Origin of the sequence: Cryptosporangium phraense (assembly GCF_006912135.1) — a bacterium.
In the GTDB taxonomy this organism is placed as follows: domain Bacteria; phylum Actinomycetota; class Actinomycetes; order Mycobacteriales; family Cryptosporangiaceae; genus Cryptosporangium; species Cryptosporangium phraense.
The window spans coordinates 1-57,468 of record NZ_VIRS01000011.1; the positions used below are offsets into that span (position 1 = coordinate 1).

The following is a 57,468-nucleotide window of genomic DNA, read 5'->3' on the forward strand; positions in this document are numbered from 1 at the left end:
CTAGCGATCAGAAAGGGCTTCAGAGGCTCTCAGCTGGCGAAGACCGGGAACGGGCCGGCTGGTTCCAGTTCCAGGCACGCTCCCCGCACCGCGGCGGCGAGCTCCGCCGCGTCCGCCTCAGCCTGGACGTAGAACCCCTCGTCGGCGAGCTGCTCCCGATCCAGGTAGCGGCGTAGCCGCAGTATCGGGTCCAGCGCGCGCCAGTGCTCGAGTTCATCCTCGTCGCGGTAGCGACGCGGGTCGTCCGACGTGGTGTGCGGGCCCATCCGATACGTGAACGACTCCACCAGCGTCGGACCCTCGCCGGCGCGGGCCCGCTCGACCGCCCACCGAGTCACCGCGAGCACCGCGAGCACGTCGTTGCCGTCGACCCGGACGCCGGGAAAGCCGAAGCCCTCGGCCCGCCGGTACAACGGCGCCGGAGACTGGCGCTCGACCGGCACCGAGATCGCGTACTGGTTGTTCTGCAGGCAGAACACCACCGGCGCGTCCATCACCCCGGCCCAGTTCAGCGCCTCCATCGCGTCGCCCTGGCTGGTCGAGCCGTCACCGAAGTACACGCCGACGACCTCCTCGACGCCGTCGCGCTGGACGCCCATCGCGTAGCCGACGGCGTGCAGGAGCTGGGCGGCCAGCACGATCGTGTACGTGTTCAGCTTGCGCTCGAACGGGTTCCAACCGCCGTGGGAGGTGCCGCGGAACGTCGCCAGCAGCTCGGCCGGCTGGACGCCCCGCGCCAGCGCGACGCCGTGCTCGCGATACGAGGGGAACAGCATGTCGTTCGGGGCGAACGCGCGGGCGGACGCGACCTGGGCCGCCTCCTGGCCCAGGCTCGGCGCCCAGAGGCCCAGCTGGCCCTGGCGCTGCAACGCGGTGGCCTCGGCGTCGACGCGCCGGGTCGCGACCATCTCGCGGTACATGCCCCGCAGCTCGTCGGGGGTGATGCCGAGGGGAAAGCGATCGTCGTCCCGGCGCTGGCCGTCGGGAGTGAGCAGTTGAACGGTCGTCACGACAGGCTCCGTAGGGGTCCGAGAGGTATGTCGTCCCAGGTCTGGCCGGCGGCGAACCGTACCACCCTCCGATCGGTGACCACAGCGGTGACCAGGTCGAACGGAGTCACATCGAACGCCGGGTTGGCCGCCGGGAGGTTCGGCGCGAGTTCGGCGCTCCCGCGGTCCTCGATCTCCACCGCGCCGCCGTCCGGCGTCTGCCGGTCCACGGTGGACTCCGGCGCCACCACCACGAAGGGGACGCCGGCCCGGGCGGCGCCGAGTGCGTGGGCGTAGCTGCCGATCTTGTTGACGACGTCACCGTTCGCGCAGATCCGGTCGGCGCCGATGATCACCGCGTCGACCTCGCCGCGGGCGATCAGGAACGGCCCGGCCCCGTCGACCGCGACCCGGAAGGGGATCTGAGCCCGGCCGAGCTCCCAGGTCGTGAGCCGCGCGCCCTGCAGCAGCGGACGCGTCTCGCTGGCCACGACCCCGCCGAGCCGCCCGGCGCGGTGCAGCGCGAACACCACGCCCAGCGCGGTGCCTCCGGTGACCGTGGCCAGGCCGCCGGTGTTGCAGTGGGTCAGCAGCCGGGGTTCGGCGCCACACAGCTCGCCGATCAGGTCGACGCCGTAGGCGGCCATCGAGTCGCTGCTGGCGATCTCCTCGTCCCGGATCGCGAGGGCCTCGGCGAGCGTCCGTTGCGGGCCGTCGGGCAGGACGGCGGCCACGCGGTCGACGGCCCGGGCCAGGTTGACCGCGGTCGGTCGGGCGTCGCGGAGCGCGGCCACGGCCGCGTCGCGGGCCGCAGGATCGGAGATCGTGACCGCGGCCAGTGCGACGCCGAGACCGCCGGCGACGCCGATGGCCGGCGCACCGCGGACGGCCAGCCGTTGGATCGCGTCGACGACCTCGTCGACGGTCGTCAGCCTCAGGAGACGTTCGACGTCCGGCAGCGCGGTCTGATCGATGAGTTCGACGGCGGGCCGGCCGGCATGCGTGGACCAGTCGACCGTGCGCTGACCAAGTGGTAGCTGGACGTTGCCGGTCGGCGGCGTGGACCTCGGCGGTTCGGTGCTGCTCACGCACCGAGCCTGCCATGTCCACGCCGACCGACCGGTTCCGCCAGTCGCCAGGACCGTCCGGGGGCGCGTGTGGACGATCAAGGCGACGTTCGTGGGGGTCGTCAGACCCGTTCTTCGCTTCCCGTCAGTGCTCGTTCGAGTACCGTCCGCGTCGCGCACGGCCACAGCACGCGGCCGCTCGGGGTCTCCGGGCAGCCGGTGCAGTAGAAACGACCGCCGGGTTCGGCGGGTATCTGGACGCCGTCGTGCAGCGCCAGCACGGCCTCCACGGCCCGGAGCAGGTCGTAGAGATCGAGAGGGGCATGCGCGAGCAAGGCGACGTCGTCCGCCGTCCGGATGCGCTCGCGGATGTCGCGAAGCGTCACCCAGACGTTCGTGGGGTTGCCTCGACTCACCGGGCGCACCGGAGTTGCAGAGCGGAGCGTGGATGCGAGCGTCCAGGCGACCAACGCGACGAGTCGTCCGCCGGCCGGGCCCCGGTGAGCGGCTCTTCGGGCGCCGCGGTGTTCCGTCCGCACGAGAGGAACCCCCGGTTCCGGAGCGATCTCGAGTACCGACCGCGCCCTTCCGCGCCCGCCTTCGCCATCAGGCTCACCCCTCCGCTCGTTCGTTGCGATCCGAGACTGGGCTGTCGACGAGGAGTACACAACTCGTCACTGACTGATGTTGATACCCGGACGTATGAGATGAGCGGTCGGGGATACGTCAACTCTGGTGGGGTGATTGCCATCGCCCGCACCATTCACATTGCTCACACCAACCCGGTTGGTACCAGTGGTGGAATTCTCGTAAGCCCAAGGGCCAGGGAAGACCAGCCGACAAGCGGAGTCAGACCCGGCGCACGACGCCACACAACGCTCCTACCTGCACTCACACGCCGAAGTATTGGGGTGCTAGCCCTACCATTGTGGCCTTGCGCACACTTTGGGCGCAGCTATCATCAGCCTCATCCGGGTGTATGACCAGTGTCCACTGCGCAGGGCAGGAGCACGTCGATGGCCCGTGAGTCGTCTGAGCACTCCCACGCTCCCCGGGTGTGCGCCCATTGTGGGGGGCGACTTCGCCGAGACAACACCAACACGCTGTGTGATCCGTGCTCGCGAAGCGCCCACACCGTCGAGCTGCTGGCTCCGGTGCTGCCCCTCGATTTCTGGGCCGAGCCGGAGATGCGCCAGGCCCTCGCCGACCACGATCTCGGAAAGGTGTCGCAGCTCTATCGCGCGCGCACTCCGATTCGTCGTCAGCACATGGTCGCGGAACTCGTCGGTTTCTCGCAGGCGCACATCTCGCGTATCGAACGGGGTCTCTGCGAAATCCGGCTCGACACCGTGCTGCGTTTCGTCCAGGGCCTGCGTATACCTCCCCACCTGGTAGACCCCATCGGCGCTCCATACCTCGACGGATCAACGGCGCCCGAATTGGCAACTACCGTCCCTACTCATGCAGGGCATGAAGTAGGAGACAACATGCGACGTAGAAGTGTGCTGAAAGGACTGACCGGTGCGGCCGCGCTGGTGGGGTTCTCGCTCGCCGGCGACGAGGAAGAAGAAGCCCTTGCGAGCGACGATTTCGGCCGCGTCGGCGAGGCGCACGCCGCGCAGTTGGAAGATGCCCCGAAGCATCTGTACAACCTCGACTACCGATACGGCGGCGACACTCTCTGTGATCAGGCGGCCGCGCAGCTCCGGCGCGCGAACAAGCTGCTCAACCGCGGGCAGTACAGCGAGCAGGTCGGTCGTCGCCTCCAGGTAGCCACCGGCGAGCTCGGCATCTGCGCCGGTTGGCTCGCGTTCGACGCGGGCCGGCAAGACCAGGCGCGCTACTGCTACACCGAGGCGCTGGCCGCGGCGCGGATGGCGAACGATCCGAACCTCGAGGTCCACGCGCTCGCGAACATGAGCATGCAGGCGGTCGCGCTCGACCGGCCGCGCGAGGGCCTGCACATGGCCCAGGCCGCGCAGCGGGTCGCCGAGAAGATCTCGACGCCGACGATGGACTCGCTGCTCGCGATGCGCGAGGCCCGCGCCTGGGCGAAACTCAACGACGGTCCGGCCGCGCGCCGGGCGATGGTGCGGGCCCGGGACTCGTTCGAGCGCCGCAGCGCCGATGAGGAGAAGCCGGTCTGGATCGCGTTCTTCGACGAGGTCGAGCTGGCCGGCAACGAGGGCATGTGCGAACTCGACACCGGCCGCGCGAACAAGGCCGCGTCGTTCCTCGAGCTGGCCCGGGGCAAACAGCGCGAGGGCATGGTGCGGAACAAATCGCTCTATACCGTGCGGCTGGCCTTCGCTACCCTCGCTCGCAGGGACGTGACGCGCGCGATCGAGATCGGTGAGGAGGCGCTGGGCATGGTCGTGAACGAAGTGACCTCCACCCGCACCCTCAACGAGTTGAGAGCTTTCCGCCGTCAGCTGGCCCAGGTGAGTACGTCGACCGCCGCCCGTAGCTTCATGGCGAGATTCGATTCGACGGTAGTCGCGTGAATTCGGCCGCCGGAAACGGCGGCCGAATTCGTTCTCTCACCCGGGTTGTCACGCAGTGCGAGTCGCGTCCCACGATCGGTGGCATACACCCCTTGAAGTCCGCATGTCCGGACGGGGGTAACCGTCCGGTCTGCAGGAAGGCCAATGATGACCCCTACTGCGCCGCACCAGCTCATCACCCGCGCCTACGACACCGCAGGCGCGCGCGCCATTCAGGACGAATTGTTCGCCCTGTACGCCGAGATCTACGCCGATCACCTCTCCGACCCGTTCTATTCGGTGGAGCGGTTCGCTGATCGGTTCGCCGGTCATTCGAATCGGTCCGGCTTCCGGTTGGTGACGGGTTCGATCGGTGGCGCGCTCGTCGGCTACGCCTATGGCGGCCCGCTGGGCCGCACCACCCGATGGTGGGACGGTCTTCGTGACGACGTTCCGGCCGACGCTCTGGTCGAGGACGGCACGCGGACGTTCGCGCTGAACGAGATCATGGTGCAGGAGAGCTGGCGGCGTCGGGGGATCGCTCGCTCGCTGCACGACACTCTGCTCGGCGGGCGTCCGGAGCTCCGGGCGACGCTGCTGGTCGATCCGGACAACGATCCGGCGCGCAACGCCTACCTCTCGTGGGGCTGGCGGACGCTCGGCCACCTGCAGCCGTTCCCGGACGCGCCAGTCTACGAGGCGTTGGTGATCGATCTGCCGTTGCCGGAAGCCGCGGCCAGCTGAAACTCCCACAATTCCGGACGCAATTCCCAGAACCCGTCACCGCACGCGAAGGCCGTCGTTGGGCAGAGCGTGCTGACCCCGCGCTCCTTCTGCTCCCGGACGCCGACGCCGCAGGCCGACGAGTCGGGGGAGAGTGCTGCGCGTTCCGGGCCCACCGAGCACGTGATGGCGGTGTCCCCGTCCGGCCGGCGGGAGCGGCATCGTGCGCACACGTTGCGCTGCAGCCGCCCCCGTCCGTCGGAGCGGTCCGGGTCGGGAGTCGAGTCGGCGAAGGTGCGCTGAGTAGGTGTTACATTTCCGCCTAAATGGGGCGGGGGGTGCTCGGTGCGGGCGGCTTGGTGGGTGTCGGGTGCTTTGCTGGCGGTCGGGGCCGTGTTGGTCGTGGCCGTGGTTCTCGGGGGTGCGGCGGGGCTAGGGCGCTCTTCGGAGGCGCCGGCGCCGGTGTCTTCTCCGTCGGAGTCGGGGTTCGATTCGGGCGCGATGATTCCGGACACGACCGGGACGTTGCCTGGGGACGTGGTGACGCTGGATCCGGGGTCGATCGACTATCACTACGCGGATCTCGACACCGACTGGTTCCCGCGCTGACCGGCGTCGTTGGCAAGGTCGGTTCGAAGCTGGTCAGTGGGTGGCGACGGCTCGATGGTGCTTGCGGCGCTTGATCCCGCACTCGACCCGTGTGCCGCTGGGTGTGGAGGGCGGGAGGCTGCCGTCTGCTTGGCTGCGGGCGTCACCGGGTGGCCCCGGCGGTCAGTAGCGAGGCGGATTACCGGGGCCCCCGGCCGCCTAGTTGAAGCCGCCAGATGAACCTTGGTGCTCAGCCCGCCGCGGGATCGGCCCGGATAGTGGCCGTGGGGCTCTGCGGTGCACCGCGACGCGGTGGTCGGGTCGTTTCCGCGGTCAGCCGGGTCCTCGACGGGCCACGCAAATCTCGTCGCCGACGGGCAGAGGGATCTTGCTCAGACCGCCGTGGGACAGCCCGGTCGATGTGGAAAATCCATTCGATCTCGCGGATCGCCAGGATCTCGTCCGGCGCGGCCGCTCGTGGGCGGTCTTCCAGATCGGTATCTGTCGGGGGATCTCGCGCCTCGGCGCACTGGTCCGTAGCTTCCCTACGACCGCGTTCATGACCTGCCGATGATTTGGGTCGAGGCCGAGTCCGGTGGGTGTCGGTCGGCGGGCCGGCCAGCCAGTATTCGACCGGCCAGGACACTTCGGGAGCCTTCGCGCCAGGTGATCGGGTGGATCAGGTCAACGAGCGACCCTCGGCCGTCCACCTCGCGCCGCGGGTGGCGGACTGTAGCTTTCGGCGCGCCATCTCGAGACCGCGCGCGGCGGCCTCGTGGAGGGGGTTTCCGGTGGCTAGTGCGGTGAGGAAGCCGGCGGCGAAGGCGTCTCCGGCGCCGGTGGCGTCTTGGATGGTTTCGGGCGGGAGCGGGGTCTGGGGGACATGGCCGGTGCCGTGCCGGCCGAAGGTGCGGATGCCGTCCGGACGCTTGAGCACGATCGTCGCCGCTGGGGCGCGGACTCGGACCCTAGCCGCAAGGACGCCATCCGGCTCGGGTGCGGCCGGTTGCTCGGGTGCGGCCAGGTGCTCGGGTGCGGCCCAGTGCTCGGGTGCGGCCCGGTGCTCGGGCTCGGCCGGCGAGGTGGATCCGGCCAGCGCCCGGAACTCGGACTCGTTGACCAGGACGTAGTCGGCGGTGGCGAGGATTTCGTCGATCGAGCGGGTCGGGTGGGTCGCCCAGGTGTGACCCGGGTCGACGGAGATCGTGGGGCCGGCCGCGCGCACGGCGCGGAGCACCTCGACGAGCACCGGGGGCGGCCCCGGGTCCAGGAACGACGTGACGTGCACGAACCTCGCCGCCGACAGGTACGCGACGATCGGCTCGAACGAGCGCTCCAGATGACCGGCCATCAAGACGTTCGCACCGGCGTGCGTGAGCAACGTCCGCTCCCCGGACTCGGTGTAGGCGACACAAACGCCGCTGAGGGCGGCGTCCGTATGGAGCACGTGGGGGTGATCGACGGCGGGGAACCACTCGACGGGGGTGCCGGACGGCGTGCGGCCGGCCACGCCGACGTAACCGACGCGGAGGTGGGGCGGGACGGCGGCGACCGCGTTGTAGGCCGAGCCACCGGGGGTAGGGCGAGCCGGGAAACGGCGAAGGACGGTCTCGATCGTGGCCGCGTCGACCGGAGTCTCGGTCCCCCAGTCGATCGGCCGGCCGAGGAGCGCCGAGAGGGTCGCGGTCGTCGGACCGCTGACCCGGTAGTCCAGGTTCAGCGCGCCGACGCCGACGATGTCGACGTCGCTCAATCGCCGGCCGACGGGCCGAGGAACGCCTTGGTGAAGACGTACGGGGCGGACGCGTTGCCCGCGCAGGCGTCGGTGTCGGCGTCGGCCTCCACACCCGGCGGGCAGGGCTGGTCGCGGGTGATCGCCCACATCGAGACGAACGCGATGTGCTTCTCCTTGGCGAACGCGGCGACTTTGACCGCGTCGGCGATGCTGAACACCTCGGTGGTGGGGGAGTTGACGCCGATCAGCGGCGTGACCGCGATGCGTTTCCAGGCTTCCTCGCTGGTCAGGCCGAACACGCTCTGGATCTTGAGTTTGGCGTTCGTCATGGCCCGGATCGCGTAGTTGCCCATGTTGCCCTCGGGGTCGGGGGCGGCCCAGCGTCCGTAGTCCATCGCCATGATGTTGACCACGTGGATCGTCGCGTGGGCGTCGGCGGCGGCGGTCAGCATCCAGCCCGGGCTGGCGGTGAAGCCGCTCGGGTTGATCGGGAGCGTCAGCGAGACGTTCAGTTTCTTGCCCGCGGCCTTGGCGTTCTTCTCGAGGAGGGCGATGGCCTGGCCGCGGAGGATGTCGGCGTCGCGGTCGGAGAGTTCGGCGCCCTCGATGTCGAAGTCGACCATCGTCGCTCCCAGGGTGTCGATCGCTACCTGGTAGGCGTGGGCGAGGGCGGTCACCGAGTCGCAGGCGGAGGCCAGTTCGGTGCCGGCCGCGCCGCCGAACGAGATGCGGATCTCGCCGCCGGCTTCGCGGAACTTCCTGACCCGGTAGAGGGTGTCGGGGTCGTCGATCGGGGTGTCGCCGCTCCAGGTCGGGGTGCAGCCGTCGCCGGCGATGATGAAGCCGAGGATGTACTGCTTGATGCCGGTCTCTTGGACGGATTTCGCCAGGTCGAAGAGGGGGTAGTAGCCCATGTCGACGTAGGGGGCGAAGCCGGTCTGGGGGATGACCGGGGGTTTGGTGGGGGTGGGTTTCGGGGCGGCGGCCGGCCGGATTTCCGGCTTCGGGCTCGGGGTGAGCGTCTGGTAGGCGATGGTCGCGCCGGTGGCCAGGACTATGAGGGCGGCCAGTACCGCGGTGAGGCGGAGCGGGGTGCTGGAGCGGCGGTGGCGGCCGGCTCGTTTGGTGGCGAAGTCGGGTGGGGGCCCGGAGTGGCGGGGTGCGGTGTCTCGGGTGCGGGGTGGGCCGTCGGCGTTCCACGCCACCTGGGGCGGGAGGCCCCCGGCCCCGGAGACCGGCGCCCCGTAGACCGGTGCCGCCCCGGAGACCGGCGCCCGGTAAACCGGTGCCGCTCCGGAGATGGGTGCCCCGCGGACCGGTGCCGACCCGGAGACCGGCGCTGCGCCCGACGTCGGGCGGGTTCCGTAGACGGTTGCGGCTCCGGAGACGGGGGCCGCTCCCGACACCGGCCGGGCGCCGGAGACGGGCGCGTCGTAGACGGGAGCCGCCCCGGAGACCGGGCGGGATCCGTAGACGGGAGCCGCTCCGGAGACCGGGGCCGTGCCGGAGGCGCGGGCCGCTCCATAGACCGGAGCCGCTCCCGACACCGGCCGGCCGGGCACTCGGGCTGCCCCCGTCGACGTGCGGCGACGGGGCGGCAGACCCGGGTCGTCAGACTCCGGTCCTCGTCCGGGCCCAGCAGGTCGCACGGTTAACGGTCTCCACGAAGTTTGCGTCTGCAACCTTAATACCGTACGACCGCCAGGCGTCCTGCGTCCCGAAGACGTACGACATCTTGCTAATCGCCCCGAATGCCTGTTTAGTAGAGGAAACGGCGACTTCGGGAGGGTGTGAATGGCTGAACCCCTACCCTCACCCCTCTCGCTCCCCAAGTCCCAATACCGCCAGATCGCCGACCTCCTCCGCGCCCGCATCGAGACCGGCCACTACGAAAAAGACGACCCGCTCCCCTCCGAGCCCGAGCTCGCCGCCGAGCTCGGCGTCTCCCGCGTCACGATCAACAAAGCGATCAGCCTGCTGCGCATCGAGGGCCTCGTCCGCGTCCGGCGCGGCGCCGGCACCTACGTCCGCTCCACCCCGCGCATCACCCGCGACGCGCGCTACCGCTACGCGGTCGTCCCCGGCGGCACCCACGCCAGCGAGCTCGAGGGCCGCGCGCTGGGCCTGACCCCCCGCGCCGAGTGCACCGAGGTCGGCGAGGTCGGCGCGCCGCCGGACGTCGCCGCTGCCTTCGGCATCGACCAGGGCGATCCGGTCGTCGTCCGCCGCCGTCGGCTCTATGCCGACGAGGAACCGACGCGCCTCGCCGACACCTACCTCCCCTGGGACGTCGCCGACGACACCGAACTGCTCGATTCCGACGTCGGCAGCGGCGCCATCTACTCCGACCTCGCCGATCACGGGCACGGGCCGGTCCGGTTCGCGGAGGACATCACGGTCCGGATCGCGTCCGACGAGGAGGCGCGCGCGCTCGATCTCGAGGACGGCCAGGCGGTCATCCACATCAAGCACGTCGCCTGGGACGCCACCGACCGGGCCGTCGAGGTCGCGCTGCACGTCATGCCCGCCCACCTCTGGCGCCTGCACTACGACTGGGACGTCTTCGGCCCCGACGAAGAAGACGACGAGTAGCCCAGCCCAGCGGCGTCCCCAATGTGCACTTGGGTCACCCACCGAATGCCCGCGGCGGCATACTGTGCCGCAACCACCTCGGGCGTTGGCCCTAAACGGCTATTCCGTAACGGTATAAATCGCCCGGCCAATCGGTCATCCGGGCGTTTATCACCTTATGGCTGTGAGACAACCATGCGTCCGCCAGGATCGGTGCAGTTCTCAGCAGTTACCCCTCGCTGACGACGGAGGCATAAATGGGAAGACGCGCAGCACTGGCCGCCGCCGGGGTCGCCTTAGCCGGGTTGATCTCGCCGGCGCTGGTGTCACCGGCCGCAGCGGCGCCACAAGCGCCACGGGCCGCGGCGGCCCCCGCGCCGATCACCTGGACCGCATGCGGCACCGAGAACTATCCGACGCTGCAGTGCGGCAAGGTCTCGGCCCCGCTCGACTACGGCAACCCGGGCGGTAAGAAGATCACGCTCGCGGTGTCCCGCATCCCCCACACCGCGGCGACCTCGCAGGGCGCGCTCCTGGTCAACCCGGGTGGCCCGGGTGGATCCGGCCTCACGCTGGCCGGGTTCGTCGCCAGCAACCTGCCGGCTGCGGTCGCGTCCCAGTACGACGTCATCGGTTTCGACCCGCGCGGGGTCGGCGACAGTGACCCGTCGCTGAACTGCGCGCAGGGCATCTTCGACCCGGTCCGGCCGGACTCGGTGCCGAAGACGAAGGCCGACATGGAGGCGAACCTCAAGCGGGTGAAGAGCTTCGCCCAGGCCTGCGCCACCAAGTACGGCAGCATCCTGAAGTACATCGACACGATCAGCGCCGTCAAAGACATGGACGTGATCCGGCAGGCGCTCGGCGTCAAGACGATCAACTACTTCGGCTACTCGTACGGCACCTACCTGGGTTCCGTGTACGCGAAGTTGTTCCCGAAGAACGTCCGCCGGATGGTGCTGGACAGCGTCGTCGACCCGACCGGGGTCTGGTACGAGGACAACATCGACCAGGACTACGCGTTCGACGCCCGCCACAAGGCGTTCGCGGCCTGGGTGGCCAAGTACGACAGCACGTACCACCTGGGTACGACGCAGAAGGTCGTGCTCGACAAGTGGTACGCGGCCCGGGCCGCGCTCAAGGCCAAGCCGGCCGGTGGAGAGGTCGGTCCCTCGGAGTTCGAGGACACGTACATCCCCGGCGGCTACTACAACGGCTACTGGCCCTACCTGGCCGACGGCCTCGCCGCGTACGTGAACCAGAAGGACGAGCAGGCGCTGGTCGACCTGTACGAGGCGTTCGGCGCGATCGACGAGAGCGGCGAGAACGGCAACACGATCTACAACGCCGTGCAGTGCCGGGACGCCCACTGGCCGCGTGACTGGTCGACGTGGGTGGAGGACACCTGGCGCGTGTACAAGAAGGCGCCGTTCATGGCCTGGAACAACGCGTGGTTCAACGCCCCGTGCGTGTACTGGCCGACGAAGAGCCTGCAGCCGATCGACGTCACGAACTCGAAGGTCCAGTCCGTGCTGATCTTCCAGGCGACGCTCGACGCGGCGACGCCGTACCCGGGCGCCGTGGTCACCCGGCAGAAGATCAAGAACTCGCGGCTGGTCGTCGAGGTCGGTGGTGGCAACCACGGCATCACGCTCGGCGGTAACGCCTGCCTCGACAAGTACCTGAGCGACTACCTGGCCACCGGGGCGCGCCCCGACAAGCCGGGGCTCGTCGACGCGACCTGCGCGAAGGTGCCGGACCCGGAGCCGCTGGCCCCGACCGCCGCCGCCGGATCGACGGCGAAGGCCGCCATCAAGGCCGGCCGCGGGACGATCCACGAATTCGTGGCAACTCGACCCGTAGAGTAAAAGCTCGCTTTACCGGGCATTCTGGGCACGGGCGACAATGCAGTCGTCCGTGCCCAGGAGGTCCGGCCATGATCTCTCATGTCAACTGCGTGATCCTCTACGTTCGCGACCAGCAGCGATCGCTCGAGTTCTACGTCGACACGCTCGGCTGGGACCTCCGGACGGACGCCTTGATGTCCGACGGCACGCGCTGGATCGACGTCGCACCGCCCCGGGCTCGCACCCGGGTCGCGCTGATCACGCCCACCGGCGGCTACGTCTTCCCGCCGAGCGCCGCCGCGCCCTGCACGCTCACGACCGAGGACGCTCAGGCGACGTTTCACGACCTGAAGGGCCGGGGCGTCGAGGTGACCGAGCCGGTCGTCGAGTCCTGGGCCACCTACCTCACGGTCACCGACCCGGACGGCTACGTCTACGTCGTCGGCGAGAACCACGATTAGCGGCGGGGCAGCCTCAACACGTGATCGCGGATGTCGCCGCCGACGCCGGTCGAGAGCGTCTTGCCGGCCGCGTGCAGCTCTCTCACCGCGGCCCTGATCTGGGCCGTGTCGGCGGTGCCGAACAGCCCGTCGAGAACCTCGCGGGGACGGTCGGAGATCCGGAACTCGCCCACCCGGCGCCGGGTGGCCAGCAGGTTCTGCTTGAGGCTCTCGACGACCGCCCGCTCCTCGTGCCGCTCGGCCCCCACGGCCAGGTGCTGCGCGCTCTGCATCCCTTCGACCGGCAGTTGGTCGCCCTCGTCGGGCGTCCCGGACTGTCGTAACGTGCGGCGCCAGCCCCGGCGCGCCCTCGCGACAGCGTCCGCGAAAGCCCAGGCGCCGTGGGGTTGCCGAGTGATCAGGATCAGCCAGAACACCGGTTCGTCGTTCGGGTTCACCCGGACCGCGGCCGGCCAGGCGCGGCCCGGCAGGGCCGCCTCCAGACGGCGGAGGTAGCCGCGGACCACCGCGCCGGCGCCGCCCGAGTGGAACTCGGTGCGCCAGTCCGCGCCGACCGCGCGGTCGAGCTTCTCGAGCGCGGCCTCCGACCGGCGCCCGCCGACCAGGTTGACCGCGATCCGTTTGATCGCGTCCGCCCGGACGAACGCGATGACGTCCGTGCTCGGCCAGCGACCGGCGCGCGGTCCGCTGAGTAACTCGGTCAGCGCGTCGAGCTGCAGGCTGCCCGCGGTGACGTCGTGGACGAGGAGGAGCGCGGCCTGCTCGGCCTCGGTGAGGAGCTCGGGCAGCGCGTCGGCGACGGTTCCCCGCCGGGCGTCGGTGCCGGCCAGCGGTTTGAGGGCGGCCGGGCTCTCGTCGAAATGGATCAGGCGCGCGTCCGGCGCGCCTGCGGCGGCCGATTCCAACGCGGACGCCAGGGAGCCCGCCGGTTCGCCGACGACGACGGGGGACGCGGTGACCCGGCCTTTTGTCGCAGTTCGGAGCCAAGAACCCAGATAGTTCCCGAGGAACTGCGCTACCAGGAGCGCCGACGACTGCCGCGATGTAACGAGCGGTGTCGACCGGGCCACGCCACTACTTTCCCACGGGCCTCCGGGGCCGTGTGGGCGCAGTCAGCCGAACGGTCACACGTCGCCCAGGTCACCTTGACTGTTCACCGACCGGGCCTGCAATCTCTAGCGAGCAGCTAGGTCTTACCGAACTCATCATCAAAGGGAGCCGCCGTGATCACGCGCCGCCAACTGTTCGCAGGCTCTGCCTCGCTCGGCCTGCTGGGTGCGCTCGCGGCTTGTGGGGGTAACGACGAAGACAGCGGCACCGAAGGCGTCGCCAAGGAACTGCGGCTGGGCTTCTTCCCGAACCTGACCCACGCCCCCGCGCTGGTCGGCGTGAGCGAGGGTCTGTTCACGAAGTCCCTGGGCAGCACGAAGCTCTCGACTCAGCAGTTCAACGCCGGTCCGGCCGCCGTCGAGCAGATCTTCGCCGAGGCGCTGGACGCGACCTACGTCGGTCCTAACCCGACGGTCAACGCGTTCGTCAAGAGCAAGGGCGAGATCATCCGGGTCATCGCCGGTGCGGCCTCCGGCGGCGTGGCTTTCGTCGTCAAAAAGGGCATTACGGAAGCGAACCTCAAGGGTAAGAAGATCGGCACGCCTCAGCTGGGCAATACCCAGGACGTCGCGTTGCGGTACTGGCTCAAGCAGAAGGGGCTGACCGCGACCAAGGAGGGTGGCGGCGACGTCAAGATCCAGCCTCAGGAGAACGCGCAGATCCTGGAGAAGTTCACGGCCGGCCAGCTCGACGGCGCCTGGGTGCCCGAGCCCTGGGTGAGCCGCCTGGTCGCGGCCGGCGGCGAGGTGCTGGTCGACGAGCGCGACCTGTGGCCGAACAAGCGGTTCGTGATCACGAACCTGATCGTCCGCACCGAGTTCCTCGAGAAGTACCCGAAGACCGTGAAGGCGCTGCTCGAGGGCCACGTGGCCGCGAACGACGCGATCAAGAGCGATCCGGCGAAGGCCCAGCAGGCGGTCTCGGACCAGATCGGCAAGCTCACCGGCAAGCCGCTCAAGCTCGACACGATCAAGAAGGCCTGGCCGACGCTGGAGTTCCTCAACGACCCGATCGCGTCCTCCCTCACCACCGGCGCCGAGCACGCCGAAGAGGTCGGGCTGCTCGACAAGGTCGACCTGAAGGGCCTCTACGACTTGAAGCTTCTCAACGAGGTGCTCAAGGAGAAGGGGGAGAGCTCGGTGACCCAACCATGACAGCCGTGACCACCGGCACGACCACGAAGGCGGGCGCTGTCCGCCTTCGTGGCGTGTCCAAGCGCTATCCGGGCGGCACGCTCGCGCTCGACGGTGTCGACCTGTCGGTCCAGCCCGGCGAATTCGTCTGCCTGGTCGGGGCCTCGGGATGCGGGAAGAGCACGCTGCTCAACCTCGTCGCCGGGCTGGACGCTCCGACCGCGGGCGAGATCGACGTCGAGGGCGGCCGGGCCGCGTTCATGTTCCAGGAACCGGCGCTCTTCCCCTGGCTGAAGGTCGGGCAGAACGTCGAGGTGCCGTTGAAGCTGCGGGGGGTCTCTCGGGCCGAGCGGCGTGCACAGGCATTGGATCTGCTGGCGACGGTTCGTCTTCGGGATGTCGCCGACAAGCGGCCCCACGAGCTCTCCGGCGGTATGCGTCAGCGGGTCGCGCTGGCCCGCACCTTGGCCCAGGACGCGCCGGTGCTGCTGATGGACGAGCCGTTCGCCGCGCTCGACGCGATGACCCGGGACGCTCTCCACGACGAGCTCGAGCGGGTGTGGCTGGAGCGGAAGCTGAGCGTCCTCTTCGTCACGCACAACGTCCGCGAGGCGGTGCGCCTCGGCGACCGGATCATCCTGCTGGCCAGCCGTCCGGGCCGGGTGATCCAGGAGTTCGTCGTCGATCAGCCGCGGCCGCGGCGGCTGGATGACCCTTCGGTCGCCGCCTTGGCGGGCGAGGTCACCGATCGCCTGAAGGAAGAGGTGCGCCGGCATGTCAGTTGAGATCCCCGGCAAGCCGGACTTCTCGAGCGCACAGGAAATGGCCGAGCTGGCCGGGCTCGACGCGCTGGAATTCGAGCCGGAGCGGCGGGATCTCGGGCGCCGGATCTGGCGCAGTGCCTGGCCGAAGCTTCTGGCGATCGTGCTCGCGGTCGCGGTGTGGCAGATCGTGGTCGAGACGGGCTGGCGATCGCGCACGATCCTGCCCCCGCCCACCGAGGTGTTCCCGCAGCTCTGGGACATGCTGACGACCGGCTCGTTCTGGAGCGCGGTGGCCACCACCATGCGCCGGGCGATCATCGGGTTCGCGGTCGCGGTGGCGATCGGGCTGGTGATCGGGTTCGCGGTGGCCCGGTTCGCGGTGCTGCGGGCCGCGGTGGGGTCGCTGATCACCGGTCTGCAGACGATGCCGTCGATCGCCTGGTTCCCGCTGGCGATCGTGCTGTTCCAGGGCGGCGAGGCGGCGATCTTCTTCGTGATCGTGCTCGGTGCCGCTCCGTCGGTGGCGAACGGCGTGCTGGCCGGCGTCGACTTCGTGCCGCCGTTGCTCGTCCGGGCCGGGCGGAACATGGGCGCGAGCGGGTTCAGCCTCTATCGGACCGTGATCGGGCCGGCGTCACTACCGGCGATCCTGGCCGGGCTGAAACAGGGCTGGGCGTTCTCCTGGCGCAGCCTCATGGCCGGTGAGCTGATCGTCGTGATCGGCGAGTCCGGGTCGCTGGGCGCGTTGCTGACGTTCACCCGCGAGCTGTCCGAGTACGGGCAGATGCTCGGGGTCATGATCGTGATCCTGGTGATCGGAATCCTGGCCGACGCCGTGTTCGGCTGGGCCAACAACTCCCTCCGCCGGCGCTGGGGTCTGGCTACCGACCGCACCTGATCAGCAGATTTTCCGTAAGTTTCCCTCAATTCCGATGCATTCGGTCGGGGCTGAGTGTGACCGACGGGCGAATGAGCGGCATGATGGGAAGGTGCAGATATCGGCTCGGGCGGAGTACGCGGTAAGGGCACTTCTGGCGCTCGCCGCGAACGATCCCACGACGTCCACGGCCCAGGCGCTCGCTGACGAGCAGGGCCTTCCCCGCAAGTTCCTCGAGGCGATTCTTTCCGACCTCCGCCGCGGTGGGCTGGTACGCAGCCAGCGCGGGGCCGAGGGCGGGTACCGGCTCGCGCGTCCGGCCGACTCGATCGCGATCGGTGAGGTACTCCGGGTGGTCGACGGCCCGCTGGCCGGCGTCCGGGGTGAGCGGCCCGAGGCCGCCATCTATACCGGAGCGGCGCAGAACCTGCAGACCGTGTGGGTCGCGGTGCGGGCGGCGGTCCGCAACGTGCTGGACGAGGTGACGCTGGCCGATGTGTTGTCGGGGAACTTCCCGGCTCACGTCAGCGAGATGGTGGCGGCGCCGGGAGCCTGGGCGTCGAAGTAGGTTCTCAGCCTCGCAGAGGCTCGGAGGCGCTGAGCGCGAAGGCGGCGGCCGCGTCGACCGGGCGGGGGCGCTCGACCGAGCCCTGCTCGTCCCACTCGATGCGGGCGGCCAGCTCGAGGTAGCGGTCGATGTCGTTGACGCTGTCGGTCGCGGTTCCGTACATGGTGCCCTCCGTTGGGTCCGTTGCCTCCAACACAGATAACGACCGGAAAAGTGCGTCGTCCGGTTCAGATCGGGTGCAGGGAAGGAGCAGGGGCCGGCCGCTTGCATCCGCGCGGCCGGCTGAGCTACCGGGCGGACGGTAGCGGACGGGGTTCCTCCTTGATGGTTTTGCTCGTACCGGTGGTCGGCCAGAGGTTGCGGGGGTCGGTGGACCGGGCCGTGTCGGTGCTGCCGTCGGCGAGCCAGGCGGCCTGCCCGTTGACGTAGAGTTCCCACCCGCCGAAGGCGTCGTGCGTGCCCGAGACCGCGTACTGGAGCGCGCCGTCCGCGCCCCTGGTGATCGTCACGCGGACGACGGCGTCGACGTCGGCGATCTGGGTGTTGATCAATCCCCCGACGATGTCTCGGAGGTTGAGCGGGCCGATGCCGACGTTCGGCATGAAGTCCGCTGACTTCCAGGGGAAGTAGGGCGTGCCCACGAGCTGGAAGGTCACTTCGACGCGATCGCTGACGTTGCGGTAACCCGCCGACGCCACCATGTCTTTCGGGTCCGACGCGGTCAGCGTGCCCGCGATGGGCAGCGCTCCGGGCTTGAGCTGCCGCCACCAGGCCGGCGAGTCGGGCGCCTGGGTCGTATCGCCGTTCCAGTAGAGCTCCGTCTCGCCGAACTGGGCGGCCGGTTTCTCGGCCGCCGTGACGCGGAGCTGGTCGGGGTTGAGCCGCACGGTGTACGCGATGCGCGCGCGGCTCGATCCGCCGCTCTGTTCGTAGTACCGGTCGTCGCCACGGATCGCGACGGGGGCGCCGGCGAGGGTGATCGCCTCCGCCGGGATGAACCAGCGCAGCTCGAAGGTGACCGTCACGTTCCGGGTCCGCTTCAGCGACTGCGTGGTGGCGGTCGTTCCCGAGTCCCCGTGCTTCAGGTCCGAGCCTTGGTCGTCGCCCGGCCATTGATCCCACTCGCCGGGATCGGAACCCTCCGGCTCCGCCTGCACCAACGGCGGGTCGCTGTACGCCTGCTGTTCGTTGGGCCCGACGCTGCCCGGCTGCTGTTGTTGCCGGCGGTCCATGTCTTTGCCCTGGTTCGCGCGGGCGCCCTGCTCCGAGGTGTTCTTGGGCTTGCCTACCAGCGACGCGGCCGTCTTGAAGTTCTCGGCGGCCCAGCGCTGCGCGGCCTCCGATCCGCCGAACGCTCCGCGCAGCGCCGCGTCCGCGAGCCCGGTGGTGCCGGAGAGCCCGCTCATGTCACGGAACATGGTGCCTTGTGAGAGGGCGTTGAGCGCCGCTGTCATGCCGGTCGGATCCGGGAGCGGCGTCGGGTTCGTGATGTTGAGTACCGTCGGCGACAACGGCTGCGCCTTCAGATCCGGTGTCTGGTCGCGCGACTCGGCGGTGAGCGCGGCGATCTCGGAGGCGACGATCGGGATCGGCGAGTCCTGCCAGTTCCAGAACCGGCTGTTGTCGAGCTTCTCCGCGGAGTTCGCGCGCCCGAGCACCGCCTCGGCGAACACGCCGCCGGTCGGCAACGGCACGATCGCCTCCGACACCACTCCCGTCTGGAGTTGCTTCTCGTCGAGGAACTTCTGCCAGTCGTCGTCGGTGGCGTAGGTGCGGAACACGAGATAGTTGGCGGCCACCGTCACGGGTGTGGGGTCGATCGCCTCCATCAACGGCCGGCCGGCCAGCGTGAAGCGCGCCAACGCGAGCGCGATCGACGGGGCATCGAGGCTCTGCCAGATCGCTTGGCTGTAATGCAGGGCGTTCTCGTCCAAGTGCCCGGAGATCGTGTCGAAGCCGGCGCTGACGCCGAGATCGAGCAGCGCGACGTCGTCCGTTCCGGCGGTGACCGGCACGGTGACCGTCGCGGTGACCCACCGTCCGTGGTCCTCGCCGGGGTCGGCCCGCACTCGCTCGCCCCGGATCTGTACGGCCACCGTGCCGGCATAGGCGCTCTTCTGCGGGTCCCGACGCAGCAGGACGCGGCGGACGGACGACATCGCGCCGTCGAAGTTGGTGCTGATGTGATCGTGCTCGGCCACGGCTGGGGCCTTGTCCACACCGGCCGTCTGCCGGTCCGAGGCGGTCGTCGGCTGAGCCAAGGCGGCCGTCTGCTGGTCGGCCAGGGCCGGAGGCCGCGTGGCGTCGGCCGCGAAGGGCTGGTATGTCACGCTTCCGTTCTGGTGTTCGACGACGAGCCCGCGGAACGGATGCCCCGGCGTGCTGGTGCCGACGTCGATCCTGTGCCAATCCTCGACCGGAATCGCGACGTCGCGCGCGCGGACGGCGCCGACCCCGTACTCCGCGGCGAACTCGGTGACCGTCCACGAGAGCGCTGGCGACGAGAGCGCGAGGATCTCCGCGTCGAGGTCGGTGCGTAACGCCGTGCCGACCGCCGGGGTCAGCGCGGCGGCTGCGATCGCCTCGCGGAAGCGGTAGACGAGTTCGCGCCGGCGGAAGTCGAATACCTTCATCGGGACGAACAGGCAGCGGGTCACTCGGTTGAGCTCGATCGCCACGCGGTAGGTCTGGACGACCTCGTAGTACTGCACGGTCAGCGCGTGCATGTGGTTGTAGTTCGTGACGGCGCGGGTCGAGAGCCGTTCGTGCTCCTCCTGAGAAACCTCCTGGACCACTGTCGACCAGCGCTCACGGACCATCGTCGACGCCTGCTGGGTCAGGTCGGCGATGTTCTGCGTGAGCTCCGACCGCAGGTTGCGCGAGCCGGTGGAGACGCCCCAACTCGACGCCTGGCTCTTCCCCGAGCCGTAGCCGATCGAGTAGCCGCCGCCCCAGCCGTACCCCTGGCTGTCTCCGCCGTACGAGCCGCCACCCCCGCCGCTCTTGCCGATTCCCCAGCTCTCGCCGCCGGACTGGGCCGCGCTCATGCCGGATTGGAACTCGCCGGCCACCGCGTCGACGACCTCGTTGAGCGCCCGGGTGTGCGTCTGTTGGTTGGTGAGCTGATCCTGTTCGCGGGTGCTCTCCATGCGCTCACCCCGCTCGCGGCGTTCCCAGTCGACGAGCGCTATCCGCGTACTCTCTCCCGGCGCGAGTGCCAGGCTATGCAGCAGCTGGCCCAGGGCCAGGCCGTTGGTGTACCAGGACTGCGAGAACTCCACCACGGCGCCGACCGCGATGCGATCGAACCCGGCGTTGCTCAGCAACGCGTCCGTGAGATCGACCTGCCCGGCGGCTTCGATCGCCGGGCTCGCCGGGTCGACGTGCGCCGGCAGCCAGTGTGCGAGCGCGGACCGCGGGTCGGCCGCCGCGAGTTCGCGCGGCCCGGCGGGTGCCGGCGGCGGGTCGACGAAACGATCGAGCAGAATTGTCTGGTAATAGGCGCGTTGGTTGGGGTGCGTGCCCATTGTCGGCACGAGCTCGGGTGGGGTGCCGGGATCCCAGACGCCGCTATCCCAAATAGTGTCGGAATTCTGCGCGGGAGTGTCGACCACAGAAGAAAGGTAGCGCCAGCGGCGATTCAGGAGAAGGCTGAGGGAGAAGTAGTGGCTCGCCGACGCAGTGAGGAATCTCCATGGCCATTCCGGCGCGCAGGATTCGTGACCGTGAGTCCTTCAACAACGTGACTTCCTCACCACACGAAACCGCCGCGATCTACTTTTTCAAGCAGCTTGATCCGATTTATGACGCGGTCTGTGCCGTAGCGCAAGATTTCATCAATCGGCCGCATCTCTACACGCGAATCGGCAGCGACGAATGCGTCGAGGCCCTGGCGAGGCTGCGGTCCCAGCTCGGCACCGACCCGCGCCTGCCCTCGCGTGACCAGCGCGCGCAGGCGTACGCGGCGGTGTACGGCCCGCCGAACGGAGTGGCCGAATTCGACAAACTCCGCGAAGACCTGATGGCGGCCGCAACCGCCTATGCCGAGCGGGTATTCGACACCGGGGTCGACATGCTTCGGGAACGGGTGAGAACGGCACACAAGCCGCTCAAAGACTTTCTGACGGGCGCAACGGGCGATTCCACGAGATGGACGAGTGGGCAGGCTCTGGACAATCTCGCGGAACGCACGTGTTTCAGCGTCTTGCGCGTTCCCGGAATCAGCAGCGTCTTCGGAATCGCGTCGGCGCCGCAAAAGGATTGGCCCTATTCCGAAGACAGCGACGCCAACAAGCTGCTCGACGAGATCAGCCGCCGCCTGACGCCCGCGAACGTGCTCGATCGGCAGGGCGCCAGTAGTCGGCAGCGGGTCGCCGCGCGGGGTGCCGAGGCCATCGCCTCGGTGCTGGATTACTCCGAAAACGGCGCCGATCGCGGCGACGACAACGCCTCGCTGGACATCCTGATCACCCAGGTCTACACGTGGGCCACGGCCAAGAAAGCGCTCGCGATGGGCGCAACCTCAAACTGAATCGCTTACAGTATGACTTACGTGAGCGATGGGCATCGGGTGGGAGCCTGCTGCCGAGCGGCCGAACCAGGGGGCCGGCGGGGCGCCGGAACCGAAACGAGACGGAGACCGGTTCCGAGTGGACGACGAAGGCCCGGTCCATCCATGGACCGGGCCTCACGTTTAGCCTGCTCAGCGGGCTGGCGGAGGATACGAGATTCGAACTCGTGAGGGGTTGCCCCCAACACGCTTTCCAATGCTGCTCGGCGGCGTTCGCGGGCATCCGTACCCGTCCGGACCTGCGGCGCGACCAAACCGCCGCACGTCGCCGGACCTCCCCGAACGCGCATGAACGAGACGGAAACTGAGACGGACGGCGTTGCGACCGCACACGTGGGATATCGCGGCGGGAGCTCCGCCGTGCTACTGTCCCCGATCACGACGCGAGGTGCGTCGCGGTGTACCGAAGCGCAGGCACCGACCTGCGTAGAGGTGGCAGTACCCGTTCGGCCCTGGCACGCCGGGACCTGAGGTCAGTCCATAGCCGCGATCGGCAACTCGTTTCGCTCGGCAGAAGGCGGGCTCGATCCGCTGGATGCTGGAGCGCGAGCTGGTCGGTGTCCGGCTCCCGCGTGTAGTGCCCGCGGGAGAATCCCCTTCCGTGGGACGTCCGGGATCCGGAAGGACACCATGGTTACCCCGGAAGAGAACCACCCGTCGGCGCCGAGCCACGTCATCGGCGAGACGACCGAAATGCCCAAGCCGCTCCGCCGTCTGCCGGAGCTGCCCGAGCCGGGCAAGATCCGCGCGGTCCGTGCCGCCGCGCGCAAGCACCTGGGAATGGGTGACCGCGCGGCCGGCGCCATGTCCACGATCTGGGTGCGGCCCGATGACGTTTTGCCGCAGATCGAACAGCCGCGCCGGATGCGCATTCCGGGCGGCGACCTCCTGTACGTCGAGGGGCTGGTCTGGATCCCCCGGCTGATGGCCGACCCGTTCAACCCGCGTAACGCCGCGGATCACCGCTACCCGGTGTCGGGCGGTGGTGCGTCCTCCCTGGAGCACGACATCGCCGGCAGCATCACCGCGGGGCGGGCGGAACTGGCGATGACCGCGCCGTCGCGCGACGCCCTGCTCAACGCGCTGAGCAAGGGCATGGCGAAGACGCGCGTGGCGAACACGCCCTACCCGCCGATCGGTGACCAGGGGATCATGGATGCGCCGTTCGGGGTGATGACGGTCTTCGGCTTCGAAGACGGCACCCCAGACGTCGCGGTGCCCGGGGTCCGGGAGGGCTCCAGCCGCGTCACCCACGCGCAGGCGATGCACGAGCTGGAGCCGGAGGACACGGTCCTGCGGATGCCGTCCGGCTCGAAGGCGATGACCGACTTCATCGCGGAGATCAACAGCATCGTCGACAAGCCGGCCGCCGAGCTCACCGAGAACGACAAGGCGCGCGTGCGGTGCGCGACCACGAACTTCATCCTGATCGTCGGCTTCGATCCGGACGTGGACGGCAGCATCGACCTCGCCGAGGCCGTCAAGACCAAGGTCGCTCAGGAGCATCTGAACATCAAGGCTGACTGGTCGCTCCCCGCCCGCCACTCCGTCATGGCCGACGACTGCCTGCGGTCCGCGTTCGGCGAGTCGCTGCTCACGAGCGGGCAGGAGTACGACTGGCTCCGCGGCCTGATGACCGCGGACACGGCATCGGCGGCAGGCGTGTCCAAGGACGCGGACGACCGCACCACCCGGCTCCTCTACCTGTTCACCACCGACGAGCCCAAGGTGCACGCCGCGATCCGGCGGCCGATCGCCTTCGTCCTGAGCCGTGACAACACGCGGAAGGTCCAGGTCAAGAAGACGACCAAGGTGCCGTACGCGGTGGAACTGGTCTCCCGCGAGTTCCGCGGGCGGCCCGGCTATGAGAACTCGACCGTCGACCGCATGGTCAAGGTGGTGGAGAACGGCGCGAAGATCACCGGGCTCAGCCCGTGGACGATGACCTCCCGGTCGCTCAACGCGCTGGAGAAGGCCGCCCTCGCCGAGCTGCACTCGGCCGGAAAGCCCGGGGCCAGCTGCACGGAACTCGCCGTCCGGGCGCTCTACTACATCGCGGTCCACGACGTTCTGCGGGTTCCCCGTAACGACCAGGGAGCGACGTCCGACCGTCGTACGGTCGCCGAGGTTCTGGAGGCGATGCTGGACACGCCTCGCGGGATCGCTCAGCTGGCCCTGATCGTGCGCGATGGGCGCCGGGGGCAGCGGCCCTTCCTCCGCGACGAGGCGGGTGAACCCGTGATGGACGCTACGGGCACCGATCCCGTCACGCTGCAGAACCACACGATGCGCTACGACCTGTACCCGAAGGGCCAGGCCAGTGAGGCCCCCCAGGGCCAGGACCCGTTCCTCGCCGCACAGATCCGGCTCAAGGACGCCGTGAACGCGCTGGAGATCACGGCAAACGACCTCGAAGCCGTGAAGGACGACGAGGGCAACAAGCTGGTCGAGCAGCAGGGCCTGCCCACCCAGGCCAAGGCCTGGCGCAAGCAGCTGCGCGACGTCGCCGAGCGGCTGTCCGACTGGTACGAGGTCGGCGTGGAGTACCGCGCCAGCAACGCGGACATCCCCGCGAGTCCCACGACCGACCCGGGGGATGAGGACCCGGAGGCCGCTTAGCCTCCGTCGCCGGGGACGACTGCGATCGTCCCCGGCGGTTGCCCCGCGCCCTCGGCGGCTCCGACTGAGACGACTCGACCGGTAACCCCGGGCGGATAAGCCCGCGCGGTCACCCACCGTATGCGGACCTGGCCTAGCGAAGCCGCCAGGACCCTTGCGCCCCACCGGCGGGCACGGGGCGTCACACAACGCGTCTGACGGCGGTTGAGCGGGCACACCACGATGTCCCTCAACTGGATGGCCTATGTGGTTGCCGGCCGGTCAGCGCGACTATCCACAGCCCCGCGTCGCGTGACGCGATGCGTCGGGGTGAACGCTTATCATCACGAACAGGCAACGGCCCCCACAGTTGGCGCTGTGAGGGCCGTAGGCCGGGCACGGAGCCCGTCGTTCTTCCCAAGGCGACGATACCGAGCAGTCCGAAGCCTCGCATGTCCGAGGTTGCGATCGCTTGGGTGATTTTTCTCCTCCGAACGTCCGGTCGCGCCTGACCGGGTCGGGCCATCAGGGGTCGACCTACGTTCGAGAGAGAGGAGGGGCAGTTGCCCCCCGCCCGTTCCATCGCGCACGTCTCGTTGCTCTACCTCGCCCGGCACGCCGGCCTGTCCGGGTTCGCCCGGTCGCGGTACGTCACCCGGCTCCGCCGCGACCGTGACGCCGGTAACACCGGCTTCAACGCCGACGGAAAGCTCATCGCCGGGTTGAAGGCTGATCTGCAGTTCGGCACCGCCGGCGCCGGGGTGACCGAAGCCGTGGCGACGGTCAGCCCCCGCTTACGGGGCCGGTACCGGGCGCTCGCGCCGGGTCTGTTGACCTACCTGCGGGCCATGCCCGAGCGGCTCCGGTGCGCACCGGTGTCTCTGAGCCAGCCTACGGTCGTGGTCGCCGACCTTCCGATCAAGCTGCGCGCGCACCTCGGCGTGCAGCACCCGGACGGCTCGGTCGAGGTGGTCTGGTTCTGGTGCGACGAGGAGCCGCCGAAGTCCGAGACCGTGGCCCTCGTCCACCACCTGCTGGCCGAGCACCTCGAACTGCTCCACCCGGCCGCGAGCCGCGTGGTGATCCTCGACGTCCGCCGGGGCACCCGGTACGAGGCGCCTCTCGGCATCAGCGGACACAACCTCGACGGCTTCATCGCCAGCGAGGCCGCCGCGTTCCGCGCAAGCTGGAGCGCGGCAGCGGCATAGCGCCTGGCCAAGATGGTGAAGCGAAGCGGGCCTGACGCCGATTAGCGATGGCCCGGCCGGACCTCCGGCCGGGCCATCTTTCCATTACATGCCCTTGATGCAGGGGTGCGATCGTCGTAGACACTCGCCCGCCCTGATCTTCACACGGTCATCTACCGCCGAGACATTTGCCGGGTTACCTAATCGCATCCGCTATGTTGCCCATGCTCGTCACCAGGGCGTCCGGCGCGGCCGCGCGAAATAGCTCAACTTTAGACGGCCGATTGGCATAGGCAATCACCCTCACCCCGGCGGCTCGGGCGGCCTCAATGTCCGTCATTGAGTCTCCGATAAAAACACACTCACCCGGTTCGCTTCCCAGGTCGCCGATCGTGCGTGTGAGCAAATGCGGATGCGGTTTCATTAGGCCGGGATGACCTGCCGGTCGTCCGGCAATTGATGATACGTAATCAGCGAGTGACCGCGCCCGAAGGAATTCTCTGATCGCTCCGGCTGAATTGTTGCTCACGACGGCCACCGGCCGACTGGATTTCGCTGCGGCGCGGATAAGTGCTCTTGCCCCTGGTGTCTCTTCGGCAGTCTCTATGGCCCGTAGTTCGGCGCCGGATATCTCTTGTTCCATTGACAAAACGACATCCGGCCGGTCAAGTGTTGCGGACCAGTGGAGTACCGCCAGTGGATCGCCAGTTTCTGCGATATCGAGCGGTAGAGATTCTCCGTATCGGATTGCGACCTCGCGGGCTCGATCGGCTACGGATGTTGCTGGATATCCCGCGAAGACGTGACAGATCGGGCCGTCGAAGTCGAGCAATAGAGGGCCGGTGTACCCGACTATCTGCTCCAGGGAAGCGGTCACGGCTGGTACTCGTACGAGATCGTGTTCCAGACTGATTCGAACCACTGGCGCGACGAAGCAACAAACTGTGACCCGTCGGAAGTCTCATCGTCGCTCACGACGTAATGGAATAGCGCTACGTCCTTACCCATCAGGTCGAATATCTGCGTCGACTCCCCTTTGATGCTGACCGGCCGCCGTACGACGGGGTAGAAGCCGTAAAAAACTTCTGATTGGTTGATGACGTATAGCTTGAAGAGAGGTGCGGCCTGATGTAGTCGGATCTCCACGGAACTAGACTTAATCAATCCTAGTTCGGCCAATTCCGAGACTTGGTCGAAAATACCATCCGCCGCGCGCCGGGTTATTCGCTCCGCCCGCTGCCGGACTGGTCCGTCGTCACCTCCGTCGGCGTCCGCAGGAAGCGGTCCGGGCGAAGACATGTCGGAAAGTAGAAGACGGACCGCTATCGATTCCGGTGTGTGGCGGCCCGCCCGTACCTTATCGAGCGCCTCCGCGATGGCGTCTCGCAAAGTCTCGCCAGAGAACCCCGCAAAGTCGATCGATACGTGCGATTGTTCGAACGCCGCTTCAATATGCGGACGCAGTTCAACCGCGCGCTGAGTCTGAGCGCGCACGAATGCTCCGCTGCCCTGCCGGGTGATGATCAAACGCTCGCTACGCAGAATTTCCAATGCGCGCTTTACCGTCTCTCTGGCGACCTCGTAACGCGCCGCGAGGTCAGGCTGCGACGGTAGCCGATCGCCGGGCCGCAACTTGCCGGTCAGGATCGCAGCTCGGAGCTGATTGGCGATTTGGACGGACGCCTGCTTCGGATCGTCGGGGTCCAACTGGCCGAGAAAGTCCAGTTCACGGGACATGCGGCGAGCGTACACATGGCTAGCCATGCAAGCAAAGTTTGGCCATCGGTCTTGACTTGACTAGCCAGGTGCGCATACCTTTGCTCCATCGCAGCCTGACTAGCCAGGCTGGCCATCTTGGGAGGTCGAGTGAAGCGGATGCAGTACTCGCGAGCGACGGACGTTGAGCCCACGTCGGCAGCGCTTCGGGCGATCGAGCGGGAGTGGCCGGTCATAGAAGCCGAAATGGATCTGGTGTCAGTCGAGGCTGCGCTGGCCGACATTGACGACCTGTCACAGCTGGACGCTCACCGCCTGATGGCGGCGCAGAAGCGTGTCGAGACCACGAGGGCTCGATTCGCTGCGGCGGACGGCTTCTACGGGTGGGAGGCGGCCTGATGACGCTCTCCCTCGCCGTGATTCTGGCCCTGATCGTGGCCGCCCTGATCTTCTTCGGCCGCACCACGATCCTCACCGCGCTGGTCTGCCTCGCCGCGGGCGTCGCTCTGGCGCCGACGCCGGTCGGGCCGGTGCTGTTGCTGATTCCGCAGGCGATCGCCACGGGCGTCGCCGCCGGCGTCTCGGCGGTGTTCTCATGACCGCCCCGACTCGGTCCACCGCCGCGCGCCGCGCCGTGACCGTCGAGCGCAGCGCCGCTGAGCTGGCCGCCGACTTGGCCGCCGAGCGCGACCTGGACACCGTGTGGCGCGAGGACACCCGCGCCCGCCGGGCCGGTGCCGTCGAGCACCGCAACGCCCTCGCCGATGTCGAGGAGACCGCCTCCGCGGCCAAACGCGCCCGCCGTGAGCGGGCCACCGACGCCCGCGAGTCCGAGAAGCTCAACGCCCTGTACCGGCGGGCCACCCGATCGGGGGAGCGCGCCCGGCTTCGTGCCCGGATCCTCGGGTCGGCCGAGGTCCGCGCCCTGCGGATCGCGAAGGTCCGCACGGTTACTCTCGCGGCCGGTGTGCCGGTGCTGACCGCGTTCGCCGCCTGGTCGACCACCGGTGTCCAGGCCGGCGTCGTGCGGTTACTCGACGTCGAGAGCGGTTCGGCACCGTGGTGGACCGCGTGGGCCGTCGAGCCTGCCCTGATCGCCGTGGTGGCGCTCATCATCATTGGCCGGGCGGTGCTGCGCTCTTCCGGCGGTGACACTGACTGGCGGGCCACGGTCGCGGAGTGGACGGCCCTCGGGTTGTCGCTGGCGCTGAACATCTTCGGCGGCTGGCCCGCCGGCGCCGGATGGGACGGTCTCGGGTCCGCGCTGCCGCACGCGATCGGCCCGGCCGGTGCTGCGGGGACGGCGTTCCTGATCGGCCTGTTCGACGGCTACGTGTCCGCGGCCCGCCCGTGGGACGGGGCGCCGCGTCTGGCCGACCTCACCGACGTGAAGCCCGACGTCGAGCCGGTCGAGGTCGACGCGGAGACCCGTACCGACGTGAAGCCCGACGTCGAGCCGGTCGAGGTCGACGCGGAGACCCGTCGCGTCGCCCCGGGGGGATCCGACGTGATCGACCCGGCCGCGGTTGAGGTCGTCGCCGCTGCGGCACGCCGGGCCGAGCGGTCGGAGTGGTGGGCGCGGCTGGCCGCGGCCTACGGCGACCAGGTCGCGCCGGAGGCCGACGTCCACGGGTGGATGCGCGATCTGGCACGGGAGTTCGGGACGGTGCCGAGCTACCGCAAAGCACGGGAGTTCTGGGGCCGCTGCCCCGGCGCGAAGCGCTACGCCGAGCTCCGCGCGCAGGTGCTCGCCGAGGTCCTCGGACAGTCCGGCGACGACGCCCCGGAGCCGGTGTCACCGGCCCCCGCCGGCGCCTCCAGTCACACCCCGGAAACCCCGGCCCCGGCTGTGACCGGAGCGGACTCCGACGCGACCACCGACGACGGTTCGGAGCCGCCGCTGGTCGCAGCGCAGAACGGTCACGACCAGCGCGAACTCCTCCCGGTCTTCTCGTTTCAGTCACGCCCTTGAGCACCTGTTCGGAGGCTCCCGCACCCGGTACCGGCCGGGCGCCCGCTCACGACGGAGCGGGAGCACGCACCACCCCATCCCCTTACTGCCTGGAGGCATGTGTGAGCACCGAAACGAACCCGACTCCCGCCGCCGACAGCGACGACGGTTGGAGCTCGGACTGGCTCGACGACCTGACCGGATTCGACGAGGTCACCGACCCGGCTGACGTCGGGCAGGTCGCGACGCCGATCCTGACCAGTGAGGCGTGCCGGCTGCTCGACGACACCGAGTTCTACGCCGTCGAGGACCTCGGGTCGGAGGGCACCGGCGAGAGCCGCATGGTTCCCCGCACCGACGAAGAGACCGCGGCCAAGGTCCGGCTCTCGGCGACCTACGCCGCGATCGCCACCGCCGAGGCGGTCGAGGCGCTCGACACCTCGCTGAACCGGCAGACCGACGTCCTGACCGAGCTCACCCAGCACGCCGTCGGCGGTCTGGTGATCCTCGGCGACGCCGCGCACGCCCAGGCGGCGTTCCTCGCCGAGATCGCCCGCACCGCGCAGGCGTCCCGCCGCGACGCGATCGACCAGGCGTCCGCCGTGGTCGACGCGGAGTACGCCGACTCGGCGTCCCGGGCCGGGTGCTGGTCGGTCGGCGCGCTGGTCCTGGCGGTGTGGGCCGCGATCGGCGGTCCGCGCCCGGACTGGTCGTGGCTGCCGCAGAACACCCTGCCGGGCTGGCTCGCCGGCGCGTTCGCGCTGGTCGGGATCGCGCTGGCCATCGGCGGCGCGGCGATCACCGTCCTGCGCTACGGCGAGGCCCGCTACCGCTGGTCGATCCGCGGCTGACCTATCCGCTGAGTGCGCCGGGACGCGGGCCACGACTACCAATCCCGTCCGCGTCCCGGCTCTCTCACCGAAGGAGAGGAGTCCAGCATGACCTACATCACCGATCCGAGCGGCCCGGGTGCCGACGGAGATGCGGCCACGGCCACGCCTCCGGAAGCACCCGTCCCGCCCGTGGTCGAACCGGCGCCGGTGGCCGAGCCGCTGGTCTCCGATCTGCCGGTCGAGTCCACCCCGGCGGCCGACGCCGAGCCGGCACCGGCCGGGGGATTGCCCGCGTGGCAGACCCTTGCGCTGCTCGGCGGAATCGTGGTTCTGCTGACCGCCGCGGCGTATGCGGCGTTCGGCGTCAAGGGCGCCGCGGCGCTGGTTATCGTCGCCGTGATCCTCGTTCTGTTCCGGATGCTGGTGCGCAGCCTGCGGGTCGTCGGCGCGCTGGTCGGCGGCGGTCTGCTCGCCGGTCTCCTGCGCAAACTGCCCCGGCTGAGCGGCCTCGGCGGACGCCGTAACGGCGCCGGTGGCAGTCCGTCGTCGCGGTTCGGCGGCCGGGGCTTCGGCCGCGGTGCCGGTCGCAGCGTGCGGCACGCCGCGGGACGTTCCGGTGGCGGTCGTTCCGGCCGGGGTCTCGGCGCAGCGCTCCGTGGTGGCCTCGGACGTCTCGGCGGCCGGGGCGCGGGCCGCGGCTCGGGTACCGGTCGGGGCCGGAGCACCTCGGGGCGGGGTGGCGGGTTCCCGCCGCGGGCCGGTGGGATGCGCCTCCGGCGGCGCGGCGGCCCCCACGGCGGCGGGTCCGGTGCCGGCGGTGGCCGGGGTCGGGGCGGACGCGGCACGGGCACCGGCGGTTCGACCGGTAGCGGCGGTGCGTCGCGGCGGGGCCGGGCCGGACGTGCCATGCGGGGTCTGGGGCGCGGCCTGTGGGCCGGGCCGCGGGCCGCAGGCCGTCTCGCCCGCCGGGCCGGCCAGGCAGCATGGCGCCGAGGCCGGACACTCCCGCGGCGGGCGCTCCGGGCCACGGGCCGGGGCGTGCGCGGGATGGGCCGCGGTGTGGCCGCCTCGTGGCGGGCCAGCCGGGGCAACGGGCCGCGGGCCGCGTGGCAGGCCGCCCGTGTCGGCGCCGGCCGCGGGATACGGTCGATCCTGGTCGCGGCCGGTGCGGTGGCCATGACCGGGGTCCGCCGGGTGGGCCGTTTCCTGCGGGAGATGGCCGTCCGGTCCTGGCGGACGGTCTGGGGTCAGGTAAAGCGTTTCGGGGCCGCGATACGGGACCGGGCACTGCGGATCGGCCGGGCGGCCCGGACGTGGGCGGCGCGGCAGGTCCGGCGGGCGTGGTCGTGGTCGCGGCGGCTGGTCACCGGATGGGCCGTCGCGTTCTGGGCATGGGTCCGTACCCGGATCCTGCGCCGCCCGGCACGCCCGGCCACCGCTTCGACCGGCAGCGGCGACCCGGCCGACGACGCCGGGAGCACCTCGACCGGCCCCACCGGGCCGAGCTCTCCCGACCCGGCCGGGAGCACCGGACCGGCGCCCGGGACGCCGGCCCCGGCGTCGAACCCGTGGCCCACCCGCGAGACGGCGTACCCGGCCGGAACCCCGGCCGACCTGCCGGAACTCGCGGCCTACCTCGACGCCGGCGTCGAGCACGCCGACACCGTCGCAGGCCGCGGCGACCGGCTCGACCAGTACGCGAACTCCGACCTGCGGCTGACCCCCCGGCTGCGGGCCGCGATCGCCGACGCCTCCGACGCCTGCCACCTCGCCGCCGACGCCGTCGGGGCACTCCCGGCCGCACTCCGTACCGACCTCGACGTCTGACCAGAAAGGAGGGCGCATCCCAATGACGTTCACCCCCGACGACCTCTCCCGCGACGAATGGGACGTCATCAGCCACGCCGCCGCGATGGGCGGATGGCTCACCACCGGCTATTTCGAGTCCGAGCGGTGGGCCGAGGGCCAGGATCTCCCCGGCCGACTCCTCGGACCGGTGTTCACGCTGGTCACCGGCGGTGGCCCCGACCGGTACGCCCTGACCCCGGCCGGCTGGACGCTCACCGACGAGATGGCCAAACACTCCGCCGGCGCCCCGCGTCACGTCCGCTACGTCTGCCCCGAGTGCGGCGAGCCGGTCGAACACGTCCCGCCGTATGACGCCGGCACCGGCGCTCTCGCCGGCGGCGACCCGGCCCGGCAGGAGTGGTCGCACCTCGACGGTGAGCCGCTCTGCCCGGTCGTCACCGACACCGGCTACCAGCCGGCCCTACCCACCCGCATCGACCCGCCATCCACCCCGCCGACCAGCACCACCGCATCGACCAGCACCGCCCCGTCCCTGAGCACCACCCTCACGAAGGAGGCCCCCATGACCGCTGAAGAGCCCCAGGACATGCAGGAACTCGCCGCGTACCTCGACACCGGCGTCGAGGAGGCCGAGGCGCTGTCCGAGCGTGCCCGTCGGCTGGAGGAGATCGCAGACTCCGACCTGCGGCTGACCCCGCGGCTGAAGACGGCGATCTCCGAGGCCGCCGGTGCCTGCAAGCTCGCCGCCGAGGCCGTCGGCGAGCTGCCCGGCACCCTGCGCTCCGACCTCGACGTCTGAGCGGGGGCGCGCGATGTACGGCGGCCTGACCGACCACGAGGTACCGACCAGCGTGCAGGAACTCGCGTCGTTCCTCTCCGCCGCGACTGAGGCGGCCGAGGAGCTCTCCGAGGGCTTGGGCCACCTCGCCACGGAGGGCGGGTTCGGTCTGTTCCCCAAGTTCACGGCCAGCTTGGAGGCCGCCGAGGAGGCGTGCGGTCTGGCCCGTGAAGCGATCGGCGAGCTGCACAGCGCGCTCCGCGAGGACGTCGACATCTGACCCGACCATCCCCGGTGACCGGCCCCGCGACCTGCGGGGACCGGGGCCGGTCACCCCGCCCGGCGGGAGAGGAGACAACACGATGACTAGCAACAAGAACACCGACCCGGCACCGCGCACCGGCCCCTACCTCGACTGGTCGACCGGCTCGGGTGGACCCGGGTGGACGACCGCCACCGGCACCGTCGCTACCGGGGTGTTCGGTGTCGCCGCAGCGGTCGGCGGGATGGACCCGTGGTGGGCGGTCGCCGCCGGCGGCGTGCTCGGGGCGGTGTCGGCCGGGGTCGCGTGGATGGACGGCGACCCGGTCCGGGACCGGATGCTTCGGTTGACCAAGTGGGCGTGCGGCGGCGCGTGGATCACATGGGCGGCCACCGGGGACGCGTGGCGGCACGGGTGGGCGCCGTGGGTGACCCTCGGCGTCGGCGGCCTCGTGGTCGGCGCGCTCTCGGCGGCGTTCGAGCGGCGCCGCCCGGCCGGCCCCGCCGACCGGGCACGGGTACAGGCCGCCGCGGTCGCGGGGGCATCGGAGATCGCCGAGGAGTGGCGGACCCGCCTGCGGGTCGTCTCGAAGATCAGCCTCCCCGCCGGCGCCGTGGCGGTGGCGCTGTGGACCAACGGCTACGGCTACGACGTCCACGCCGACCTCTCCAGCACCCGGCACACCTGGCGGACGCTGAAGAAGGATGAGGACGCCCTCGCCGGGAACGCCCGGCTGGCCAACGGCGGCGGGGTCGAGGTCACCGCGGGCGTGCACCGCGGCGCCACGATCCTGCGCGTCTGTGTGCGGGACGCGATGGCCGAAGAGCGGTTTTACCCGATCAACGACGTCGATCAGGTGCGGTCGATCAACGACCCGATCAGTTTCGGCCGGCACCGCGACGGCTCCCGCGCCGAAGCCGTCATCCGCTACGCCCGGGTGATCCTGTCCGGCCCGCCGGACGCCGGCAAGTCCAACGAGCTCCAGGTGCTCAACGCCGAGATCAACCGGTGCGGTGACGCGATCATCCGCATCATCGACCTCTCCGGCGGCTCCCTCGCCTGGCCGTGGGTCCGCCCGTGGGTCGAGGGCCGCGCGAAAGCCCCCGGCGTGGACTGGGTGGCGCCGGACGCGGAGGAGGCGCAGAAGCTCGCCGAGGACACCCTGTGGGAGTCCAAGCGCCGCAAGCGCGAACTCCAGTACCTCATCCCCCCGAACGACGACAAAATCCCGGTGTCGGCCGAGGTGCCGGAGATCTTCGTCGTAATCGACGAGGGCGCCGAGGTCGGCGGCCAGGCCACCTCGGGAGCGGCGAAGAAGACGAAGGCCGCGATCGACGAACTCGCCCGGATCGGCCGGTCGGCCGGGATCAACGTGGTGCGGTGCGTGCTGCGGCCGACCTCGGACATGACCGGCGGCGCGCAGGTCAAGCGCCTCTCGGGGGTGCGGGTGCTGATGACCAGCCCGGACTCCAAAGACGAGGGTGCGGCGCTGTTCGGCGGTGGCCGCTACCTCCCCGAGGACGCCCCCTACGCCGGCTGCGGCTGGCTGGCCCGCGAACGCGCCACCGAGGGCCGCCCGTTCCGCGGGGAGCGGATCACCCCGGCGATCATCGACGCCCTCGCGGTCGCCACCGGCGAGCGGCGGCCGGAGCCGTTCCCGTCGCCGAACTACGCCGGCCGGTGGGAGCGCATCGGCATCACCCCACCCGGCGCCCCCACCGCGGCGGCACCGGACCCGGCCGCGGGCCGGACGGCGACGGCGACCGCCGAGCGGCCGACCGGGGAGCGTCCGGAGCGGGACACCGGAGACATCGGCGACCGCCTCGCCGAGCTCCAGCGCCGCCGCGCCGACCGCAAGGCGTTCGACCAGATGGCCGACCTGTTCAACACGACCGAGGCTCCCGACCCGACGCCCCGGCCGGACTGGCGGACCCGCCTGACCGAACTCCTCCGGGCCGCCGGCGAGGAGGGTCTGAGCGTCCGCGGCGCGGTCGCCGCGCTCAACGCCGACGGGTTCGAGATCGGTAAAACCGTCGTCCACGAGTGGCTCCAGAAGAACGCCCGCAGCGGCCCGACCGGCTACACCCTCCCACCCACCACCTAACCCACCGTCACCGACCGCGAGGCCGGGTGTCCGCCCGCTGTCCGCCCCGGACAGCACATCCCCGAAACACCGTCTCAGAGCGCCGTCCGGGGGCTTATTCCTCGGCGGACACGGCGGACGGACACCCGGACGGACAGGGGGCGGACGGACACCTGGACACCCCCGGCGGACACCCCGACCGGACACCCGCGACCGACACACAGCGTAACCAGATAGCCCGCCGAATCGCCTGAATCGACCCTTCGCACGGAGAGGCGCTACCGCCATGCCCGAAACCGCTCTGGCCACCTCGTTCGCGTTACTCACCGCTACCTCGACCGGCGTCGGTGGCGCCGCCCTGGCCCGCCTGATCGTCCTGGCGTTCGTCGCCGGCGCCGTCCTGTGGTTCGCGTGGCGGCTCTCGCTGCGCAAGAACCCGTACACCGCCTGCCGGTCCTGCAAGGGCCACGGCATGAAGCACGGCCGGGTGTTCACCCGCGCCATGCGCCACTGCGGCGGCTGCGGCGGCTCCGGCCACGTCCTGCGCGTCGGCGCCCGCGACCACCGCTGACGCTCCCCGCTCTCGCGATCTACCCCGTTCCGGACCTGACCTGTTTGGAGGCCGCGATGACCACCACCGCCGCCCGGTTCGTCGTGCACTGCCGCCCCTGCGAATGGCTCTCCTCCGACCGGCCCACCTCGCAGGCAGCCACCGACCTGGCCGGCACCCACGACGACACCCACCACCACGACCACCCCGGCCCGGTCGCCACCGTCATCCCGCTCATCGGCGCCCGCCTGCCGCTCCCAATCCCGCACACCGGCCAGCCCCTCGCGGTGGCCGCCTGACCAGGAGGTACACCCCATGACCGAAGAACTTCTCAACGAGGACATCCGCGTACTCACCGATGCGTTACCGGCATGGATGTGGTCGGACGCGTCGATCGCCCCGACGCCGGAGCTGTTCGAGGTCGCCGCCGCGGTACTCGGCATGGCCGCCTGGCTCGACCGGCACGACGACCGGCCCGCCCACGCCCGCCAGGGGCTGCGAGTTCTCAAGCTCGCCGAGGAGACCGGCGAGACCGTCGCGGCGTGGATCGGCGCCACCGGCCAGAACCCCCGCAAGGGCATCACCGCCCGCGCCATCGACGTCGCCCGCGAACTGGCCGACGTCACGTTCTCCGCGCTCACCGCGCTGGTCAGCGTCGGCGGCGACGCCGCCGAAGCGCTCACCGACGCCCTTATGTCGTGGGGCTGGATCGTCGCGGGCGAAGACGCCGGGTTCGTGTCGGCCGACGAGGTCAACGAGTGGCTTCTGCGCGTGACCCGCGACGCCGGTGAGGTCTGCGCCGCGTTCCTCCTCGACCCCGGCCCCGACCGGGACCAACGGCTGATCGACCACCTCAACGACGTCGTGGTCGACGCCTGCAACGGCATCGCGCAACTGGGCTTCGACCCCAACGAGGTGCTCAGCGGCACCGCCCGCGTCGTCGCCGGCCGGGTCCTGAGCCACCCGACCGGCCCGCACACCTCCTGACCGCTTCACTCCCTACCCGCATAGCCCGAACGTCCGTATTTGCGGACTTTCCGAAGGAGAACGTCATGGCCAACGACACCGTCATCACGCTGGTCGGGAACCTCGTGGACGATCCCGAACTCCGGTTCACCCCGTCCGGGGTGGCGGTCGCGAAGTTCCGGATCGCCTCGACCCCCCGCACCTACGACCGGACCACGAACGAGTGGAAGGACGGCGAGGGGCTGTTCCTGACCTGCAACGTCTGGCGGCAGATGGGCGAGAACGCCGCCGAGACGTTGCAGCGCGGCACCCGCGTCATCGTGCAAGGCCGGCTGCGGCAGCGATCCTACGAGACCAAGGACGGCGAGAAGCGCACCGTCTACGAGGTCGAGGTCGACGAGATCGGCCCCTCCCTGCGGTGGGCCACCGCTCGGGTCAACAAGGCCGCCCGCAGCGGCTCCGGCGAGGCCAGTACGCCCGCGGTGGACCCGAACGCCGACCCGTGGGCCACCACCGCGGTGCCGTCCGGCGACGAACCGTTCTGACCGGCCCCGGGGCGCCGGGCGCGACCGCCCGGCGCCCCTGGCCGCCTCCGTCCATCCCGCCACCGAGAAGGGGCACCCGCATGCCTGCTACCCACGTCACCACCGGCCAGGGCGACCTCTGGACCGCGGCCGACCTCGACACGGTCGACCAACCCGCGATCCGGCTGGAGGCCGGTGAACTGCACATGCCGCCCCGTCCCCGGCAGGACGCCGACCAGCCGGGGCTGTTCGACCTCACGCCCCCGCCGGAGCCGCCGTCCCTGCCCTACCTGGCCGCCGACTCGGCGCCGCTCGCCGAGGCGCTGACCGGCGACGGCTACGCGTGGCTCGCCGCGGTGCTGCCCGAGCCGGCGCCGGTCTGGTGCGCCGCGCACCGGGTGCCGATGGTGCTCACGGGCGCGGCCCGGCTGGTCTACGGCTGCGCACGCTGCGACGCCGAGTGTCTCGACGTCGAGCACGGCGGCGGTTCGGCGGTGGCGGCATGACCCGCCGGCCGCGTCCCTTCGACCCGAAGCCGGGCCAGCCCGGCGCCGCGATCACCTACACCGTGTCCACGCCGGACGGGCCGGTCGAGCGAACCGGCATCGTGTGGTCGGACGGGCCGATGCCGTCGTCGGTGTGGGTGACCCCTGACGACGCCCCCGGCACCGCGGTAGCGGTGAAGATCCCGACGAAACTACGCGCCGAGCGCGACGGCGCCCGACCGACGGCCCTACCCACCCACGGCGCCTACGGCGAACAGTGGCAGGCCGACACGCTCTACCAGTGCAACCGCGCCCGCACCTACCCGCAGGCGTACCGGATGTGGCACCGGGGCCAGGGCCGCGCCTACGACGTCCGGGCCGGCTACACCCACGGAACCCGGTTCATCGCCGCTGACCGCAACTACTGGCACCAGACCTGGCACCTCGACCAGGACTGCACGCACGCCGCGACCGGCGCCCCGGCCACCCCCGGATCCCCGGACACCGGCCAGGCCGCTACCTCCAGCGGCGCGATCGTCGCCGCGCTCCTGGGCCGGCACCACCATTTCGACCCCGTCCACCCCGGTGACCTGTGCCCGGTGTGCGTCCTCACCCCCGCCCCATCCCCGTCGCTGCCCCCGTCATCTCGACAGGAGGTCCCGGCCATGACCGGTCCGACCTACCACCTGGACTACTACGCCACCCGCGACGACGCCACCTACTCCTACGGCGAAGCGCTCGACTCCCGGGACATCACCGCGGACGACGACAGCGACGCCGCGTACTTCCGGGTGAAGGCCGACGCGCAGGATCCGGACCTGTTCCCCGAGGGCGCAACCACCGCGACCTTGTGGAGCAGCGAGCCGGGCGGCGGTATGCCGGTCGCGATCTACCCCGTCTACCCGGACCCCGCGCCGACCAGCACCCCCACCGCAGTCCCCGCCACCACGGGCGCCGGAGACGGCGGTGATCCCGGGGTTACCGACCTCGCCGAGCTGGCCGCCTACCTCAACGACTGCGCCGGCCACGCCGAGTCCCTCACCGAGCGAGCACGCCGGTTGCAGGAGATCGCCTCCTCCGACCTGGCACTGACCCCACGGCTCCGGGACGCGATCGGCGAGGCCGAGAACATCTGCGCCCTCGCCGCGTCCGCGGTCGCCGAGCTTCCCGCCGCGCTCCGCGCCGATCTCGACGTCTGACGGGGGGTCACCCATGAGCAGCGATTTCACCCCGGCCAAACGTGGTGACCTGGTCGCGATCGTGACGACCGAGCGCGCGTTCTACATCGGCCAGCCCTCGACCGAGCGGACGCGCGTTGAGCTCGCGATCGTCCGCAGTGTCTCCCGCGAGGGCGTGGTCAAGGCCGTCCGGTATGCGTGGGATTCGAGCCCGGTCGGGAAGAACGCGCTTCCCGACCGCGGTCAGCGAACGCTGGTGATCGGTCAGGATCGCATCGACGTCGAGGCCGCGATGGCGATGGCCCGCGCGCACACCTGGCCGGGCCACTCGACGGTGAAGCCGTTCGACTCGATCGCGGAGGCGACGGCCGCGCTCCGCCCCTACCTGCGCACCTCGGCGCATGCCACGCCGGCGCGTCCGGCGGCCATCACTGATGTCCCGGTGACGGGCTTCGCCGAGCTTGCCGGCGTGCTGGACCAGCACGCGGCCGACTGCGGATGGGTCGTCGAGCGCTCCGACCGGTTGCAGGAGATCGCCGACGGAGATCTCCGCCTGACCCCGCGGTTGCGGGCGGCGATCGAGGCCGCGGCCACCGCCTGCGCGCTCGCCGCGGACACCGTCACCCTCCTGCCCGGCGCGCTCCGCGCTGACCTCGACGTCTGAGAAAGGAGGGGAATCGCTATGCGCATCCTGGTCACCGGCTCCCGCACGTGGACCGACGCCCGCACGATCGCGACCACCCTCGACCGCGCCACCGACGGGCACCCCGGCCCGCACATCCTCGTGCACGGCGGCGCCCGCGGCGCGGACACGATCGCCGCCACCCTCGCCGGCCGCCGCGGCTGGCAGGTCGAGGCGCACCCGGCCGACTGGCCCACCTGCGCCCCCGACTGCCGACCAGGTCACCGGCGCACCCGGTACGACGGCGCGACGTACTGTCCGACGGCCGGGCACCGGCGTAACGCCGCGATGGTGGCCGCCGGCGCGGACCTCTGCCTCGCGTTCATCCGGGCGAACTCGACCGGCGCGTGTCACTGCGCGAACCTCGCAGAGACCGCCGGGATCCCCGTCCTGCGCCGCATCACCTACGTCGCCCCCGGCTCCGGTGCGGCGGGCGGTGGTCGAGCATGACCGCCTACATCCGCCGGCACGGCGGCCACACCTCAATGATCGAGGCCCCCCGCGCCGGCTCCGACCTCGACCGGGCCGCGGTCTACCGGGATCTCGAGAATCCGGTGCTCGGGTTGGACGTCGAAACCCGCGCGATCGTAGACGGCGGCCCCGGCCACTTCGGCCCCGACGCCGGCGTCCGCCTGGTCCAACTCGCGACCCCCGACACGGCATGGGTGTTCGACCCCACCGACACCCGCCAGCGCGCCCTGTTGGTCGAGATCCTCGCCGACCCGGCCCGCCGGTTCGTCTCCCACACCCCCTACGACGTACTCGCGGTCTGGTCGGCGTTCGGGATCGCCCTCGGACAGCGGGCGGTGGATACACACCTGCTCTCGAAACTCGTCAACCCCGACGAACGCGCCGGTCACCGGCTCAAAGAGCTCACGGCCCGGTACCTCGACGACGGCCTCCGCAAGGCCGAGGAAGCCCTGCACATCCGGGCCGCCTCCCTCGCCCCGGCGGGCCAGCGGGCCGGGGACGCGGCGATGACGTGGGCGTGGAACCACCTGCGCGCCGACGACCCGTCCTACGTGGTCTACGCCGGGATGGACGCCATCTACGTGCGACGGCTGTTGCCGGTGCTGTTGCAGCTCTGCGCCCCGTTCGCCCACCTCGTCACCGTCGAACAGTGGCTGTCGGCGCAGGCCATCGGCATCACGATCCGCGGCCTGGCCCTCGACAGCGACTACACCCGGGGTCTGTTGGGGCAGGTCGAGGCCGAGCACGCCGCCGCAGTCGACGCGATCGCCGACGGATTGGGGTTCAAGGCGACCTCACCGAAGTTCGCCGGGTGGCTCGACGACCTCGGGGTGGACGGGCCGCGCACCGAGAAGACGGGCCGGTTGAAGGTCACGGCCGAGACCCTTGCGGCTCTGGTCATCGCGATCGAGGCCGGGACGCTCCAGCTCGACGACCAGGCGACCGCGCTGGTCCGGGCACGGCAGCGGGTCTCGGCGACCTCGAACACGATCGCGAACCTGCGGAGCTTTCTCGCGCACGCCGACGCCGCCGGGCGGGTGCACCCGGCGATCAACACCCTGCGCGCGAAGACGGGGCGCATGTCGATCACCCACCCGGCGCTCCAGACGCTGAACAAAGCAGACACGCGCCTTCGGCACTCATTCCGAGCCGACCCCGGCTACACCCTCGTGAGCTGCGACTTCGCACAAGTAGAAGTCCGGGTAGCCGCCGCGCTCTCCCGGGACCGGACGCTGCGGGAGGTCATCGCGTCCGGGGTCAACATCCACGCCGCGACCGCGTCCCTGATGTACGGGCCGGACTTCACACCCGTGCAGAAGACGCTGTCCAAGCGGGCCACGTTCGGAACCATCTACGGCGGCGGAGTCCGGGCACTCGCGGCGCAGACCGGTGTTCCCGAGCACGTGGCGGCCGAGGTCATCGACCTGTGGCGCCAGACCTACCCGGGCGTGATCGCCTACGGCCATCGCATCGCCCGTGACGAGGTCGTGGTCACCGGCTCGGGACGGCGGATCCCGGCCGACCCGAACCGCACCTACGCCAACAGCAACTACTCGATCCAGTCCACCGCGCGGGACCTGTTGGTGGCCGCGGTCTACGAACTGGTGGTCGTCCACGGCCTCGACCCCGCCACGCTCTGGCTGTTCGTCCACGACGAAGTCATCCTTCACGTCCCCACCGAGGACGCCGAAGACGTGCGACAGCTGGTCAAGCAGGTCATGACCAGTACCTACCGCGGGGTGCCGATCGGGGCCGACGCGGAGATCCTCGGCACCCACTGGGGCCACCTCGACCACCCGGCGCAGGTGGCAGCATGACCGCCCCCGAGTGCGCCCCGGCCGAGGCGTCGCGTGGCGCCGCGGCGGAACACGACGCGTCGCGTCACCCTCGAGTGCGACACGACGTGTCGGCTCCCGCGGCATCCAACGCGTACCCGGCGGGCCCGCGCGACGCGTCGCGCGTGGCCACGGACGACGCGTCGGCTCCAGCTCGACGCGACGCGTCCGGTGGGCCTGCGCTACGGCTCTGCGCGTGGTGCGGCGGTCCGATCGCCGCAACGGTGCGGCGGGACGCGGTGTGCTGCTCGACCCGGTGCCGGCAGGCCCGCCACCGCTTCGCCCGCACCGTCGGGCAGGCCGAAGCCGTAGCGGTCGGCCGCCCGCTACGGCTGGCCTACGCCGACCCGCCGTATCCGGGCAACGCGTACCTCTACCGCGGACACTGCGACTACGCCGGCGAGGTCGACCACGCCGCCCTCATCGCCGGCCTCCAGAAATACGACGGGTGGGCGCTGTCGACTTCAGCGGTCGCGCTCCCGGCCGTGCTGGCGCTCTGCCCGCCCGGCGTGCGGGTGGCCGCCTGGCACCGCGGCCCGCGGACCACGCCCTCGCGGTGGCCGCTCACCGCGTGGGAACCGGTCATCTACATCGGCGGCCGTCAGATCGTCGCGACGCCGGGAGCAGAGCGGCGCACGGACTCTCTCGTGCACGGCGTGTGCGCGATGACCACTCTGCCCGGCCGGGTGATCGGGGCCAAGCCAGCCGAGTTCTGCCGCTGGCTGTTCACCCTCCTCGGCGCCGCACCTGGCGACACCCTCGACGACCTGTTCCCCGGCTCCGGGGTCGTCGCCCGGGCATGGGCGGTGTTCACCGGCGCCGAGCCGTCGAGCGAGGCCCGGGACGACATCTCCGAACCAGCCGCCGAGACCTGCGGGAGGACCGCATGACCAGCCTGATCGGACTAGCCCGGCCGCGGCTGCTCGACCTGTTCTGCCGCGCCGGCGGGGCCAGCATGGGCTACCACCTGGCCGGATTCGACGTCACCGGCGTCGACAAAGGCGACCACTCCGGCGCCTACCCGTTCACCTACCACCAGGCGGACGCGATCGAGTTCGTGATCGAGTATGGGCGGGAGTTCGACGTCATCGCGGGGTCCCCCCCGTGCCAGCTCTTTTCCCAGTGCCACCGAATCCGCCGCAACGACCACCCGGACCTCATCGGGCCGATGCGGGACGCCGTCCTGCCGCTCGGTAAGCCGTACGTGATCGAGAACGTCGAGGATGCCCGGGCAGACCTGCGCGACCCGGTCGAGCTGTGCGGAGCGATGTTCCCCGAGCTCAACGTCTACCGGCACCGGCTGTTCGAGTCCAACGTGCCGCTGTTCGTCCCGGTGCATCCGGTGCATGTCGAGCCGCAGGTGAAGATGGGACGGCCGCCGCGGCCGGGGCATCGGATGCACGTGATCGGGAACTTCTCCGGTGTCGCCGCCGGCCGGGTCGCGATGGGCATCGATTGGATGACCCGCGACGACCTGCGCGAAGCTATTCCGCCCGCCTACACCCACTTCCTCGGCGGACAGGTCATGGCGGCGCTGACCGGGCAGCGTGCGGCATGACGCCCCGGGACGGCGAACTCCTGACCGCGGCGTTCGGGTACGCCGGGCGGGGCTGGCCGGTGTTCTTCCTCGGCCGCACCAAACGCCCGGTGCAAAACTGCCCGGCCTGCCCGACCGGCGCTCCCGGCCACGACCCGGCGGCGTGTGAGTGCCTGACCTGCCACGGATTCCACGCCGCCACCCTCGACCCCGCCCGAATCCGCGCCATGCACGCCGCCGTGCCAGGCGGGAAACTCGCCATCGCCACCGGCCTGCGGGCCGGCCTGGCGGTGGCGGACATCGACCCGCGCAACGGCGGAGCCATCGACCACGCCCTGATGCCGCCCACGTATGCGGTGAGCAGCGGCGGGCGTGGCTGGCACCTGTACTACCAGCATCCCGGTGGCGCCCGGATCCCCTCGCGGGAGCTCGCGGGGCATCCGGGTGTGGACATCAAGGCCGACGGCGGGTATGTCGTCGCGCCGCCCTCGATCCACCCGGACACCCGCCTGCCGTACCGGGTGATTGGGGGCCGGTCGGTGGTTGAGATGCGCCGCCCCTTGCTCGACCTGGCCCGGGCCACGACGGCGGCTCCGGCCCCGTCCGGGCCGGTGTCTCCGGTCGCGGATGGGGGGCGCATCTCCTCACCCCCGGCCCTACTCGCCGCGCTCCTCGCCAAGGTCGGCGAAGCCCCGGCCGGGCGCCGCCGGACCACGCTCTACGGTGTCGCCCGCGGGGTCGCCCGCCTGGTGAGCGCTGGCCACCTCGACCGCGCCGAGGCCGTCGCGATCCTCACCGACGCCGGCCACGCCGCCGGCCAATCCACCCGGGACACCGCCGCGGCGATCGCCGGGGGATTCCGAGCCGAAGGGGTGCGGACATGACCGCCGCCGACGTTCGTCAGCACCTATCCGACCTTGACGAAATTGACACAACCCCCCGCCCCGGACGTCCGGCCGCGGCACCAACCCCGGCACCCGGGCCGGATGCGATGCCGACCGTGGGCGGGTGGGAGGCCCCGGCACCCGTTGACGAAATTGACAGAATCCCGCTCCCCGGCTCGACCGGCCGCTACCCCGCGCCGCTGTGGGCGTTCGTCGACGCCGTCGCCGAATCCCGGCAGGTGCCCCGCGACATGGTGTTCCTGCTGGTTCTGTCAATTCTGTCAACGGCATCCGGGGGCCGGTGGCGCGCACGGATCCGCCCGGACTGGACCGAATCCCTCGCCCTCATGACCGTGTCGGCAATGCCCTCGGGGTCGCTGAAGTCCCCGACCGTCAAGGCCGTCGCCGCCCCGCTATTCGAGCTCGAACGCGAACTGGTCGAGGAGTACGCGCCGCTGGTCAGCGAGAAACAAGCCGCCAAAGACTTTCGGCTCGCCGAGGTCGAACGCCTCAAGCGCCGCGCCGGCCGCGGCGACACCGACGAAACCGCCCTCCTCGACGCCGTCCGCGCCGCCGACGAGATCACCGTCCCCGCGGTCCCGCGGCTGGTCGCCGACGACGTCACCCCCGAAATGCTCGCCATCCTCATGTGCGAACAAGGCGGCCGGATGGGCGTCCTGTCCTCCGAAGGCGGCCTGTTCGCCACCCTCGCAGGCCGGTACTCCTCCGGCGTCCCGAACCTCGACCTCGTGCTCAAAGCCTGGTCCGGGGACCCGCATCGGGTCGACCGCACCACCCGCGCGCCGATCATGCTCAACGAACCGTTCCTGTCCATCGGCGTCACCGTGCAACCCGAGATCATCGAAGGTCTCGCCGACACCCGCCTGTTCCGCGGCTCCGGGCTGCTCGCCCGGTTCTTCTTCGCCCTCCCGAAACCCCTGCTCGGACACCGCAACCTCGAACCCGACCCCGTCCCCGCCGCCGTGGCTGATGGCTACGGCCAGCGCATCCGCGCCCTCGCCCGGACCGCCCGGCGGCGCGACGGCATCACCGAACTGCCCCTCACCGTCGCGGCGCAAGAGGCGCTGCACGCGTTCCGCGTCGACCACGAACCGCGCCTCGACCCCGAGGGCGGCGCGCTCGCCGAGATCACCGACTGGGGCAGCAAACTCCCCGGCCAACTCGCCCGCGTCGCCGCGCTGTTCGAGCTGTTCACCGACCCCGACGCCGACGCCATCGGCGACACCGCCATGCGCGGCGCCCTCGAACTCGCCCCGTACCTCACCGGCCAAGCCCTCGCCGCGTTCGACGCGATCAACGGCCGCCGCGCCCGCGCCGCCCGGCCCCGCGCCGTCCTGACCTGGATCCGCCGCAAGAACCTCGGCGAGTTCACCGTCCGCCAAGCCCGCCGCGACCTCGGCGGCCAGGACTGGGCCACCAGCGTCGACACCATCCGCGACGTCCTCGACGAACTCGAAGACCACGGCTGGATCCGCCTCGAAACCCCCACCGACCAGCCTGCCCGCGCCGGCCGACCCCCGAGCGCCCGCTACCGCGTCAACCCCGCCACCCACCGCACCGCCCCCGTTCTGTCATTTACGTCAACCCCACCCAGCCCCCAACACCCACACACCGCCGCCGGCTGACGCCCCTGAACCAGAAGGAGGGCGCACCGTGCCCGAACCGACCCCGAAACCGACCTGCTCGTACCGCCGCAGCGCATCCGGCGGTACGCGACACACCAACCCCCAAACGACAAGCCCGCAGACGCGCGCTCAGCGGCCCGCCAGAGCCGCGCCATGCCCCGCCGCCGAGGCGTCCCCGCTGATCGCTCATCCCCAAGGAACGGAGCCGACGATGGATCTCGAAGCGCTTCCCGGCCCCGCAGTCGACGCGCCCGAGGCCGGTGACGACCTCGTGCTGACCGTCGAGGAGGCCGCCGCCCGGCTACGCGTCGGCCGGACGACGATGTACGGCCTGATCGCCTCCGGTGCCGTCGAGACGGTCACGATCGGCCGACTCCGCCGGGTGCCGACCGCAAGCCTGCACACCTACGTCGAGGGACTGCGAACGCGAGGTGAGGCGGCATGACCGAACCGAAGCGCACCCGCCGGGGGAACGGCGAATCCAGCATCTACCTCGGGAAAGACGGCAAGTGGCACGGCCGGGTGACGGTCGGTGTCAAGGACGACGGCAAGGAGGACCGCCGCCACGTCGAGCGGAAGACCCGAACCGAGGTCGTGAACGCCGTCCGCGAGCTGGAGAAGCAGCGCGACGCCGGGCGTGTCCCGAAGCCGGGGGAGCGGTGGACGCTCGGGAAGTGGTTGACGCACTGGCTGAAGGAGGTCGCCCTCCCCTCGGTGAGCGAGAACACCTACGCCGGTTACGAGGTCGACGTGCGGGTGCATCTCATTCCCGGCCTCGGCGCTCACCGGCTCACTGGCCCGAACCGCCTCCAACCTGACCACCTCACGCGCTTTTACACGAAAATGCAGAAGCAGGGCAGCAAGCCCGCGACCGCTCATCACGCGCACCGCACCGTCCGCACGGCGCTCGGTGAGGCCGTGCGCCGCGGCATCCTGACCGAGAACCCGGCCGAACTCGCCAAACCTCCCCGGATCGAGGAGGAGGAGATCGAACCGTACACGGTCGAAGAGGCGCAACGGATCCTCCTCGCGGCGAAGGGACCGAACCGGGCGCGGTGGGTGCTCGCCCTCGCGCTCGGCCTGCGCCAGGGCGAGGCGCTCGGGCTGAAGTGGGAAGACGTCGACCTCGACGGCGGCTACCTGCGGATCCGGAAGAACCGGCTCCGCCCCAAGTACGAACACGGATGCGGCGGCACGTGCGGGCGCAAGGCCGGCTACTGCCCGGCCCGCAAGCAAATCCGCCGGGAGACCAAGGCCACCAAGTCACGCGCCGGACGTCGCACCGTCGGCCTACCCGACGAGTTGGTCAAGCTCCTCCGCAAGCACCGCGAGGAGCAGGAGGCGCTACGCGCGACCGCCGCACAGCTCTGGACGGCGAAGGGTTACGTGTTCACCTCGGCGACCGGTGAGCCGATCGTGCCCAACACCGACTACCACCACTGGAAGCAGTTGCTCGCCGACGCCGGCGTCCGGGACGCCCGGCTGCACGACGCCCGGCACACTGCGGCGACCGTGCTCCTCATCCTCGGCGTGGACGGCCGGATCGTGGACGCCATCCTCGGGTGGGAGCCGGGCGGCGCCGCCCGGATGCGAGCCCGGTACATGCACGTCACCGACCCGATGCTGAGCAAGGTGGCTAAGAAGGTCGGCGCCGCGCTCTGGGGCTCCTCAGCGGAGGACACGACCTAGCTCGGCGAGGGCATCAAATCTGTAGTTGGGAAGGGGACCACACGGGCCAGGCCCAGTCAGTAATCGTCATACGCTGCCAGTACCGTCGGCACACCCACTGACAGACAGCCCAGGAGTCCCGATGACACGCAGGACACGCATCCTGCACTTCACCCATGAGGACAACTTGGTGCAGATTTTCGGGCGGGGAGGGCTGGTATGCGACAAGCAACGCCGCTCGTCAGGCATCGAATCGCGGAACGTCGCTTACAGCGATCTTAAGCTGGAGCGATCCCAAACGATTGTTGAGGTTCCGCCGGGTGGAACCCTTGACGACTACGTTCCCTTCTATTTTGGTCCAAAGTCACCAATGATGCTCACCTACATGAACGGGAATGTCACTGGATCTCTTGAGGACCTTAACGAGATTGTGTATTTCGTGTCCTCTGCCCAGCACGTCGAAGCCAGTGGCCTAAAGTTTGCTTTTACCGACGGTCATCCAGTTAAGCAGCCGCGATTCTTTTACAATGACCTAGCGGACCTTGGGGAAGTCGACCACGCCCTCATGTGGCAGAAATGGTGGCACGACACGGACGAGTACCCCGACCGCAAACGTCGCAGACAAGCTGAGTTTCTGGTGTGGCGGGAGATGCCCCTCACAGAAATTGACCACTTGGTCACGAAGAGTCATCCGAAGCGGCTGGAAGTTGAATCAATGTTGTCGAATTGGGATCTAGATATTCCGTGCCGTGCGTGGCCTAGCTGGTACTATTAAAGCGGATCAGATGGGGAGGCGAGACGATGGCGATCAGGGTTGAACACGGCAATCTTCTGCTGGCGCAAGTGGACGCGATTATCAACACTGTGAATACGGTTGGTGTAGCCGGCAAGGGTATAGCCTTGCAGTTTCGTCAAGCTTTCCCGGAGAATTTCCGTGCATACGAGAAAGCTGCGAAGCAGGGGCAAATAGTTCCAGGCAAGATGTTCGTCACCTCGACAGGTCTGATTCAGTACCCTCGTTACATAATAAACTTCCCCACCAAGCGCCACTGGCGGGCGGGGAGTCGAATCGCCGATATTGAATCGGGCCTGGTTGATCTAGTCGCCATGATACGCGAATATCAGATCTCTTCGATAGCAGTTCCTCCTCTTGGCTGCGGTAACGGCGGTCTTGACTGGTCGGATGTCCAGCCGCTTATTGTCGGCCATCTAGACGCGCTTTCGGATGTTGATGTATTGCTCTATCCCCCTAGCACGGCGCCGTTGGCCGAGGAGATGCCCATACGGACCGAACGGCCGGCGATGACTCTAGGCAGGGCGGCGCTTCTAATGCTTCTTAAACAGTACCGAGAGGCTGATAGTTTCCGTCTGTCGGCTCTAGAAGTCCAGAAGTTGGCATACTTCCTCCAGGCTTCCGGAGAGTCGCTTCGCTTGAATTATGTCAAGGCGAAGTACGGCCCCTATGCCGAGAATCTCAACCATGTCCTACGAACCATGGATGGGCATTACACCGTCGGTTACGGGGACCGAAGTCGAGAGCCGCAGATAAGGCTCGTCGACGGCGCGGCGTCGGAAGCGAAGAACTTCCTCGAAGGCCATGGCGCGACTAAGGCCAATTTGGATAGAGTATCCAGGCTCGTGCGAGGCTGGGAAACACCGTTCAGTCTCGAACTTCTCGCTACGACTCATTGGGCACTCACGCACGGAATGGGGAAGGTCTCTCGCGCCGAGGTCTACAAATTTGTTGCATCCTGGACGCCTCGCAAGGCTGACCTTTTCAAGGAGAAACAAATCGATCTAGCGATCGATCACCTCGTTGCGCATCGGTTCGCAGATCCCGTCTAGTGTCTGCGTCGGACTATCGCTTCGAGCCGTCCGGCGGTCTGTCGGACCGGTGACGTTGGCTCTGCCCTCGAACTTGGACCCCTGCCCCCGCCGCTGCGACAGCGCGTCGAGGGACGCAGTCGCGCCTCGCGCCCGACAGAGGCTCCTGAGGGCAACCGAGACGGAAACTGAGACGGAGCCCAGGTTCTGAGCACACATTGAAGGCCCGGCCGGCAGTCCGGACGGGCCTTCGTTGTGCCTGGTCAGCCAGGCTGGCGGAGGATACGAGATTCGAACTCGTGAGGGGTTGCCCCCAACACGCTTTCCAAGCGTGCGCCCTAGGCCTCTAGGCGAATCCTCCGCCGAACAGGCTACCGGACGCAGCCCCCCGCTCCGTACACCGGTCCACGCACAGCCCGCTCTTGCCTCCACCCGCCAGGATCGGGTCACGGACGCGCGACCCCCGGTCTCCGTCCGTGGCGAACCGATGACACGATGACGGGGCCGAGTACCCCGCGCGCACCCCAGCGCGCACCCCGGTTGCAGGAGGACTTGTGGCAAGGGGCCGGAGAAGGCGTCAGGGCGGACCAGGCCGCTGGATCGCCGCGGCGGTAGCGCTGATCGTGGTGGTCGCCGCGGCGGTCACGGCCGTCACCCTGCTGCGCGGGAACGACGACGACCAGAGCGACACCGCCGGCCCGGCGAACACGACGTTCAAGACCGAGTACGCGCCGTACGTCTACATGACGCTCGCGAACCGGCCGACGCTCACCCAGATCGCCGCGAAGACCGGCGCCAACGCCCTGCATCTCGCGTTCGCGATCACCCAGGGCGACAGCTGCTCGGTGGCCTGGGACGGCACGACCGCGATCGACAAGTACAAGGCCGAGATCAAGGAAGCCGTCGACAAGGACATCGACGTCATCGTGTCGACCGGGGGCGCGAACGGCGGCGACGTCGCCCAGGCCTGTGGCGACGCGGAGACCACCCAGGCTCAGCTGCAGAAGCTCGTCGACCTGGGCGTCCGCTACCTCGACTTCGACGTCGAAGGGGACGAGCGGGAAGCCGACGCGGACGCGAACAGCGTGCGCGCGGAGGCGATCGCCGCGCTGCAGAAGAAGTACAGCGACCTCAAGGTCTCGTTCACGCTCCGGGCGGCCAGCCCGACGGCGGCCGACCAGGCCGACGGCGCGGTCAGCACCGCACCCTGGGTGGCCGCGGTCGACGCCGGCGTGACGATCGACCGGGTCAACCTGATGACGATGAACTTCGGCGGCGACGTCGCGGCCAACGACATGGCCGCGGCCACCACCGCGGCCGCGAACGGCCTGCACCAGCAGGTTCAGACGATCCAGGGCGTCGAGTCGGCCGAGGCCTGGAGCATGATCGGCATCACTCCGATGATCGGCGCCAACGACACCAAGGGCGAGACGTTCTCGCTGGACAACGCCAAGACCGTCACGCAGTTCGCCACGAAGAACGGCATCGGCATGCTCGGGTACTGGGCCGCCGGGCGCGACACGCAGTGCGGTGCCGACGTCGCCACACAGCCGGTCGCCAACTGCAGCGGCGTCGACCAGGACCCCTACGCGTTCGCGTCGGTCTTCAAGGCGGTCCTCGGTTAGAGGCCGCTGACCCGCTGTGGTTAGACTCATGACCAGCCCCTCGTGCGGCGCGTAACCTGTGAACCTCCCCAGGGCCGGAAGGCAGCAAGGATAAGCGGGCTCTGGCGGGTGCACGGGGGGTCCTTCTTTTCCCCAGCCGCCGTCCGTCGGGTGTGAGTTGTCGGACGGGCGTGGGAAGCTTTCTGGCGTGGCCAACCGCGCTCTCTACCGGAAATACCGGCCCCGCACGTTCGCTGAGGTCATCGGCCAGGAACACGTCACCACACCGCTGATCCAGGCGCTGAAGAACGGCAAGCTGAACCACGCTTACCTGTTCTCCGGCCCGCGTGGCTGTGGAAAGACGTCCAGCGCCCGCATCCTCGCCCGGTCGCTCAACTGCGTGAACGGCCCGACGCCGGAGCCGTGCGGAGTCTGCGACTCCTGCGTCGCGCTGGCTCCCGACGGGCCCGGCTCGCTCGACGTCGTCGAGATCGACGCGGCCAGCCACGGCGGTGTGGACGACGCCCGCGACCTGCGAGAGCGTGCATTCTTCGCGCCGGTGTCCAGCCGGTTCAAGGTGTACGTCATCGACGAGGCGCACATGGTCTCGTCGCAGGGCTTCAACGCGCTGCTCAAGCTGGTCGAAGAGCCGCCGGATTTCGTCAAGTTCGTGTTCGCGACGACCGAGCCCGACAAGGTGTTGCAGACCATCCGGTCTCGTACCCATCACTACCCGTTCCGGCTGATTCCGCCGAGCACGATGGTCGGGCTGCTCGACCGGATCTGCACCGACGAGAGCGTGACGATCGAGAAGTCGGTCCTGCCGCTCGTCGTGCGGGCCGGCGGGGGGTCGGCGCGTGACTCGCTGTCGATCCTCGACCAGCTGCTCGCCGGCGCCGGCGAGGGTGGCGTCACGTACCAGAACGCGGTCGCGCTGCTCGGCGTCACCGACACCGGGCTCCTCGACGAGGCGACCGGCGCGCTCGCCGCCGACGACGGCGCCGCGCTCTACGGCGTCGTCGACCGCGTCGTCGAGGCCGGGCACGACCCGCGTCGGTTCGCGTCCGACCTGCTGGAGCGGCTCCGCGACCTGGTGATCCTGTCGACCGTGCCCGACGCCGGCCCGAAGGGCCTGGTCGATGCGCCGGCCGACGAACTCGAGCGGATGACGCTGGTCGCCAACCAGCTCGGTGTCGCGACGGCGTCGCGGATGGCTGATGTCGTGCACAACGGCCTGGTCGAGATGCGCGGCACGACGTCTCCACGCTTGCTGCTCGAGCTCGTCTGCGCGCGGATGCTGCTTCCCGCGGCCGACGAGAGCCAGGCCGCGCTCCTGCAGCGCCTGGAGCGACTCGAGCGCCGTTTGGCGATCGCCGGTGACCCCGGTCAGTCGTCTGCTGCTTTCATGCCTACGCCCGGCGGTACGACGTCGGCGGCGGCATCGCCGCCCGCCCAGGCGCCCGGCGGCCCGGCGGCGGGTGTCTCCGATGCCGGGGCCCGGGGTGCCGGGGTGCCGGGTGCTTATGGGCCGGGCGCCGCGGTCTCGGGTGCCGGTGGGCCAGGCGCGGGTGCTGTGGGGCCGGGCGCCGGGGCGGCGGGCGTCGAAGGTCTGGCGGCTGGGGCGCCCGCGGCTGGGGCGGCCGCGGCTGCGGCGGCGGCCTCCGGCGGTGGGGCTTCGGGCGCGGGAGCGCCAGGTGGCGCGGCCGGGCCAGGTGGCGCGGCCGTGGCGGGTGGCGCGGCTGTGTCAGGCGGGTCGGTGCCGGCTCAGGGCTCGGCGCCGGATACGCACGCCGGCGTGCCGTCCGCGCAGGCGCACGGCGGGGCGCCGGCTCAGGCCGGTTCGCAGACTCACGCCGGGTCATCGGCGATCGGCGTCTCGCAGGCGTCCGGCGGGCCGGCGGTGGACAGGGCGCAGACCCACGGTGGGTCGGTTGCCCAGGGCGGGCCGACCGCGAGCGCGTTGCAGGCGTCCGGCGGGCCGGCGATGGGCGGGGCGCAGACCCACGGCGGGTCGGCCGCGCACGGTGGGTCGGCAGCGCACGGTGGGTCGGCTGCGCACGGTGGGTCGGCTGCGAGTGGGGCGCAGGCGGCTGGCGGGTCGGCGGCGCACGGTGACGCTCTGCAGGGTGGGGCGGGACCGGGTGGGGTGGGGGAGCCTCCTTGGCCTACGCCGGCTCCGATCACGCCGCCTCGGCCGGCCGGACCCTCCGGGCCATCGGCCCAGGCCGGATCTTCCGGGCCGTCGGCCCCGGCCGGACCTGCCGGGCCGTCGGCCGGTCAGTCCGGGCCGGCAGGCGGGCACGCCGGGTCGGCGGCGGGGTCGGGCGGGGGCCCGAGCGTTCCGGCGCAGACCCCCGCGCCGATCTCCCGGCCCGCGCCCCCGGCGGCCCCGCAGCCCGTGCCGACCGCGCAGCCGGCTCCGGCCGCTCCGGCCGCGGGTGGGCTGGACGCCGGGGCGGTACGTCAGGTGTGGCCGCAGATCGTCGACCAGACCAAGCAGCGCAGCCGGATGGTCTGGGCGCTCGTTCAGAACGCGACTCCGCGCGAGGTCACGAACAACGAGCTCGTGCTCGCGGTGAAGCACCAGGGCGAGGTCCGGCGACTGTCGGACGAGAAGGTCGCCTCGGTCATCCAGGACGTGCTGCAGTCCGTGCTCGGTGTCCGGTGGAAGATCCGGGCCGAGGCGGACGGCGCGTCGGGCGGTGGGCGGGCGAGCGGTGGGCGTCGGGGTCCGGCGCCGCCGGCGGTTCCGGCTTCGATGCCGCCGATGCCCGGTTCCGCGCCGAGCGGTGGAGGTGACTGGCCGACGATCGCGCCGGTGGGTGGACAGTCGGTGCCGGTCACACCCGCTCAGGCGTCGTCTGCGCCGGTGAGCCCCTCGCCGTCCGGTGCGGCCCCGGCCAACGCCGGTCCGTTCAACGCTCCCTCCGGTGCTGCCCCCTCCGGGGCGGCCCCGGCCGGCGCCGGTCCGTTCAACGCCCCCTCCGGTGGTGCCCCGGCCGGCGCCGCGCCGTTCGGCGGCGGCTCGGCCCAGTACGGTTCCGCGCCTGCGAGCGCGCAGCAGGCCTCCGCGCCCGCGGGCTCCCCGCAGTACGGCTCCGACCCCGCGAGCGCCGGCCAATTCGGCTCGGCACCCGCGCAACACGGCTCCGCGCCCGGCGGCGCCCCGCAGTACGGCTCCGCGTCCGCGGGCGGATCGCAGTACGGCTCTGCGCCCACCGGTGCCGGGCACTACGGCTCTGCGCCGGCGAGCGCTGCGCAGCTCGGCTCCGCGTCCGCAACGGTTGCACCATTCGGCGCCGGACCCGCAGGGGCCGGAACCGGCGGACTCGGCGGACCAGGCCCCGGAGGCGCGCCGACCGGTCGGCCGGGCGGCCCGGCGCCGTCCGTGCCGGACGACGACGACATCCCGCTGCCCCCCGAACCGGCCGACCCCATGTACGACGGCTTCGACCCGGGCGACGAACCCCTCGACGACGAAGACGAGGCCGGCACCGCCAAACCCACCGACTCCGAAGCGGACGCGATCGCACTCCTGCAACAGCACCTGGGCGCCTCGAAGATCGACTGACGATCCGAGACTGACGAGCCGAGACCGGCAGGGCGGGCACCCGGACAGTAGGCTGGGGCCATGCAGCCCGGTGGTCAGCTCGACATGCAGGCGATCCTCGCCCAGGCACAGCAGATGCAGCAGCACATCATGGACGCTCAGGCGCAGCTGGCCGAAGCCGAGTTCACCGGCGCGGCCGGCGGCGGGCTGGTGTCCGCGACCGTGTCCGGCACCGGCGAGCTCGTCGGCCTGGTGATCCAGCCGGCCGCCGTCGACCCCGACGACACCGAGACGCTGGCCGACCTCGTGGTCGCCGCGGTCCGGGCCGCGAACGCCGAGGCGCAGCAGGCGGCCGCCGACACGATGGGTCCGCTGGCCGGCGGGTTGCCCGGCCTGCCCGGCCTGGGGATGTAGATAGATGTACGAAGGGGCCGTTCAGGACCTCATCGACGAGTTGGGGCGGCTCCCCGGGGTCGGGCCGAAGAGCGCCCAGCGCATCGCGTTCCACATCCTCAACTCGGACCCGGCCGACGTGAAGCGGCTGGCCGACGTGCTCGGGCGGGTGAAGGTCGAGGTCCGGTTCTGCCGGATCTGTTTCAACATCGCCGAGGCCGACGAGTGCCGGGTGTGCCGGGACGCCCGTCGCGGTGACGACGTGATCTGCGTGGTCGAAGAGCCGAAGGACGTCGTCGCGATCGAGCGGACGCGTGAGTTCCGGGGCAAGTACCACGTGCTCGGTGGGGCGATCAATCCGTTGGAGGGGGTCGGGCCCGATCAGCTGCGGATCCGGGAGCTGATGACCCGGCTGCAGAGTGGCCTGGTCAAGGAGCTGATCCTGGCCACCGACCCGAACACCGAGGGTGAGGCCACCGCGACGTACCTCGCGCTGCTGGTCAAGCCGATGGGGCTCCAGGTCACCCGCCTGGCGTCCGGTCTTCCGGTCGGCGGTGACCTCGAGTACGCCGACGAGGTGACGCTGGGCCGAGCCTTCAGCGGCCGCCGCTCCCTCGACATCTGATACCTCGACGGCTCGGCGCGCCGGGGACCGGCCCGGTATCCGTGATGCGTGTTGTTCGCGCAGATCGATCCGATGACCGAGGCAGAATTCGTCGCGCTCGGAGAAACCGGCCAGCGCCACGAGGTCATCGACGGTGTCCTCCTGACTAGGCCCGCCCCCGACCTGCGCCATCAGCGCATCTCGGCGAGGCTGCGGCTGGCCCTGGACGAAGCCGTGCCGAACGGCTGCGAGGTGCTCGGGCCGATCAATCTCCGGCTCGCGATCGATCGGATCGTCATCCCGGACATCTCCGTGCTCACCACACCCGGTGGCGACAAACTCGTGGCCTCGGCGGCCGAGGTGCTGATGATGATCGAGATCGTCTCGCCCTCGACCGAGCCGCTCGACCGGATACTCAAGCCGGCGCTGGCCGCCGAGTCGCGAATTCCGTTCTACGGGCTCGTCGAGCCCGACGGACCCACCGTCACCATCTCCGCACTGGACGGTGACGGCTACCGGGTCGTGACCAAAGCGACCGGCGACGAGCCCCTCGCCCTCACCCAGCCGTTTCCGCTGGATTTCCGACCTGCCGATTTACTGGCCACACGCCGGTGAGCACCCCCAGCGTTGCCAATACGTGACATTACGAGGGCAGCACAACGCGACATCATGGCCTGTTTCGGCGGTAGCGTCCCCGCACGTCAACGGATGGGAAACCCCTGTCCATGGAATCAGCCTGGGGGCTACGTGTACCGAGTCCGACGCGCGCTGGCCGCCGCCGTGAGCGTAGGTCTGGCCGTCTCGATGGCGGCTTGCGCGAAGAGCGAACGCGGCGAAGGCGGTGAGGGTGACAGCAACGCCACCCTGACGATCGCCGGCACCGGCAAGCCGAAGAACTTCGACCCGATCTTCAACGACGACGGTGAGAGTTTCCGGCCGGCCCGCCAGATCTACGACACGCTGATCCAGAACAAGGCGGGCACCGCCGACCTGGAGCCCGCGCTGGCCACCAAGTGGGACGTCAGCCCGGACGGCAAGGAAATCACGTTCACCCTGCGTGAGGGCGTGAAGTTCCAGGACGGCTCGGCGTTCAACGCGGCCGCGGTCTGCTTCAACTTCGACCGCTGGTTCAACATGAAGGGCGCCGCCGCCCAGAGCCAGATGATCTACTACGCCGACACGTTCAGCGGTTTCGCGAAGAACGAGACCGACTCGGCCGGCGACCCGATCTACAAGAGCTGCACGGCCAAGGACGACAAGACCGCGGTCGTCGCGCTGAACAAGTTCCGGGGCGCTCTCCCGGCCGCGCTCACGCTGACCGCGTTCTCGATCTCCAGCCCCGACGCGCTGAAGAAGTACGACGCCGACAAGGTCACGCAGTCCGGCGACAGCTTCACCTACTCGTCGTACGCGACCGAGCACCCGACCGGCACCGGCCCGTACAAGTTCGAGAAGTACGACGCGGCCAGCGGCACCACGACGCTCGTCCGCAACGACGACTACTGGGGCGAGAAGGCGAAGACCGCGAAGCTGGTCATTCGCACGATCGAGACCGAGACCGCGCGTAAGCAGGAGCTCGAGGCCGGATCCGTCGACATCATCGACTTCCCGGCCGCCCAGGACTGGAAGGGCCTGGAGAGCAAGGGCATGAAGGTCGAGGTCCGCCCGGCCTTCAACATCCTGTACCTCGGCATGAACGAGAAGAACCCGAAGCTGAAGGACCTCCGCGTCCGCCAGGCGATCGCCTACGCGATCAACCGGGACCAGCTCGTCAAGACGAAGTTCCCCGAGGGCGCCGAGGTGGCCAAGGAGTTCATGCCGTCGACGCTGTCCGGGTACGCCGACGACGTCACCCAGTACAACTACGACCCGGCGAAGGCCAAGTCGCTGCTCGCCGCGGCCGGTGCGTCGAACCTGACGCTGAAGTTCTACTACCCGACCGAGGTCACCCGGCCCTACATGCCGGACCCCAAGGCGATCTTCACCTCGATCGCGGCCGACCTGACCGCGGTGGGCATCAAGATCACCCCGGTCGCCCGGCCGTGGAACGGTGGCTACAAGGACGACATCCAGCAGGCCGGTAAGCAGGACCTCCACCTGCTCGGCTGGACCGGTGACTACAACGACGCCTACAACTTCGTGGGCACGTTCTTCGGCCGGGAGAAGCCCGAGTTCGGCTTCACCGACAAGACCGCGTTCGCCCAGATCGCGGCGGCCGACGCCGAGCCGGACGCCGACAAGCGCAAGGCCGACTACGAGCAGGTGAACAAGGACCTGGTGGGCAAGTATCTGCCGGCCGTCCCGATCTCGCACTCGCCGCCGGCCATCGCGACCGCGGGCAACATCGACGGCCTGGTGGCCAGC

At 70.2% G+C, this 57,468-nt stretch carries 54 protein-coding genes, 1 tRNA gene and 1 other RNA gene (1 of these 56 only partly in view); 45 read left to right on the forward strand and 11 right to left on the reverse strand.

Annotation, left to right across the window (positions count from 1 at the left end):
• Nucleotides 1-29 precede the first annotated feature (29 nt).
• The 3 genes from pdhA to FL583_RS16865 form a co-directional block, all read right to left on the reverse strand.
• The gene (gene pdhA / locus FL583_RS16855) at nt 30-1,010 is read right to left on the reverse strand and encodes a pyruvate dehydrogenase (acetyl-transferring) E1 component subunit alpha (RefSeq protein ID WP_240746717.1); all 981 of its coding nucleotides are present in this window, start codon (nt 1,008-1,010) and stop codon (nt 30-32) included.
• Nucleotides 1,007-2,077 carry an S-methyl-5-thioribose-1-phosphate isomerase gene (gene mtnA / locus FL583_RS16860; protein ID WP_142705624.1) on the reverse strand — a complete coding sequence of 357 codons (1,071 nt, stop codon included), beginning with the start codon at nt 2,075-2,077 and terminating at the stop codon, nt 1,007-1,009. The genes pdhA and mtnA overlap by 4 nt, the downstream gene beginning before the upstream one ends.
• Nucleotides 2,078-2,178: 101 nt before the next feature.
• Nucleotides 2,179-2,442, reverse strand: a complete 264-nt coding sequence (locus FL583_RS16865) for a hypothetical protein (protein WP_142705625.1) — start codon at nt 2,440-2,442, stop codon at nt 2,179-2,181.
• A 768-nt stretch (nt 2,443-3,210) separates the two neighbouring features.
• On the opposite strand from FL583_RS16865, the gene FL583_RS16870 reads away from it, so the two are divergent.
• The 3 genes from FL583_RS16870 (at nt 3,211) to FL583_RS40160 (ending at nt 5,871) form a co-directional block, all read left to right on the forward strand.
• Nucleotides 3,211-4,560: a helix-turn-helix domain-containing protein gene (locus FL583_RS16870; RefSeq protein ID WP_170323687.1), complete on the forward strand. Its 1,350-nt coding sequence runs from the start codon at nt 3,211-3,213 to the stop codon at nt 4,558-4,560.
• A gap of 144 nt (nt 4,561-4,704) precedes the next feature.
• Nucleotides 4,705-5,283 carry a GNAT family N-acetyltransferase gene (locus FL583_RS16875; RefSeq protein WP_205752208.1) on the forward strand — a complete coding sequence of 193 codons (579 nt, stop codon included), beginning with the start codon at nt 4,705-4,707 and terminating at the stop codon, nt 5,281-5,283.
• Nucleotides 5,284-5,724: 441 nt separating this feature from the next.
• Nucleotides 5,725-5,871, forward strand: coding sequence for a hypothetical protein (locus FL583_RS40160; protein WP_170323688.1), 147 nt, complete (start codon nt 5,725-5,727; stop codon nt 5,869-5,871).
• A gap of 658 nt (nt 5,872-6,529) precedes the next feature.
• Here FL583_RS40160 and FL583_RS40165 read toward each other — a convergent pair.
• Entirely contained in the window at nt 6,530-7,603 is a 1,074-nt protein-coding gene (locus tag FL583_RS40165; RefSeq protein WP_170323689.1) for a carbohydrate kinase family protein, read from the reverse strand.
• The gene (locus FL583_RS40170; protein ID WP_170323690.1) at nt 7,600-9,147 is read right to left on the reverse strand and encodes a chitinase; all 1,548 of its coding nucleotides are present in this window, start codon (nt 9,145-9,147) and stop codon (nt 7,600-7,602) included. Before FL583_RS40170 ends, FL583_RS40165 begins: the two co-directional genes overlap by 4 nt.
• A gap of 232 nt (nt 9,148-9,379) precedes the next feature.
• Here FL583_RS40170 and FL583_RS16890 point away from each other — a divergent pair, with 232 nt between their 5' ends.
• The 3 genes from FL583_RS16890 (at nt 9,380) to FL583_RS16900 (ending at nt 12,464) form a co-directional block, all read left to right on the forward strand.
• Entirely contained in the window at nt 9,380-10,177 is a 798-nt protein-coding gene (locus tag FL583_RS16890) for a GntR family transcriptional regulator (RefSeq protein ID WP_142705629.1), read from the forward strand.
• 236 nt (nt 10,178-10,413) lie between these two features.
• Nucleotides 10,414-12,024, forward strand: a complete 1,611-nt coding sequence (locus FL583_RS16895; protein ID WP_142705630.1) for an alpha/beta hydrolase — start codon at nt 10,414-10,416, stop codon at nt 12,022-12,024.
• Nucleotides 12,025-12,092: 68 nt separating this feature from the next.
• Nucleotides 12,093-12,464 carry a VOC family protein gene (locus FL583_RS16900; RefSeq protein WP_142705631.1) on the forward strand — a complete coding sequence of 124 codons (372 nt, stop codon included), beginning with the start codon at nt 12,093-12,095 and terminating at the stop codon, nt 12,462-12,464.
• Here FL583_RS16900 and FL583_RS16905 read toward each other — a convergent pair.
• Nucleotides 12,461-13,534, reverse strand: a complete 1,074-nt coding sequence (locus FL583_RS16905) for a class I SAM-dependent methyltransferase (RefSeq protein ID WP_142705632.1) — start codon at nt 13,532-13,534, stop codon at nt 12,461-12,463. The two genes, FL583_RS16900 and FL583_RS16905, sit on opposite strands and share 4 nt — an antisense overlap.
• Nucleotides 13,535-13,687: 153 nt before the next feature.
• Here FL583_RS16905 and FL583_RS16910 point away from each other — a divergent pair, with 153 nt between their 5' ends.
• The 4 genes from FL583_RS16910 (at nt 13,688) to FL583_RS16925 (ending at nt 16,916) form a co-directional block, all read left to right on the forward strand.
• Entirely contained in the window at nt 13,688-14,728 is a 1,041-nt protein-coding gene (locus FL583_RS16910) for an ABC transporter substrate-binding protein (RefSeq protein WP_142705633.1), read from the forward strand.
• Nucleotides 14,725-15,492, forward strand: coding sequence for an ABC transporter ATP-binding protein (locus tag FL583_RS16915; protein ID WP_142705634.1), 768 nt, complete (start codon nt 14,725-14,727; stop codon nt 15,490-15,492). The genes FL583_RS16910 and FL583_RS16915 overlap by 4 nt, the downstream gene beginning before the upstream one ends.
• Nucleotides 15,482-16,369: an ABC transporter permease gene (locus tag FL583_RS16920; protein WP_142705635.1), complete on the forward strand. Its 888-nt coding sequence runs from the start codon at nt 15,482-15,484 to the stop codon at nt 16,367-16,369. Before FL583_RS16915 ends, FL583_RS16920 begins: the two co-directional genes overlap by 11 nt.
• 91 nt (nt 16,370-16,460) lie before the next feature.
• Nucleotides 16,461-16,916 (forward strand): RrF2 family transcriptional regulator, encoded by a 456-nt coding sequence (locus FL583_RS16925; RefSeq protein ID WP_142705636.1) that lies wholly within the window; start codon nt 16,461-16,463, stop codon nt 16,914-16,916.
• Nucleotides 16,917-16,920: 4 nt separating this feature from the next.
• Here the strand turns inward: FL583_RS16925 and FL583_RS40175 are convergent, their stop codons facing one another.
• Both FL583_RS40175 and FL583_RS16930 read right to left on the reverse strand, forming a co-directional pair.
• Nucleotides 16,921-17,079, reverse strand: a complete 159-nt coding sequence (locus FL583_RS40175) for a hypothetical protein (RefSeq protein WP_170323691.1) — start codon at nt 17,077-17,079, stop codon at nt 16,921-16,923.
• A 124-nt stretch (nt 17,080-17,203) separates the two neighbouring features.
• On the reverse strand, nt 17,204-20,530 hold the full coding sequence (locus FL583_RS16930; RefSeq protein WP_142705637.1) for a hypothetical protein: 3,327 nt from the start codon (nt 20,528-20,530) through the stop codon (nt 17,204-17,206).
• A gap of 80 nt (nt 20,531-20,610) precedes the next feature.
• Here FL583_RS16930 and FL583_RS16935 point away from each other — a divergent pair, with 80 nt between their 5' ends.
• The 3 genes from FL583_RS16935 (at nt 20,611) to FL583_RS16945 (ending at nt 25,292) form a co-directional block, all read left to right on the forward strand.
• The gene (locus tag FL583_RS16935; protein ID WP_142705638.1) at nt 20,611-21,447 is read left to right on the forward strand and encodes a hypothetical protein; all 837 of its coding nucleotides are present in this window, start codon (nt 20,611-20,613) and stop codon (nt 21,445-21,447) included.
• A gap of 669 nt (nt 21,448-22,116) precedes the next feature.
• Complete coding sequence (locus FL583_RS16940; protein WP_142705639.1) at nt 22,117-24,105, forward strand: hypothetical protein; 1,989 nt, start codon at nt 22,117-22,119, stop codon at nt 24,103-24,105.
• 542 nt (nt 24,106-24,647) lie between these two features.
• The gene (locus FL583_RS16945) at nt 24,648-25,292 is read left to right on the forward strand and encodes a hypothetical protein (protein WP_142705640.1); all 645 of its coding nucleotides are present in this window, start codon (nt 24,648-24,650) and stop codon (nt 25,290-25,292) included.
• Between the two features lie 175 nt (nt 25,293-25,467).
• Here FL583_RS16945 and FL583_RS16950 read toward each other — a convergent pair whose 3' ends face one another.
• Nucleotides 25,468-26,148, reverse strand: a complete 681-nt coding sequence (locus tag FL583_RS16950) for an HAD family hydrolase (RefSeq protein ID WP_142705641.1) — start codon at nt 26,146-26,148, stop codon at nt 25,468-25,470.
• Nucleotides 26,145-27,008 carry a GntR family transcriptional regulator gene (locus FL583_RS16955; RefSeq protein WP_142705642.1) on the reverse strand — a complete coding sequence of 288 codons (864 nt, stop codon included), beginning with the start codon at nt 27,006-27,008 and terminating at the stop codon, nt 26,145-26,147. Before FL583_RS16955 ends, FL583_RS16950 begins: the two co-directional genes overlap by 4 nt.
• Nucleotides 27,009-27,146: 138 nt before the next feature.
• Here FL583_RS16955 and FL583_RS16960 point away from each other — a divergent pair, with 138 nt between their 5' ends.
• The 25 genes from FL583_RS16960 (at nt 27,147) to darG (ending at nt 48,974) form a co-directional block, all read left to right on the forward strand.
• Nucleotides 27,147-27,386, forward strand: a complete 240-nt coding sequence (locus tag FL583_RS16960) for a DUF6284 family protein (RefSeq protein ID WP_142705796.1) — start codon at nt 27,147-27,149, stop codon at nt 27,384-27,386.
• A complete protein-coding gene (locus FL583_RS16965) occupies nt 27,386-27,586 on the forward strand; it encodes a hypothetical protein (protein WP_142705643.1) in 201 nt (66 codons plus the stop codon). Before FL583_RS16960 ends, FL583_RS16965 begins: the two co-directional genes overlap by 1 nt.
• Entirely contained in the window at nt 27,583-28,959 is a 1,377-nt protein-coding gene (locus tag FL583_RS40945; protein ID WP_205752210.1) for a hypothetical protein, read from the forward strand. Before FL583_RS16965 ends, FL583_RS40945 begins: the two co-directional genes overlap by 4 nt.
• 101 nt (nt 28,960-29,060) lie before the next feature.
• Nucleotides 29,061-29,789 carry a hypothetical protein gene (locus FL583_RS16975; RefSeq protein WP_142705644.1) on the forward strand — a complete coding sequence of 243 codons (729 nt, stop codon included), beginning with the start codon at nt 29,061-29,063 and terminating at the stop codon, nt 29,787-29,789.
• 87 nt (nt 29,790-29,876) lie between these two features.
• Nucleotides 29,877-31,598, forward strand: a complete 1,722-nt coding sequence (locus FL583_RS16980) for an RAD23 family protein (protein ID WP_142705645.1) — start codon at nt 29,877-29,879, stop codon at nt 31,596-31,598.
• Between the two features lie 22 nt (nt 31,599-31,620).
• Nucleotides 31,621-32,379 (forward strand): hypothetical protein, encoded by a 759-nt coding sequence (locus FL583_RS16985; RefSeq protein WP_142705646.1) that lies wholly within the window; start codon nt 31,621-31,623, stop codon nt 32,377-32,379.
• A 13-nt stretch (nt 32,380-32,392) separates the two neighbouring features.
• Nucleotides 32,393-32,638 (forward strand): hypothetical protein, encoded by a 246-nt coding sequence (locus tag FL583_RS16990; protein ID WP_142705647.1) that lies wholly within the window; start codon nt 32,393-32,395, stop codon nt 32,636-32,638.
• An 82-nt stretch (nt 32,639-32,720) separates the two neighbouring features.
• A complete protein-coding gene (locus tag FL583_RS16995; protein ID WP_142705648.1) occupies nt 32,721-34,724 on the forward strand; it encodes a hypothetical protein in 2,004 nt (667 codons plus the stop codon).
• A 265-nt stretch (nt 34,725-34,989) separates the two neighbouring features.
• Nucleotides 34,990-35,274: a hypothetical protein gene (locus FL583_RS17000; RefSeq protein ID WP_142705649.1), complete on the forward strand. Its 285-nt coding sequence runs from the start codon at nt 34,990-34,992 to the stop codon at nt 35,272-35,274.
• A 56-nt stretch (nt 35,275-35,330) separates the two neighbouring features.
• Nucleotides 35,331-35,552 carry a hypothetical protein gene (locus FL583_RS17005; RefSeq protein ID WP_142705650.1) on the forward strand — a complete coding sequence of 74 codons (222 nt, stop codon included), beginning with the start codon at nt 35,331-35,333 and terminating at the stop codon, nt 35,550-35,552.
• Between the two features lie 16 nt (nt 35,553-35,568).
• A complete protein-coding gene (locus FL583_RS40950) occupies nt 35,569-36,240 on the forward strand; it encodes a MazG-like family protein (RefSeq protein WP_205752211.1) in 672 nt (223 codons plus the stop codon).
• A 65-nt stretch (nt 36,241-36,305) separates the two neighbouring features.
• Entirely contained in the window at nt 36,306-36,764 is a 459-nt protein-coding gene (locus tag FL583_RS17015; protein WP_142705651.1) for a single-stranded DNA-binding protein, read from the forward strand.
• 80 nt (nt 36,765-36,844) lie between these two features.
• Nucleotides 36,845-37,249, forward strand: a complete 405-nt coding sequence (locus FL583_RS17020; protein ID WP_142705652.1) for a hypothetical protein — start codon at nt 36,845-36,847, stop codon at nt 37,247-37,249.
• Nucleotides 37,246-38,427, forward strand: coding sequence for a hypothetical protein (locus FL583_RS17025; RefSeq protein WP_142705653.1), 1,182 nt, complete (start codon nt 37,246-37,248; stop codon nt 38,425-38,427). Before FL583_RS17020 ends, FL583_RS17025 begins: the two co-directional genes overlap by 4 nt.
• A 13-nt stretch (nt 38,428-38,440) precedes the next feature.
• Complete coding sequence (locus tag FL583_RS17030; protein ID WP_142705654.1) at nt 38,441-39,070, forward strand: hypothetical protein; 630 nt, start codon at nt 38,441-38,443, stop codon at nt 39,068-39,070.
• 18 nt (nt 39,071-39,088) lie between these two features.
• Nucleotides 39,089-39,538, forward strand: coding sequence for a DUF2493 domain-containing protein (locus FL583_RS17035; protein ID WP_142705655.1), 450 nt, complete (start codon nt 39,089-39,091; stop codon nt 39,536-39,538).
• Nucleotides 39,535-41,376: a DNA polymerase gene (locus FL583_RS17040; RefSeq protein ID WP_142705656.1), complete on the forward strand. Its 1,842-nt coding sequence runs from the start codon at nt 39,535-39,537 to the stop codon at nt 41,374-41,376. The genes FL583_RS17035 and FL583_RS17040 overlap by 4 nt, the downstream gene beginning before the upstream one ends.
• Before the next feature lie 242 nt (nt 41,377-41,618).
• Nucleotides 41,619-42,284, forward strand: coding sequence for a hypothetical protein (locus FL583_RS17045; RefSeq protein ID WP_142705657.1), 666 nt, complete (start codon nt 41,619-41,621; stop codon nt 42,282-42,284).
• On the forward strand, nt 42,281-42,952 hold the full coding sequence (locus FL583_RS17050; RefSeq protein ID WP_142705658.1) for a DNA cytosine methyltransferase: 672 nt from the start codon (nt 42,281-42,283) through the stop codon (nt 42,950-42,952). Before FL583_RS17045 ends, FL583_RS17050 begins: the two co-directional genes overlap by 4 nt.
• Nucleotides 42,949-43,815 (forward strand): bifunctional DNA primase/polymerase, encoded by an 867-nt coding sequence (locus FL583_RS17055; RefSeq protein ID WP_142705659.1) that lies wholly within the window; start codon nt 42,949-42,951, stop codon nt 43,813-43,815. The genes FL583_RS17050 and FL583_RS17055 overlap by 4 nt, the downstream gene beginning before the upstream one ends.
• A complete protein-coding gene (locus tag FL583_RS17060; protein ID WP_142705660.1) occupies nt 43,812-45,461 on the forward strand; it encodes a YfjI family protein in 1,650 nt (549 codons plus the stop codon). Before FL583_RS17055 ends, FL583_RS17060 begins: the two co-directional genes overlap by 4 nt.
• 211 nt (nt 45,462-45,672) lie before the next feature.
• Nucleotides 45,673-45,906, forward strand: coding sequence for a helix-turn-helix domain-containing protein (locus FL583_RS17065; RefSeq protein WP_142705661.1), 234 nt, complete (start codon nt 45,673-45,675; stop codon nt 45,904-45,906).
• Nucleotides 45,903-47,150: a tyrosine-type recombinase/integrase gene (locus FL583_RS17070; RefSeq protein ID WP_142705662.1), complete on the forward strand. Its 1,248-nt coding sequence runs from the start codon at nt 45,903-45,905 to the stop codon at nt 47,148-47,150. The genes FL583_RS17065 and FL583_RS17070 overlap by 4 nt, the downstream gene beginning before the upstream one ends.
• A gap of 121 nt (nt 47,151-47,271) precedes the next feature.
• The gene (gene darT, locus FL583_RS17075) at nt 47,272-47,904 is read left to right on the forward strand and encodes a type II toxin-antitoxin system toxin DNA ADP-ribosyl transferase DarT (protein WP_142705663.1); all 633 of its coding nucleotides are present in this window, start codon (nt 47,272-47,274) and stop codon (nt 47,902-47,904) included.
• 26 nt (nt 47,905-47,930) lie between these two features.
• Nucleotides 47,931-48,974 carry a type II toxin-antitoxin system antitoxin DNA ADP-ribosyl glycohydrolase DarG gene (gene darG / locus FL583_RS17080; protein WP_142705664.1) on the forward strand — a complete coding sequence of 348 codons (1,044 nt, stop codon included), beginning with the start codon at nt 47,931-47,933 and terminating at the stop codon, nt 48,972-48,974.
• 252 nt (nt 48,975-49,226) lie between these two features.
• Here darG and FL583_RS17085 read toward each other — a convergent pair.
• Nucleotides 49,227-49,314, reverse strand: a tRNA-Ser gene (locus FL583_RS17085).
• 193 nt (nt 49,315-49,507) lie between these two features.
• Here FL583_RS17085 and FL583_RS17090 point away from each other — a divergent pair.
• The 7 genes from FL583_RS17090 to FL583_RS17120 all read left to right on the forward strand — a co-directional run.
• On the forward strand, nt 49,508-50,578 hold the full coding sequence (locus tag FL583_RS17090; protein ID WP_142705665.1) for a glycoside hydrolase family 18 protein: 1,071 nt from the start codon (nt 49,508-49,510) through the stop codon (nt 50,576-50,578).
• Between the two features lie 31 nt (nt 50,579-50,609).
• Nucleotides 50,610-50,706, forward strand: an RNA gene (ffs, locus tag FL583_RS17095) — signal recognition particle sRNA small type.
• A 59-nt stretch (nt 50,707-50,765) separates the two neighbouring features.
• A complete protein-coding gene (locus FL583_RS17100; RefSeq protein WP_142705666.1) occupies nt 50,766-54,128 on the forward strand; it encodes a DNA polymerase III subunit gamma and tau in 3,363 nt (1,120 codons plus the stop codon).
• 60 nt (nt 54,129-54,188) lie between these two features.
• Nucleotides 54,189-54,521 (forward strand): YbaB/EbfC family nucleoid-associated protein, encoded by a 333-nt coding sequence (locus FL583_RS17105; RefSeq protein WP_142705667.1) that lies wholly within the window; start codon nt 54,189-54,191, stop codon nt 54,519-54,521.
• Nucleotides 54,522-54,525: 4 nt separating this feature from the next.
• On the forward strand, nt 54,526-55,125 hold the full coding sequence (recR, locus tag FL583_RS17110; protein WP_142705668.1) for a recombination mediator RecR: 600 nt from the start codon (nt 54,526-54,528) through the stop codon (nt 55,123-55,125).
• A gap of 48 nt (nt 55,126-55,173) precedes the next feature.
• Nucleotides 55,174-55,719, forward strand: a complete 546-nt coding sequence (locus FL583_RS17115; RefSeq protein WP_142705669.1) for a Uma2 family endonuclease — start codon at nt 55,174-55,176, stop codon at nt 55,717-55,719.
• Nucleotides 55,720-55,908: 189 nt separating this feature from the next.
• Nucleotides 55,909-57,468: the 5' portion of an ABC transporter substrate-binding protein gene (locus FL583_RS17120; RefSeq protein WP_420843155.1), read on the forward strand. It continues 45 nt past the right edge of the window; 1,560 of the gene's 1,605 nt are visible here — the first part of the coding sequence; its start codon is at nt 55,909-55,911; its stop codon lies beyond the right edge, outside the window.

Bases quoted from the DNA above. Each gene is read 5' to 3' on its own strand.
- FL583_RS16875 (WP_205752208.1), top strand. From the start codon at position 4,705: ATGATGACCCCTACTGCGCCGCACCAGCTCATCACCCGCGCCTACGAC.
- FL583_RS16890 (WP_142705629.1), top strand. From the start codon at position 9,380: ATGGCTGAACCCCTACCCTCACCCCTCTCGCTCCCCAAGTCCCAATAC.
- FL583_RS16895 (WP_142705630.1), top strand. From the start codon at position 10,414: ATGGGAAGACGCGCAGCACTGGCCGCCGCCGGGGTCGCCTTAGCCGGG.
- FL583_RS16900 (WP_142705631.1), top strand. From the start codon at position 12,093: ATGATCTCTCATGTCAACTGCGTGATCCTCTACGTTCGCGACCAGCAG.
- FL583_RS16915 (WP_142705634.1), top strand. From the start codon at position 14,725: ATGACAGCCGTGACCACCGGCACGACCACGAAGGCGGGCGCTGTCCGC.
- FL583_RS16920 (WP_142705635.1), top strand. From the start codon at position 15,482: ATGTCAGTTGAGATCCCCGGCAAGCCGGACTTCTCGAGCGCACAGGAA.
- FL583_RS40175 (WP_170323691.1), bottom strand. From the start codon at position 17,079: ATGTACGGAACCGCGACCGACAGCGTCAACGACATCGACCGCTACCTC.
- FL583_RS16935 (WP_142705638.1), top strand. From the start codon at position 20,611: ATGGCCATTCCGGCGCGCAGGATTCGTGACCGTGAGTCCTTCAACAAC.
- FL583_RS16940 (WP_142705639.1), top strand. From the start codon at position 22,117: ATGGTTACCCCGGAAGAGAACCACCCGTCGGCGCCGAGCCACGTCATC.
- FL583_RS16955 (WP_142705642.1), bottom strand. From the start codon at position 27,008: ATGTCCCGTGAACTGGACTTTCTCGGCCAGTTGGACCCCGACGATCCG.
- FL583_RS16960 (WP_142705796.1), top strand. From the start codon at position 27,147: ATGCAGTACTCGCGAGCGACGGACGTTGAGCCCACGTCGGCAGCGCTT.
- FL583_RS16965 (WP_142705643.1), top strand. From the start codon at position 27,386: ATGACGCTCTCCCTCGCCGTGATTCTGGCCCTGATCGTGGCCGCCCTG.
- FL583_RS40945 (WP_205752210.1), top strand. From the start codon at position 27,583: ATGACCGCCCCGACTCGGTCCACCGCCGCGCGCCGCGCCGTGACCGTC.
- FL583_RS16980 (WP_142705645.1), top strand. From the start codon at position 29,877: ATGACCTACATCACCGATCCGAGCGGCCCGGGTGCCGACGGAGATGCG.
- FL583_RS16985 (WP_142705646.1), top strand. From the start codon at position 31,621: ATGACGTTCACCCCCGACGACCTCTCCCGCGACGAATGGGACGTCATC.
- FL583_RS16990 (WP_142705647.1), top strand. From the start codon at position 32,393: ATGTACGGCGGCCTGACCGACCACGAGGTACCGACCAGCGTGCAGGAA.
- FL583_RS16995 (WP_142705648.1), top strand. From the start codon at position 32,721: ATGACTAGCAACAAGAACACCGACCCGGCACCGCGCACCGGCCCCTAC.
- FL583_RS17000 (WP_142705649.1), top strand. From the start codon at position 34,990: ATGCCCGAAACCGCTCTGGCCACCTCGTTCGCGTTACTCACCGCTACC.
- FL583_RS17005 (WP_142705650.1), top strand. From the start codon at position 35,331: ATGACCACCACCGCCGCCCGGTTCGTCGTGCACTGCCGCCCCTGCGAA.
- FL583_RS40950 (WP_205752211.1), top strand. From the start codon at position 35,569: ATGACCGAAGAACTTCTCAACGAGGACATCCGCGTACTCACCGATGCG.
- FL583_RS17015 (WP_142705651.1), top strand. From the start codon at position 36,306: ATGGCCAACGACACCGTCATCACGCTGGTCGGGAACCTCGTGGACGAT.
- FL583_RS17020 (WP_142705652.1), top strand. From the start codon at position 36,845: ATGCCTGCTACCCACGTCACCACCGGCCAGGGCGACCTCTGGACCGCG.
- FL583_RS17025 (WP_142705653.1), top strand. From the start codon at position 37,246: ATGACCCGCCGGCCGCGTCCCTTCGACCCGAAGCCGGGCCAGCCCGGC.
- FL583_RS17030 (WP_142705654.1), top strand. From the start codon at position 38,441: ATGAGCAGCGATTTCACCCCGGCCAAACGTGGTGACCTGGTCGCGATC.
- FL583_RS17035 (WP_142705655.1), top strand. From the start codon at position 39,089: ATGCGCATCCTGGTCACCGGCTCCCGCACGTGGACCGACGCCCGCACG.
- FL583_RS17040 (WP_142705656.1), top strand. From the start codon at position 39,535: ATGACCGCCTACATCCGCCGGCACGGCGGCCACACCTCAATGATCGAG.
- FL583_RS17050 (WP_142705658.1), top strand. From the start codon at position 42,281: ATGACCAGCCTGATCGGACTAGCCCGGCCGCGGCTGCTCGACCTGTTC.
- FL583_RS17055 (WP_142705659.1), top strand. From the start codon at position 42,949: ATGACGCCCCGGGACGGCGAACTCCTGACCGCGGCGTTCGGGTACGCC.
- FL583_RS17060 (WP_142705660.1), top strand. From the start codon at position 43,812: ATGACCGCCGCCGACGTTCGTCAGCACCTATCCGACCTTGACGAAATT.
- FL583_RS17065 (WP_142705661.1), top strand. From the start codon at position 45,673: ATGGATCTCGAAGCGCTTCCCGGCCCCGCAGTCGACGCGCCCGAGGCC.
- FL583_RS17070 (WP_142705662.1), top strand. From the start codon at position 45,903: ATGACCGAACCGAAGCGCACCCGCCGGGGGAACGGCGAATCCAGCATC.
- darT (WP_142705663.1), top strand. From the start codon at position 47,272: ATGACACGCAGGACACGCATCCTGCACTTCACCCATGAGGACAACTTG.
- darG (WP_142705664.1), top strand. From the start codon at position 47,931: ATGGCGATCAGGGTTGAACACGGCAATCTTCTGCTGGCGCAAGTGGAC.
- FL583_RS17105 (WP_142705667.1), top strand. From the start codon at position 54,189: ATGCAGCCCGGTGGTCAGCTCGACATGCAGGCGATCCTCGCCCAGGCA.
- recR (WP_142705668.1), top strand. From the start codon at position 54,526: ATGTACGAAGGGGCCGTTCAGGACCTCATCGACGAGTTGGGGCGGCTC.